Source organism: Amycolatopsis halotolerans (assembly GCF_042647905.1).
Lineage (GTDB): Bacteria > Actinomycetota > Actinomycetes > Mycobacteriales > Pseudonocardiaceae > Amycolatopsis > Amycolatopsis halotolerans.
This window is the reverse complement of the sequence record NZ_JBHRWI010000056.1, coordinates 1-56,164: the sequence shown is the minus strand read 5'-3', so window position 1 is coordinate 56,164 and position 56,164 is coordinate 1. Positions and strand designations below refer to the sequence as shown.

Annotated in this window: 51 protein-coding genes and 1 pseudogene (1 of these 52 cut by a window edge); 32 read left to right on the top strand and 20 right to left on the bottom strand. The window is 69.2% G+C overall.

The window, feature by feature from the left end; all coding sequences use genetic code 11:
- Nucleotides 1–949 carry the 5' portion of an ABC transporter permease gene (locus ACFORO_RS37290; protein ID WP_182889975.1) on the bottom strand. 32 nt of this gene lie to the left of the window's left edge, so 949 of the gene's 981 nt are visible here — the first part of the coding sequence; the start codon lies at nt 947–949; its stop codon lies off the left edge, out of view.
- A gap of 188 nt (nt 950–1,137) precedes the next feature.
- Complete coding sequence (locus tag ACFORO_RS37285; RefSeq protein ID WP_377873184.1) at nt 1,138–2,880, bottom strand: ABC transporter family substrate-binding protein; 1,743 nt, start codon at nt 2,878–2,880, stop codon at nt 1,138–1,140.
- 656 nt (nt 2,881–3,536) lie between these two features.
- Between ACFORO_RS37285 and mshB the strand changes: the two genes are divergently transcribed.
- From mshB to ACFORO_RS37270, 3 genes are read left to right on the top strand one after another with little or no spacing between them, the layout of a single operon-like run.
- Entirely contained in the window at nt 3,537–4,364 is an 828-nt protein-coding gene (gene mshB / locus ACFORO_RS37280; RefSeq protein ID WP_377873183.1) for an N-acetyl-1-D-myo-inositol-2-amino-2-deoxy-alpha-D-glucopyranoside deacetylase, read from the top strand.
- A 44-nt stretch (nt 4,365–4,408) separates the two neighbouring features.
- A complete protein-coding gene (locus ACFORO_RS37275) occupies nt 4,409–4,771 on the top strand; it encodes a hypothetical protein (protein WP_377873283.1) in 363 nt (120 codons plus the stop codon).
- Nucleotides 4,764–5,555: a hypothetical protein gene (locus ACFORO_RS37270; protein WP_354751024.1), complete on the top strand. Its 792-nt coding sequence runs from the start codon at nt 4,764–4,766 to the stop codon at nt 5,553–5,555. Before ACFORO_RS37275 ends, ACFORO_RS37270 begins: the two co-directional genes overlap by 8 nt.
- Nucleotides 5,556–5,559: 4 nt before the next feature.
- Here the strand turns inward: ACFORO_RS37270 and ACFORO_RS37265 are convergent, their stop codons facing one another.
- On the bottom strand, nt 5,560–6,318 hold the full coding sequence (locus ACFORO_RS37265) for a site-2 protease family protein (RefSeq protein ID WP_377873282.1): 759 nt from the start codon (nt 6,316–6,318) through the stop codon (nt 5,560–5,562).
- A 223-nt stretch (nt 6,319–6,541) separates the two neighbouring features.
- On the opposite strand from ACFORO_RS37265, the gene ACFORO_RS37260 reads away from it, so the two are divergent.
- Together ACFORO_RS37260 and ACFORO_RS37255 are read left to right on the top strand one after the other, a co-directional pair.
- Nucleotides 6,542–6,865 (top strand): WhiB family transcriptional regulator, encoded by a 324-nt coding sequence (locus tag ACFORO_RS37260; protein WP_037355639.1) that lies wholly within the window; start codon nt 6,542–6,544, stop codon nt 6,863–6,865.
- 458 nt (nt 6,866–7,323) lie between these two features.
- Complete coding sequence (locus tag ACFORO_RS37255) at nt 7,324–10,626, top strand: glycosyltransferase (RefSeq protein ID WP_377873281.1); 3,303 nt, start codon at nt 7,324–7,326, stop codon at nt 10,624–10,626.
- A gap of 453 nt (nt 10,627–11,079) precedes the next feature.
- On the opposite strand, the gene ACFORO_RS37250 is transcribed toward ACFORO_RS37255, so the two are convergent.
- Nucleotides 11,080–11,508, bottom strand: a complete 429-nt coding sequence (locus ACFORO_RS37250) for a metallopeptidase family protein (protein WP_182890259.1) — start codon at nt 11,506–11,508, stop codon at nt 11,080–11,082.
- Between the two features lie 115 nt (nt 11,509–11,623).
- Between ACFORO_RS37250 and ACFORO_RS37245 the strand changes: the two genes are divergently transcribed.
- The 5 genes from ACFORO_RS37245 to manA all read left to right on the top strand — a co-directional run bounded on the left by ACFORO_RS37245 (nt 11,624) and on the right by manA (nt 16,096).
- Entirely contained in the window at nt 11,624–11,977 is a 354-nt protein-coding gene (locus tag ACFORO_RS37245; RefSeq protein ID WP_116206536.1) for a DUF3499 domain-containing protein, read from the top strand.
- A 75-nt stretch (nt 11,978–12,052) separates the two neighbouring features.
- Nucleotides 12,053–13,408, top strand: a complete 1,356-nt coding sequence (locus ACFORO_RS37240) for a phosphomannomutase/phosphoglucomutase (RefSeq protein WP_354751140.1) — start codon at nt 12,053–12,055, stop codon at nt 13,406–13,408.
- Between the two features lie 68 nt (nt 13,409–13,476).
- Entirely contained in the window at nt 13,477–13,692 is a 216-nt protein-coding gene (locus tag ACFORO_RS37235) for a Trm112 family protein (protein WP_344286243.1), read from the top strand.
- A 2-nt stretch (nt 13,693–13,694) separates the two neighbouring features.
- Nucleotides 13,695–14,780, top strand: a complete 1,086-nt coding sequence (locus ACFORO_RS37230; RefSeq protein ID WP_377873182.1) for a hypothetical protein — start codon at nt 13,695–13,697, stop codon at nt 14,778–14,780.
- 83 nt (nt 14,781–14,863) lie between these two features.
- Nucleotides 14,864–16,096, top strand: coding sequence for a mannose-6-phosphate isomerase, class I (manA, locus tag ACFORO_RS37225; RefSeq protein ID WP_377873280.1), 1,233 nt, complete (start codon nt 14,864–14,866; stop codon nt 16,094–16,096).
- A gap of 167 nt (nt 16,097–16,263) precedes the next feature.
- Here the strand turns inward: manA and ACFORO_RS37220 are convergent, their stop codons facing one another.
- Complete coding sequence (locus tag ACFORO_RS37220; RefSeq protein WP_377873181.1) at nt 16,264–16,737, bottom strand: hypothetical protein; 474 nt, start codon at nt 16,735–16,737, stop codon at nt 16,264–16,266.
- A complete protein-coding gene (locus ACFORO_RS37215; protein ID WP_377873180.1) occupies nt 16,734–17,252 on the bottom strand; it encodes a helix-turn-helix domain-containing protein in 519 nt (172 codons plus the stop codon). The genes ACFORO_RS37220 and ACFORO_RS37215 overlap by 4 nt, the downstream gene beginning before the upstream one ends.
- Before the next feature lie 167 nt (nt 17,253–17,419).
- Between ACFORO_RS37215 and ACFORO_RS37210 the strand changes: the two genes are divergently transcribed.
- The 3 genes from ACFORO_RS37210 (at nt 17,420) to ACFORO_RS37200 (ending at nt 20,945) form a co-directional block, all read left to right on the top strand.
- Nucleotides 17,420–18,334 (top strand): cation diffusion facilitator family transporter, encoded by a 915-nt coding sequence (locus ACFORO_RS37210; protein ID WP_377873179.1) that lies wholly within the window; start codon nt 17,420–17,422, stop codon nt 18,332–18,334.
- Nucleotides 18,335–18,412: 78 nt separating this feature from the next.
- Nucleotides 18,413–19,957 carry an amino acid permease gene (locus ACFORO_RS37205; protein ID WP_377873178.1) on the top strand — a complete coding sequence of 515 codons (1,545 nt, stop codon included), beginning with the start codon at nt 18,413–18,415 and terminating at the stop codon, nt 19,955–19,957.
- A 277-nt stretch (nt 19,958–20,234) separates the two neighbouring features.
- Nucleotides 20,235–20,945, top strand: coding sequence for an LPXTG cell wall anchor domain-containing protein (locus ACFORO_RS37200; protein WP_377873177.1), 711 nt, complete (start codon nt 20,235–20,237; stop codon nt 20,943–20,945).
- A 461-nt stretch (nt 20,946–21,406) separates the two neighbouring features.
- On the opposite strand, the gene ACFORO_RS37195 is transcribed toward ACFORO_RS37200, so the two are convergent.
- Entirely contained in the window at nt 21,407–23,644 is a 2,238-nt protein-coding gene (locus ACFORO_RS37195; protein ID WP_377872609.1) for a hypothetical protein, read from the bottom strand.
- 128 nt (nt 23,645–23,772) lie between these two features.
- Between ACFORO_RS37195 and ahcY the strand changes: the two genes are divergently transcribed.
- From ahcY to ACFORO_RS37180, 3 genes are all read left to right on the top strand, one after another.
- A complete protein-coding gene (ahcY, locus tag ACFORO_RS37190; RefSeq protein WP_377872608.1) occupies nt 23,773–25,245 on the top strand; it encodes an adenosylhomocysteinase in 1,473 nt (490 codons plus the stop codon).
- 101 nt (nt 25,246–25,346) lie between these two features.
- Entirely contained in the window at nt 25,347–25,634 is a 288-nt protein-coding gene (locus ACFORO_RS37185; protein ID WP_377872606.1) for a FitA-like ribbon-helix-helix domain-containing protein, read from the top strand.
- Nucleotides 25,628–26,074, top strand: coding sequence for a type II toxin-antitoxin system VapC family toxin (locus tag ACFORO_RS37180; protein WP_377872603.1), 447 nt, complete (start codon nt 25,628–25,630; stop codon nt 26,072–26,074). The genes ACFORO_RS37185 and ACFORO_RS37180 overlap by 7 nt, the downstream gene beginning before the upstream one ends.
- Here ACFORO_RS37180 and ACFORO_RS37175 read toward each other — a convergent pair.
- The gene (locus tag ACFORO_RS37175; RefSeq protein WP_377872601.1) at nt 26,071–26,613 is read right to left on the bottom strand and encodes a helix-turn-helix domain-containing protein; all 543 of its coding nucleotides are present in this window, start codon (nt 26,611–26,613) and stop codon (nt 26,071–26,073) included. The genes ACFORO_RS37180 and ACFORO_RS37175 overlap by 4 nt on opposite strands.
- Nucleotides 26,614–26,660: 47 nt before the next feature.
- Between ACFORO_RS37175 and ACFORO_RS37170 the strand changes: the two genes are divergently transcribed.
- Complete coding sequence (locus ACFORO_RS37170; RefSeq protein WP_377872600.1) at nt 26,661–27,125, top strand: YbaK/EbsC family protein; 465 nt, start codon at nt 26,661–26,663, stop codon at nt 27,123–27,125.
- A gap of 29 nt (nt 27,126–27,154) precedes the next feature.
- On the opposite strand, the gene ACFORO_RS37165 is transcribed toward ACFORO_RS37170, so the two are convergent.
- Both ACFORO_RS37165 and ACFORO_RS37160 read right to left on the bottom strand, forming a co-directional pair.
- The gene (locus ACFORO_RS37165) at nt 27,155–27,613 is read right to left on the bottom strand and encodes a nitroreductase/quinone reductase family protein (protein WP_377872598.1); all 459 of its coding nucleotides are present in this window, start codon (nt 27,611–27,613) and stop codon (nt 27,155–27,157) included.
- Nucleotides 27,610–28,380, bottom strand: coding sequence for an SDR family oxidoreductase (locus tag ACFORO_RS37160; RefSeq protein WP_377872596.1), 771 nt, complete (start codon nt 28,378–28,380; stop codon nt 27,610–27,612). The genes ACFORO_RS37165 and ACFORO_RS37160 overlap by 4 nt, the downstream gene beginning before the upstream one ends.
- A gap of 128 nt (nt 28,381–28,508) precedes the next feature.
- On the opposite strand from ACFORO_RS37160, the gene ACFORO_RS37155 reads away from it, so the two are divergent.
- Nucleotides 28,509–29,132 (top strand): TetR/AcrR family transcriptional regulator, encoded by a 624-nt coding sequence (locus ACFORO_RS37155; protein ID WP_377872595.1) that lies wholly within the window; start codon nt 28,509–28,511, stop codon nt 29,130–29,132.
- 22 nt (nt 29,133–29,154) lie between these two features.
- Here ACFORO_RS37155 and ACFORO_RS37150 read toward each other — a convergent pair whose 3' ends face one another.
- Entirely contained in the window at nt 29,155–30,117 is a 963-nt protein-coding gene (locus ACFORO_RS37150; RefSeq protein ID WP_370934301.1) for a hypothetical protein, read from the bottom strand.
- Nucleotides 30,118–30,471: 354 nt separating this feature from the next.
- On the opposite strand from ACFORO_RS37150, the gene ACFORO_RS37145 reads away from it, so the two are divergent.
- Both ACFORO_RS37145 and ACFORO_RS37140 read left to right on the top strand, forming a co-directional pair.
- Nucleotides 30,472–30,729 (top strand): hypothetical protein, encoded by a 258-nt coding sequence (locus ACFORO_RS37145; protein WP_377872593.1) that lies wholly within the window; start codon nt 30,472–30,474, stop codon nt 30,727–30,729.
- 26 nt (nt 30,730–30,755) lie between these two features.
- A complete protein-coding gene (locus tag ACFORO_RS37140) occupies nt 30,756–31,397 on the top strand; it encodes a dTMP kinase (protein WP_377872592.1) in 642 nt (213 codons plus the stop codon).
- Here ACFORO_RS37140 and ACFORO_RS37135 read toward each other — a convergent pair.
- A complete protein-coding gene (locus tag ACFORO_RS37135; RefSeq protein ID WP_377872590.1) occupies nt 31,394–31,966 on the bottom strand; it encodes a TetR family transcriptional regulator in 573 nt (190 codons plus the stop codon). The genes ACFORO_RS37140 and ACFORO_RS37135 overlap by 4 nt on opposite strands.
- An 85-nt stretch (nt 31,967–32,051) precedes the next feature.
- On the opposite strand from ACFORO_RS37135, the gene ACFORO_RS37130 reads away from it, so the two are divergent.
- Complete coding sequence (locus tag ACFORO_RS37130) at nt 32,052–32,954, top strand: SDR family oxidoreductase (RefSeq protein WP_377896731.1); 903 nt, start codon at nt 32,052–32,054, stop codon at nt 32,952–32,954.
- On the opposite strand, the gene solA is transcribed toward ACFORO_RS37130, so the two are convergent.
- The 3 genes from solA to ACFORO_RS37115 form a co-directional block, all read right to left on the bottom strand.
- The gene (gene solA / locus ACFORO_RS37125) at nt 32,944–34,068 is read right to left on the bottom strand and encodes an N-methyl-L-tryptophan oxidase (protein WP_377872587.1); all 1,125 of its coding nucleotides are present in this window, start codon (nt 34,066–34,068) and stop codon (nt 32,944–32,946) included. The two genes, ACFORO_RS37130 and solA, sit on opposite strands and share 11 nt — an antisense overlap.
- Nucleotides 34,065–36,299 (bottom strand): FAD-dependent oxidoreductase, encoded by a 2,235-nt coding sequence (locus ACFORO_RS37120; RefSeq protein ID WP_377872585.1) that lies wholly within the window; start codon nt 36,297–36,299, stop codon nt 34,065–34,067. Before ACFORO_RS37120 ends, solA begins: the two co-directional genes overlap by 4 nt.
- Before the next feature lie 183 nt (nt 36,300–36,482).
- Nucleotides 36,483–37,268 carry an IclR family transcriptional regulator gene (locus ACFORO_RS37115; protein WP_354750734.1) on the bottom strand — a complete coding sequence of 262 codons (786 nt, stop codon included), beginning with the start codon at nt 37,266–37,268 and terminating at the stop codon, nt 36,483–36,485.
- A 173-nt stretch (nt 37,269–37,441) separates the two neighbouring features.
- On the opposite strand from ACFORO_RS37115, the gene mtrA reads away from it, so the two are divergent.
- The 6 genes and pseudogenes from mtrA to secA form a co-directional block, all read left to right on the top strand.
- Entirely contained in the window at nt 37,442–38,119 is a 678-nt protein-coding gene (gene mtrA, locus ACFORO_RS37110; RefSeq protein WP_005150760.1) for an MtrAB system response regulator MtrA, read from the top strand.
- Between the two features lie 7 nt (nt 38,120–38,126).
- Nucleotides 38,127–39,857, top strand: coding sequence for an MtrAB system histidine kinase MtrB (gene mtrB / locus ACFORO_RS37105; RefSeq protein ID WP_377872582.1), 1,731 nt, complete (start codon nt 38,127–38,129; stop codon nt 39,855–39,857).
- Nucleotides 39,854–41,620 carry an LpqB family beta-propeller domain-containing protein gene (locus ACFORO_RS37100; protein ID WP_377872580.1) on the top strand — a complete coding sequence of 589 codons (1,767 nt, stop codon included), beginning with the start codon at nt 39,854–39,856 and terminating at the stop codon, nt 41,618–41,620. The genes mtrB and ACFORO_RS37100 overlap by 4 nt, the downstream gene beginning before the upstream one ends.
- Nucleotides 41,621–41,704: 84 nt before the next feature.
- Nucleotides 41,705–42,349: a ComF family protein gene (locus ACFORO_RS37095; RefSeq protein WP_377872579.1), complete on the top strand. Its 645-nt coding sequence runs from the start codon at nt 41,705–41,707 to the stop codon at nt 42,347–42,349.
- 768 nt (nt 42,350–43,117) lie between these two features.
- Nucleotides 43,118–43,801, top strand: coding sequence for a ribosome hibernation-promoting factor, HPF/YfiA family (hpf, locus tag ACFORO_RS37090; RefSeq protein WP_354750738.1), 684 nt, complete (start codon nt 43,118–43,120; stop codon nt 43,799–43,801).
- Nucleotides 43,802–44,062: 261 nt separating this feature from the next.
- Nucleotides 44,063–46,622 (top strand): annotated as a pseudogene (secA, locus tag ACFORO_RS37085) (preprotein translocase subunit SecA); the annotation flags it as partial.
- Between the two features lie 571 nt (nt 46,623–47,193).
- On the opposite strand, the gene ACFORO_RS37080 reads toward secA, so the two are convergent.
- Nucleotides 47,194–47,673, bottom strand: a complete 480-nt coding sequence (locus ACFORO_RS37080; protein WP_377872575.1) for an Rv3235 family protein — start codon at nt 47,671–47,673, stop codon at nt 47,194–47,196.
- 170 nt (nt 47,674–47,843) lie between these two features.
- Between ACFORO_RS37080 and ACFORO_RS37075 the strand changes: the two genes are divergently transcribed.
- Complete coding sequence (locus ACFORO_RS37075) at nt 47,844–48,227, top strand: HAD-IA family hydrolase (RefSeq protein WP_377872573.1); 384 nt, start codon at nt 47,844–47,846, stop codon at nt 48,225–48,227.
- On the opposite strand, the gene ACFORO_RS37070 is transcribed toward ACFORO_RS37075, so the two are convergent.
- Nucleotides 48,220–48,984: a TrmH family RNA methyltransferase gene (locus ACFORO_RS37070; RefSeq protein WP_344270784.1), complete on the bottom strand. Its 765-nt coding sequence runs from the start codon at nt 48,982–48,984 to the stop codon at nt 48,220–48,222. The two genes, ACFORO_RS37075 and ACFORO_RS37070, sit on opposite strands and share 8 nt — an antisense overlap.
- Nucleotides 48,985–49,018: 34 nt before the next feature.
- Between ACFORO_RS37070 and ACFORO_RS37065 the strand changes: the two genes are divergently transcribed.
- Both ACFORO_RS37065 and ACFORO_RS37060 read left to right on the top strand, forming a co-directional pair.
- On the top strand, nt 49,019–50,416 hold the full coding sequence (locus ACFORO_RS37065) for a WS/DGAT/MGAT family O-acyltransferase (RefSeq protein WP_354750343.1): 1,398 nt from the start codon (nt 49,019–49,021) through the stop codon (nt 50,414–50,416).
- Nucleotides 50,413–50,904, top strand: a complete 492-nt coding sequence (locus tag ACFORO_RS37060; RefSeq protein WP_354750345.1) for a DUF6912 family protein — start codon at nt 50,413–50,415, stop codon at nt 50,902–50,904. Before ACFORO_RS37065 ends, ACFORO_RS37060 begins: the two co-directional genes overlap by 4 nt.
- 74 nt (nt 50,905–50,978) lie before the next feature.
- Here the strand turns inward: ACFORO_RS37060 and ACFORO_RS37055 are convergent, their stop codons facing one another.
- The 3 genes from ACFORO_RS37055 to rsgA form a co-directional block, all read right to left on the bottom strand.
- Entirely contained in the window at nt 50,979–51,776 is a 798-nt protein-coding gene (locus ACFORO_RS37055) for a hypothetical protein (RefSeq protein WP_377872570.1), read from the bottom strand.
- Nucleotides 51,777–51,929: 153 nt separating this feature from the next.
- Complete coding sequence (locus ACFORO_RS37050) at nt 51,930–52,838, bottom strand: hypothetical protein (RefSeq protein WP_377872567.1); 909 nt, start codon at nt 52,836–52,838, stop codon at nt 51,930–51,932.
- 239 nt (nt 52,839–53,077) lie between these two features.
- On the bottom strand, nt 53,078–54,148 hold the full coding sequence (gene rsgA, locus ACFORO_RS37045; RefSeq protein WP_377872566.1) for a ribosome small subunit-dependent GTPase A: 1,071 nt from the start codon (nt 54,146–54,148) through the stop codon (nt 53,078–53,080).
- Between the two features lie 64 nt (nt 54,149–54,212).
- Here rsgA and ACFORO_RS37040 point away from each other — a divergent pair, with 64 nt between their 5' ends.
- Nucleotides 54,213–54,968, top strand: coding sequence for an SOS response-associated peptidase (locus ACFORO_RS37040; protein WP_354750351.1), 756 nt, complete (start codon nt 54,213–54,215; stop codon nt 54,966–54,968).
- Nucleotides 54,965–55,573, top strand: a complete 609-nt coding sequence (locus ACFORO_RS37035; protein WP_354750353.1) for an alpha/beta hydrolase family protein — start codon at nt 54,965–54,967, stop codon at nt 55,571–55,573. Before ACFORO_RS37040 ends, ACFORO_RS37035 begins: the two co-directional genes overlap by 4 nt.
- Nucleotides 55,574–56,164: the final 591 nt, after the last annotated feature.

The window sequence follows — 56,164 nt, the reverse complement described above, 5'->3', positions numbered from 1 at the left end:
CGTAGAGCAGATCGGCGACCAAGTTGAGCAGGATGATGAACGTGGCCGCGATGAGAAGCCAGGCCTCCACCGCGTACACGTCGCTTCGCTTGATCGCGTCCAGCAGGAAAGCGCCCGCGCCCTGCCATTGGAACACGGTCTCGGTCACGACGGCGCCGCCGAGGATCGAGCCGATGTCGAGTGCGGTCACCGTGGTCAGCGGGATCAGCGCGTTGCGCAGCGCGTGCTTGCGCGTCACCGTCCAGCGCGGCAGGCCCTTGGCCCTCGCGAGGCGGACGTAATCGCTGTTGAGCACCTCGAGCATCGAGGCGCGCTGGTACCGGCTCCAGGCCGCGTAACTGGTCAGCGCCAGCGAGATCGTCGGCAGGATGAGGTGGCCGAGCACGTCGCCGAACTGGGCCCAGAACCCGCCCGCGGCGACCACCGACGAGGACCCGATGGTGTAGAAGACCTGGTCGCCGACCGTCGTGTTGATCGAGATGCCGATCTGCTTCAGCACCAGCGCGAACCAGAACGACGGCATCGACAGGAAGAGGAAGCCGAAGAAGGTCGCGGTGTAGTCGAACTTGGAGTACTGCCGCGACGCGCTGATCACGCCGATCAGCACGGCGAGGATCAGCGCCACCACCATGGCGAGCACGATCAGCCGCAGCGTCACGCCGAAGCGGCCGAACACCTCGCTGCCGATGTTCATGGTGGACTGGACCGAGGGGCCGAAATCACCGTGGAGCACGCCGGTGATCCAGTGCCAGTATCGCTCGAGAATCGGCTGGTCGAGATGCAGCCGGATGCGTTCGAGCTCGATGGTGCGAGGGGGCGGCGGCGGGTTTCTCGCGATCAGCGGGGTCAACGGGTTGGCCGAAAGCGACACCATCACGAAGACGACGAACGTCGACACGATGAGGATCGGCACCGAGACGAAAAGCCGGCGCAGTGCGAAGGCAAGCATGGAGGTCTTCCTGCTCTGGACGGTGTTCTGCCGGCGCCCGCCGCTCGTGGTGGCAGGGCCTTGGCGACGTAACGGGGCAATCGTGGTGTTCGGGAACTAAAAGGGCATTCGTTCGCGGATACGGTGAAGGGCCGGCAGCTTCGGCCGGCCCTTCACCGGGTGTCCCGCGGGAATCTACCGGTCGTTGATCACTTCCGGATGCCCCACTCCGACATGTTGTACACCGGAGCGTCGAGCGTCGAGTTGTTGCGGATGTTCGCGATCTTGTCCGACGAGGCGATGAAGGTCGGCTTCTGGTACAGCGGAAGCACGTACGCGTCGTTGGTCATGAGCTGGTCGGCCTGGTTGAGCAGGTCCGCCGCCTTGGTCTGGTCGGGCTCGGCGCTGGCCTGGTCCATCAGGTCGTCGACCTGCTTGCTGGTGTACTTGCCGTAGTTGCTGCCCTGTCCGGTGCCCCACAGCTGCTTCGCGCCGCCGATCGCGAACGGCGAGGAGACCCACGCGAACACGATGACGTCGTAGTCGCCGCTGGTGGTGGTCTGGCCGAGGTCGTCGGTGGACTGGACCTTCACCTTGACGCCCAGCTGAGCCGCGGTCTGCGCGAACAGCTCGCACTCGTTCTGCCGGATCTGGTTGCCGACGGTGTAGCGGATGCGCAGCTCGGGGACGGCCTTGCCGCTCGGGTCCGACAGCTGGTTGTTGTTCAGCTTGTAGCCGGCGTCGGTCAGCATCTTCTTGGCCTTCTCGACGTCACCGGAACCCTGACCGGTCGAGCTCACCACGTCCTTGTAGCCCTCCTGCTGGGGCATGAAGTTGTGGTTGTTGAGCGGCTCGACCTTGTTGGTGAACTGGCCGACGGTCTTGGCGATCATGTCCTTGCGGTTGATCGCGGTGTAGAGGGCCTGGCGCAGCGTCTTGTCGCCGAGCGCCGGGCTCTTCAGGTTGAAGTCGAAGTGCTCCCAGGTCAGGCCGAGGCCGATGTACGAGGAGATGTTCGGCATGTTCTTGACCTGGTTGATCAGGTCGACCTGCGGCTGCGGGTAGATGACCTGCACTTCGTTGTTCTGCAGTGCGGTCGGTTCCTGCGTCGCGTCGGTGATGATGCGGAAGATGACGCTGTTCAGCTTCGGCTTCTCGCCCCAGTACTTCTCGTTCGGGACCTCGGTGATCGACTGGTTGTTGACGAACTTCGAGATCTTCCACGGGCCGCCCGACCAGGTCGGGAGGGTCGTGCCGAACCACTTGTAGGACGACGCGAGGCCGGCCGGGGTGTTGGTGTCGCCGTGCTGCTTGGCCAGGTGCGCCGGGTACATCGCGCCCGCCGAGCCCCAGAGCTTCTTCCAGTCGGTGAACGGCTTCGCGAGGGTGGCGGTCACCGTCTTGCCGCCGTCCGAGCCGACGACCGAGGTGACCTGGTCGTAGCCGGAGGTGTCGGCGGGGGAGCAGTCCGCGCAGTCCTTGCCGTTCTGCACTTTCCAGTTGTAGATGAAGTCGTCGGCCGACAGCGGCGTGCCGTCCGACCAGGACGCCTTCGGGTTGATCTTGTAGACGATCGTCTTCGGGTCCTTGAGATCGGCGGACTCGACGAAGTCCTTGTTCAGGACCGGCTTGAGGTCGGGCGTCGCGTAGAAGGTGTAGGGCAGGATGCCCTTGGTGACCATGCCCGTTTCGAAGACGTTGCCCTCGGCCGAGGTCACGTTCCAGTTCGGCACGTTCTTCTCGATCGCGAAGGTGACGTCGCCGCCGGTCTGCAGCTGATCGGCCTGCGCCGCGTTGCAGGTATTCGGGTTCTTGTCGCAGTCGGCGAATGCCTGCCCGGTCTGAACCGCGCTGTTGCCGCCTCCGCCACCACCGCATGCGGAGAGCAGAAGGGCCGCGCCCGCGACGAACGCGCCGAGTTTGGCGGCGCGCGACCTAGTCGTCACTAACATTCATTCTCCTTGCTCGACGCCGTCGCGGGTTTGCGAGGCGGCTCTTCCTGACGCGCAAGCACCGATCGGTATCGCGTTGCTCACCGTAGCCGTGAAACTTAGGCATTGGACAGACGGCAAACCTATCGATCCGGACACTCTCAGTGAGATCGTTGCGGAACAGATATCTCGTGCCCCCTGGTTGCACCGTGGTTTCCGCACTTGATCGACTACGGTTAGTAGTTGATCACGGAAATTCGGGACCGGTTCGGGTGGTGCTTCAGTCCAGTGGGCCGACCGGCCCGGCGGACAATAACCGCCCCGTTCCGTGTGCGGTACCCCAGCTAATGGAGTAGTCACACGGCCGCGACGAACCCGAAGTGACAAGAAATTGGTCCGATCTCGTGAAGCGAAAGAATGCGCCCGCCGCCGGGCACGGGCAGGACTGCCCGGACGGCGACCGGTACTCGGTGGGTGTTCCGAGCATCTTGCGTCCTTGCCCGCGCATTCCGAACCGCGGAACGTTCCGCGGAAGGGAACGCCCACGGTTCGGGACGCTGGTCCGACTTAGTGGGATGCCAATGCATTTTCCCGTGCACGCCGCGGATTCCATTCCGGAACGCCGCGCCGGGGGTCGGCGTCCCGGGCGCGGACGCGACGGTCACTAACCTGAGGGCGTGAAGCGGAAGCTGCTGCTGGTCCACGCGCACCCGGACGACGAAAGCATCGCCACCGGCGGGGTCATCGCGCGTTACGCGGCCGAGGGCGTCGAGGTGTGCGTCGTGACCTGCACGCTCGGCGAAGAGGGCGAAATCGTCCCGCCGCGGCTCGCGCGGCTCGTCGCGGCGGAGGCCGACCAGCTCGGCGGATACCGGTCCGGGGAAATGGCCGCCGCGGCCGCCGCGCTCGGCCTCGCCCGGCACGAGTACCTCGGCGGCATCGGCCGGTGGCGCGATTCGGGCATGGCGGGCACGCCCGCCGCCGGGCATCCGCGGGCGTTCACCGGCGGTTCGGCGGCGGAGCAGACCGCTCAGCTGCGCGAACTCATCGACGACTTCGCCCCGCAGGTGGTCGTCACCTATGACTCCTTCGGCGGCTACGGCCATCCCGACCACATCCGCGCGCACGAGATCACCATGGCGGCGGCTCCGGACGCCCCGTCGGTCGAGCGGGTCTTCCACGTGGTCCAGTCCGAGGCCGCGCTCACCGTCGGCCTCGCCGAACTGCGCGCCGACGGGACATCACCGTTCCGGGTGGCCGCCGACGGCGAGCTTCCGTCCACTCCGGACGGCAAGATCACCACCGTGGTCGACATCTCCGCGCACCGGCAGGCGAAGCTGGCGGCACTGCGCGCGCACGAAACCCAGCTGACCGTGGTCGACGGCGGGGTCGCGCACTTCGCGCTCACCAACAGCATCGCGCAGCCGATCCCGTCCGCCGAGTACTTCGTGCTCGCCCGCGGCGACGCGCACGGCGCCGAGACCGATCTGTTCGGCGGGTGGTGACCGTGTCCGCCCCGCCCGCCCCGCTCACTCGGGACCAGTGGCTGATGCTGGTGCTGCTGGCGTTCGACGCGGTCGTGCTGGCGCTGCTCGAACTGTTCTTCCTCCCGCTGCGGCTCGGCCCGCTCGGCGAGGTGCCGATGCCGGTCACCGCGCTCGTCGGAGCGGTCACCACGCCGTGGCTCGTGCTGACCGCGGGGAAACTCGTCCGGCCCGGGCTGTCGTTCGTGCCGCTGCTGGTGTGGGTACTCGTCGTGTTCGGGGTCGGCCTGTTCGGTCCGGGCGGCGACGTCGTGCTCGTCCAGGACTGGCGCGCGCTGCTTTTGCTCGGCGCGAGCGCACTGCCCGCCGCGCTGGTCCTCGGCGGCGGGCTGGGACGGGCCGCGGCGAAGGGAGACACCCGTGTCTGAGGCCATTTCGGACCGTCAGGTCGTCGCGATTCTGCGCCCGTTCGTCCGCGCCTGCGCTCCGATGATCGACGCCCTGCGCGAGGCCGACCCGTTCGGTTTGCAGGCGCGGGCCCGGCGCGGCGAGGGCGAATTCTCCGACGCCGGGTTCAAGAAGAAAATGCTCCACGCGCTGACGACGGTGAAGGTGCCGGGCACCGCGGGCTGGGCGGCGATGGACATCGACCAGCGGGCGAGCTGGTGGGTCAACCGGGTCGGCAGGCTCACCTCGCTGCTGACCTCCATCCCCGGACTCGGCGGCGCGCTCGCCGACCGGCTGCCGGTGCAGGACACCCTCGGCGCCGCGTCGCAGGGGCTGGTGCTGTGCGCGATCGCGGGGGAGTACGGCGTGACCGACGTCGGCAGCCGCGTCCGGCTGATCGCCGCGGTGCTTTTCGAGCGGGACATCGACGCCGACCTCGCGGCGGGAGCCAGCCGCGACAAGTCCGCGCAGTCCGCAGAGGACAGTGAGACCGCGCGGCTCACCGAGGAACTCGACGAATCCCATCGCAAACACGGCAAGGTGACCGCGAAAGCCGTCGCCACCACCCTCTGGCACCTCGGCAAGTCGCTGTGGGGGATCACCGGCGAACTCGAGAAGCGCCCGCGCGGCCGGTGGTTCCATCGGGCACTCGGGATGCTGCCGGTGGTCGGCGCGGCGGGCGACTACCTCGGCGAGCGCTCCGGACTGAAAAAAGTATGGAAGCGCGCGCACGCCTGGCTCATGGCCCACCGGCAGTGGGCCTGAGCCCTCAGTGCCAGAACAGGAACGCGCTCTGCCCGATGAAGGCCGCGGACGCGTTGCCGCCGAGCGGTGCGTAGATGTGCCCGGCGATCGTCCAGAGCAGATCCGACACCGGCCGGAAAAGGAAGAACAGCGCGAACAGCACCAGCGGAGCCCACGGCCGCACCCGCGCGCCGAACGCCCGCGCCTGCGGGGAGAGGTACGGCTCGAGCGCGCCCCAGCCGTCCAGGCCCGGCACCGGGAGAATGTTGATCAGGAACGTCATCATCTGCAGCAGCGCGAGGTAGGACATCGCGTAGAAGAGGCCGGCCGCCATCGGGATCAGCATCGTCGCCAGGCACAGCGCGGCTCCGACGGCGAGGTTGCTGAGCGGGCCGGCCAGCGAGGTCCACGACGCGGTCGCGCGGTTGCGCAGCGCGCCGCGGTTGATCCACACCGCGCCGCCGGGCAGCGGGATGCCGCCGATCAGCAAGAAGATCAGCGGAAGCACGAAGGACAGGACGGGGTCGGCATAACGCCGGACGTCCAGCGAGAGGTACCCCTTGTGAGCGATCTCGTGATCACCGCCGCGGAAGGCGACGAAGGCGTGCCCGAACTCGTGGAGCGTCAGCGACGTCATCCAGCCGCCCGCGACGAGGAGCACGACGCCCGCGATGAACATCGGGTCGCGGGAACCGAGAAGAGTCGTGGAATCACCGTATGCGGCCAGGAAACCACCGGCGACGGCGACGGCGAGGATGCCGAGGAAGATCGGGCTCGGACGCACTGCTGATCTCTGCACCCCACCAGTCTTCCGTATGCCCGGTGTGAAGTCTTCGGCGTGTCCCCTTGCGCACCCGGGCACAGAGATCCCCCGAACTCGCTACTCGGCTTGACCTGGCCGACCTACACAGGTGTAATCACAGTGATGTCATTCGCTGTCGGAGGGGGCAGCGGGTGTCGTTTCACCACCGCCAGCCTGGGGAGTGCGTAGGAGCGAGGAGGCGGACGTGCGGTTGGAAGCGGACAACAGGGAATGGGGGCACGTCGTGGGTTGGGGAGAGAACCCGGAGCAGCAGCTCGGGGATCTGACCGACCTTTTCGACGTCCCCGAGGAGCAGGACTGGCAGGAGCGCGCCCTGTGCGCGCAGACCGACCCGGAGGCGTTCTTCCCCGAGAAGGGCGGCTCGACCCGCGAGGCCAAGCGGATTTGCCTTGGCTGCGAGGTCAAGGACGACTGTCTCGAGTATGCGCTGGCGCACGACGAGCGCTTCGGCATCTGGGGCGGACTGTCCGAACGGGAACGTCGCAAGCTGAAGAAACGGGCTGTCTAAACGGGTTTCGGTTCCCCCGGTCCGCGTGGACCGGGGGCGCGCCCCGCCGCCGTCGTGGCGGCGAGCCAGTGGTGCGGCCGGTGCGACGCGGCGGGGAGGGGAGCCCCCGCCGGAGTGTCGCCGGGCACATTCGACGGATTCGCGCGGCCTGATCCGACGGCGGGCGCGAGGGCAGAATTGCCGTCGCGGCGGCCGGAAATTTCGGTGCTGTGCCGTGGTTCTCTTTGTGATCTTCGTCTTCCGCTCACGAGATCCCCGGTGTGCCGCGGATCTCTCGCCTGGAACGAGTGCCGCCGGTTCTCGTTTGAGCGCGTCGTTCCGCGCTCGCGGAATTTCTCTTGGACTCCGTTGGTCCACGCGGTGGGATCCGCCGGGCGTGCGGCGTGGGCCGGTGCCCGCGGATCGGCGCAGGCCGTAGGGTGACCGCACCCATCGTCCCGTCCGAGCAGGAGCCGTTCTTGCCTCGCACCGTCGTTCCGCCCGCTGTGCGGACGTTGCCCGTTCTGGCCATTGTGGTCTGTCACGACGGCGAAGAATGGCTGCCGCTGGCGCTTTCCGCGTTGCGGCGCAGCACAGTCCGTCCGCGGCACGTGCTCGCCGTGGACACCGGATCTACCGACCGTACCCCGAAACTGCTCGCCGACGCAGCACAGCCGGGCGCGGCCGCCGAGGAGCCCGTGCTGTCCGGAGTTGTCACTCTGACGAGTGAAACCGGGTTCGCGGAGGCGGTCGCGGCGGCCGTCGCGCACGCGGTGGAACGGTGGGGCGACCCGGGAACGTGGCTGTGGGTGCTGCACGACGACTGCGCCCCCGAACCCGATTGCCTCGACCAGCTTGTCCGAGCGGCGGAGGAAAACCCGTCGGCGAAGGTGCTCGGGCCGCTCGGCACCGACTGGACCGACCCGCGGCTGATCGTCGAGGCCGGGCTGTCCACCGACGCCTCCGGACACCGCCAGCAGATGGCCGCGCCGGACGGCGAACCCACCGAGGTCCTCGCCGTCCCGAGCGCCGGATCGTTGGTGCAGCGGGAACTCTGGGACGCCCTCGACGGCTACGACGAGGACTTCCCGTTGCTGCGCGAGGATCTCGACTTCGGCTGGCGCGCCAACGCGGCCGGCTCGCTCGTGCTCTCGGTGCCGGCGGCGCGCGTCCGGCACGCCCGCGCCCTGTCCAACGGGCAACGCACTCCGGACGCCGCCGGGCGTCCGCTCGCCGCGCTCAACCGTGCGCACGGCCTGCGCGTCTTTCTGGTCAACTGCTCGACCCCGTCGTTCTGGTTCGGGCTCGTCCGGCTGCCGATCATGCTGGTGCTGCGCGCGTTCGTGTTCTTCGTGCTGCGCCGCACCACCGAGGCCGGTGCGGAACTGGCCGCGCTCGGATACCTGTGCGGGGGCAAGGGAAATCTCCGCGCGGCCCGTGCGCAGCGGCGGGACCAGCCGCGGCCGGGGACTGTCCGCGGGCTCTTCACGAGCCGGATCACGCGGCTGCGCAACGCAATCAGCGCCGGGGTGGTTGGACTCGTCCGGCGCGGGGTACAGAGTGATGTCGCCCTCGGGACGCTTCCGGAGAGCGTCGAGCAGGAGTCCGCGTGGATTCCGCCGGAGGCGCTCGCCGCGTCCGGTGCGCGTCCGGTCGGGCCGGACGCGTTGCCCGCTGGCGCGCTGCGCGGACTGAGCACTCGTGGCCGGGGGCTGCGTCGGCCCGGCACGGTTGTCGCGGTCACGCTGCCGGAAGCGCCGGTGTCCGAAGAGGACATTGAAGCGGTCGAGGAGACCGCGGCCCATCCGTCGCCGTCGCCCCGTCCGGAACCGGCCGCGCCGGAACCGGATCTGGTGTTCGTGGAGGTCAACCGGCGACGCGTGCTGGCCGCGACCGTCTTCGCTCCGCCGGTGGTGCTGGTCGTTCTGCTCACCGCGCTGGCTCTGGTGCTGAATCGCGGGCGGCTCGGGCTCGACCTGTGGGGCGGGCAGCTGCTGCCGGTCGGCGGGCTCGGCGAGATCTGGTCGACGTACCTGTCGCCGTGGCACTCGATCGCCGGCGGCACTGGTGCGCCCGCTCCCGCGACGCTGCCGGTGCTCGGGACGATCGGCGCGATCTTCGCTCCGATCGGCGGTCCGGCCGCGCTCGTTGCGATCCTGCTCATCGGCGACATCCCGCTCGCCGCGCTCAGCGCTTATGTCGCCACTCGCAAGCTTGCGGTGCGTCGTTGGGTGCGGGCCGCGGTTGCTGCGACGTACGCGTTGCTGCCTGCCGCTACCGCGTCGGTCGCGCAGGGGCGGCTTGATGTGGTTGTGGTGCATCTCGTGCTGCCGCTTGTGGTCGCGGGGATCGTTCGGCTGCTGACTCGGCCGGGTACGCGGTGGCTGCACGTGTCGGCGTTGTCGGCGTTCGGTGTCGCGTTGCTGGGGGCGTTTTCGCCGCTCGCGCACGGGCTTGCGCTGGTGGGGCTGCTGGTCGGGTTTGTGGTGCTGCCCGCGCCGTCCGGGCTGGCTCGGCGGGTGGCGTCGGTCGGGATTGTGGTGTTGTTGCCGCTGGTTCTGCTGCTGCCGTGGCCGACGGTGTTGCTGCGGCATCCGGAACTGTTGCTGCAAGGGCTTGGCGGTCCGGCCGCTCCGGCGTCGGCCACGGATCTTGCCGGGCTTACTCCAGGCGGTCCGGGGGCGTGGCCGATCGGGGTTGTCGTGTTGGCGGCGACGCTGGTCGCGCTCGTGGTTCGGCCGCGGAAGCAGGTCGTCGGCGGGCTGGCGCTTGCGGTGCTCGGGCTGATCGGCGTGGTTTTGGTTCGGCAGGTGCAGTTGACGCCGATGCAGGGCGGGGCGCCTGCGTCGGGGTACGCCGGGGTGCCGTTGCTCGTTGTCGGGGCTGGGTTGTTGTGGGCGGTGCTGGCCACTTGGCAGCGCGGTGGGTCGGCGATGCCTGCTGCTTGGTTGCCGAAGGTGCTGGCGGTGGCTGGGGTTGTGGTGGTCGCCGCGCTGGGGGTGGGGGCGGTCGCGACTGGGGCTGAGGGGCCGTTGACGGCGGCGGCTCGTCCGCAGTTGGCGCCTGAGGTGGCTGCGGACGTTGCGGCTACTGGGCGGGGCGTGCTGGACGTTAGCTCTGGGCAGGTTCGGCAGACCGGTGGCCGGTTGGCGCTTTTTGGGGATGATGAGCTTGCGCCGGTCAAGGGGTCGCCGGAGCGGTTGGCTGAGTGGCGGCGGGGGCTGGGGCAGGGGGATGTCGCGGCGCTGAAGCGGGTGTTCGCGGCTGCTGCGGCTTCTGGGGTGCAGTACGTGGTGTTGCCGTCGGGGACGGATGCGCGGGCGTTTGCCGCGGCGGTCAGTGATTTTGCCGCGGTGGCTGCGCCTATGGGGGATGGGCGGCCTACGTTGCGGTTGTTGCCCAAGGCTGGCGAGGTGGCCCTGATTTCGCCGGAGTTGGCTAAGCAGGCTGTCACTGGTGGGGGTGCGCCTGGGACCAATCCGGGGATCTCGCCGGTGGCGGCTCGGTTGCCGGATGTTCGGGTGCGGGCTTCCGAGGGGCCTACTGGGCGGTTGCTCGTGCTGGCGGCTGAGCAGGAGGCTGGGTGGCAGGCGAGTGTCAACGGGAAGGCCGTGCCGATTGTGCCTGCTTGGGGGCATCAGGTTGCGGTGTCTGTGCCTCCTCAGTCTTCGGAGGTTTCGGTGACTTTTCCGGGGACTGAGCGGGGGTTGTTGCTGTTGGTGCAGTTGGCCGCGGTGTTGTTTACGGCGTTGACTGCGATTCCGTCTCGGCGGCGGGAGTGACAGCTCGTCGCCTGGCGGCGACATCGCTGGTGGTTGCGTGGGGCACCCCGAAGGTTGATTGTGCTGACGGTTCGGGGGTGCTTGTCAAGGCGGGAAAGATGCCTTGACAAGCACCCCCGAACCGCAGAGAAGGCTTCGTATCGGGGTGCGGGGGAGGGGCTGGGTGCCTCGCTGGTTGGGCGCGTCGGCTGCGGTTCGCGGTGGCTGGGGCTAGCGCCCCAATGTGGCATTGGGTGCATGTGACGCACCGAACGCCACATTGGGTGCATCTGACGCACCCAATGCCGCATTGGGGCACATCCCGGCGAGCGGCAGGGCGGGGCGGTCCGTGAAGGGCCCCTTGAGGGAATCTAAGTCCGTGAAGGAGTCCCTCACAGCGGGCGGAAGGTCGTGAGGGGAACCCTGAGGGAATCTGAGTACGTGAGGGTGGCCCTCACGTACGGGGGGCCAGGGTCAGTCGCCTTCGATGACGTCTGGTTCTACGCCTAGGTAGCCTGCGACCTGCTCTACCAGGACGTCGTGAACGAGATCCGCCAGTTCTGACGGGTCCTTGGCGCGGGCTTCCAGGGGGCGTCGGTACAGGACGATCCTGGCCCGAGTGGGGAGGCCGGTCCGGTCGACACCGGCTGGGACCAGGCGCGATAGGGGGACTGCGCCGTCGTGCAGTACGCCGTCCGCGGGGGCCCGGCCGTCCATGCGGACTTCTGGGACGTCGTCTACCGCGACGTCCAGTTTTGTCAGTTCGTGCCGCCAGCGAGCCTCGATGGGCTCCAGGGCGTCCAGTACCAGTGCGTCGAAGCGCTCCGCGCGGCTCGCCGCTGCGGGCAGGGACGCTGGATAAAGCGTCCCGCGCAGGCCCCGGCCGTGCCGGTCCCTTCGCATTCGCTGCCGTTGTCGGTAGTCACGAGCCGTCGCCACCGTCCAAGTCTATGCGGTCGCCAGGGGAACGCGCGTGTCGCCGGTACTCGCTTGCGGCGACGCGCTATCGTTTCGGATCGTGCGGAGCGTACGGAAATGTTCGCGAACGGGTTGCCTCGAACCCGCTGTCGCCACGCTCACGTATGCCTACCAGGACTCGACCGCGGTCGTCGGACCGCTGGCCACCGCTTCCGAACCGCATTCTTACGACCTGTGCGAGGCCCACGCGCTGCGGCTGACCGTCCCGAAGGGCTGGGAAGTCGTCCGCCACGAGGGGGCCTTCGCCGCACCGGAGCAGTCCGCCGACGAGCTGACCGCGCTGGCCGAGGCGGTTCGCGAGGCCGGTCGCTCCGACGTCCCCGCGGCGCAGCCCGAGCCGGAAGGCCCCTCCGGCAGGCGCGGCCATCTGCGCGTCCTCCCGGGGCGCGCCTGAGCCGTCCTCCCGCCCGGTAGGCTTTCGCCCGCGGCGCGACTGGCGTCGCCACGGAACTAGCGGCGGGGAGAAGGCGTGCCAGACCTTTCGGGCATCGTGAAGGCCTACGACATTCGCGGCGTGGTCGGCGAGCAGCTGGACGCCGCCCTCGTCCGGGACTTCGGGGCCGCGTTCGCGCTGCTCATCAAGCCTGAGGCGCCGGCCGTGGTGATCGGCCACGACATGCGCGACTCTTCGCCGGACCTGGCCGCGGCGTTCGCCGACGGGGTCACCTCCCAGGGCCTCGACGTGGTGTCGATCGGCCTGGCCAGCACCGACCAGCTCTACTTCGCCTCCGGCTCGCTCAACCTGCCCGGCGCGATGTTCACCGCCAGCCACAACCCCGCGAAGTACAACGGCATCAAGATGTGCCGCGCCGGAGCTTCCCCGGTCGGGCAGGACACCGGCCTCGCCGAGATCCGCGACACCGTTGAGCAGGGCGTCCCCGCCTTCGACGGCCAGCGCGGCACCGTCTCCGAGCGCGATGTCCTCAGCGACTACGCCGCCTACCTGCGCAACCTCGTCGACCTGTCGGGGTCGCGGCCGCTCAAGGTCGTCGTCGACGCGGGCAACGGCATGGGCGGGCACACCGTCCCGACGGTCTTCGACGGGCTGCCGATCGACGTCGTGCCGATGTACTTCGAGCTCGACGGCACCTTCCCGAACCACGAGGCCAACCCGCTCGACCCGGCCAACATCGTCGACCTGCAGGCCAAGGTGCGCGAGGTCGGCGCGGACGCCGGGCTGGCGTTCGACGGCGACGCGGACCGCTGCTTCGTCGTCGACGAGCGCGGCGAGCCGGTTTCGCCGAGCGCGATCACCGCGCTGGTCGCGGTGCGCGAGCTGGCGAAGGAGCCGGGCGGGACGGTCATCCACAACCTGATCACGTCGAAGGGCGTGCCGGAGATCGTCTCCGAGCACGGTGGCAAGCCGGTGCGCACGCGCGTCGGGCACTCCTTCATCAAGGCCGAGATGGCCCGCACCGGGGCGATTTTCGGCGGCGAGCACTCCGCGCACTACTACTTCCGCGACTTCTGGCGCGCCGACACCGGCATGCTGGCCGCGCTGCACGTCCTCGCCGCGCTGGGCGAGCAGAACGGCCCGCTGTCCGCGCTCACCCAGGACTTCTCGCGCTACGCGGCGTCCGGCGAGATCAACTCGACGGTCGGCGACCAGGTCGCGCGGATGCTCGCGGTGAAGGACGCGTACGCGGGCAAGTCCGGCGTCGAGATCGACGAGCTGGACGGGCTCACCGTGCAGCTGCCCGGCGGCGCGTGGTTCAACCTGCGCCCCTCCAACACCGAACCGCTGCTGCGGCTCAACGTGGAGGCCGCCGACCGCGCCGCGGTCGAGGCGCTCACCGCCGAGGTGCTCGCCCTTGTCCGGGCCTGACCCGCTGGCGCCGGATTGTGTCCGGAAGGCGCCCTCAACACCCCAACGACGCGTGGTATGGAGGAACTATGGCCATCACGCTTGACGCCCAGCTGCTGGAGATCCTCGCGTGCCCGTCGCCGGATCACGCTCCGCTGCGTCCCGGAACGCCGGACGACGCCGAGGCGGACGCGCTGACCTGCACGGAATGCGGCCGGGTGTACCCGGTGCGCGACGGGATCCCGGTGCTGCTCCTTGACGAGGCGACGCTGCCCGGCTCGGCCGACCACGGCGACAGTGCTTGACCATGCTTGACGATTCCCTGCTCGACGACTCCGCGCGGCTGGCCGACGCCGACCGCACGGGGTTGCTGCGTGCCGCCGCGATGGCGGGCGCGCAGGTGCGGGCCACCGCCGAGGCGGCGGCCGAACTGGAGCTGAGCGACCGGCTGGACGTCGGGCGTCCGCGTTCGCTCGTGCTCATCGACCGGCCGGGGGTGAGCCGCACGCTCACCCGGCTGCTGGCCGCGCTGCTCGCGCCGTCGTGCCCGGTGCCGGTCGTGGTGGCCGAATCGGTACCGGCCTGGATCGGCGCGCTGGACGTGGTGTTCGCGCACACCGACGACGCGGGCGACCGCGAGCTGGCCGCTTCGCTGGAGCGCGCCGCCCGGTTCGGCGCGTCGGTGGTGCTGTCCTCGCCTGCGGACGGGCCGGTCGCGGCGTCGGTGGCGGGCAAGGGCGTGCTGCTCGCGCCGCGCGTGCCGGTGCCGCCGGAGCTGGCGTTCCCGCGCGGGCTGGCCGCCGGGCTGCTCACCGCGAACGCGCTCGGCCTGCTGGTCGCGGACGTGCAGGCGCTCGCCGACCAGTTGGACCTCGAAGCGGAGAAGGATTACCTGGCACGCGAGTCGTTCGCCAACCCGGCGAAGGCGCTCGCGCTGCGGGTCGCGGACCGGGTGCCGCTGCTGTGGGGGCTCGACCCGGTCGCGGTGGCGGTCGGCGAGCACGCGGCGCACGCGTTCGCCGCGCACGCCGCCCTGGTGTGCGACGTCGAGGACTACCGGCAGGCGCTCGCCCGCCCGGCTTTGCGCCGGGTCGCGCAATCAGGCGGCGTGGAGCGAGACATTTTCGCCGACCCGGACGACTCTCCTGGTGGAGTCGCGACGCGGGTGCTGCTGCTGTCGGTGCGGACCGGTCCGGCCACCGAGGCGGCCCGGTACCAAGCCGAGGAGTTCCTGCCGGGTGCGGACCTGATCGTGCCCGCCGAGGAGATCGAGGCAGACGAGATCGTCCGCGCCGCGGTGCTGGCGCTGCGGTTCGAGCTGGCCGCGGTGTACCTGGGGCTGGCGGCGGGCAGCATCGGCGGGGCCGGGAGATACGAACCGGCCTCCGCCTGAGGGAGCAGGGGGGGAACGCGGGCAGGCGGTTCCGCCGCCGCGTGCGTCGGCCCAGTGCCGACGGGAAGGATTGGGAGTTGACAGTGGAGCTGTTGCGCAACGCCGTACGGCCCTACGCCTGGGGATCGCGAACGGCCATCCCGCAGCTGCAGGGCCGTCCGGTGCCGGCGCCGCACCCCGAAGCCGAGCTGTGGATGGGAGCGCACCCGGGGGACCCGTCGCACGTGCTCGGCCCGGACGGCGCCGAACTGAGCCTGCTCGAACTCGTCGACGCCGATCCGGTCGGCCAGCTGGGCGAGGACTGCGCGCGGCGCTGGGGCAACCGGCTGCCGTTCCTGCTGAAGATCCTCGCCGCGGAAGAACCGCTGTCGATGCAGGCGCACCCGTCCGCGGCGCAGGCCGCCGAAGGCCACGCGCGCGAGGAGAAGCTGGGCATCCCGCGCGACGCCTCGAACCGGAACTACCCGGACCCGACGGCGAAGCCGGAGCTGGTCTGCGCGCTGACGGAGTTCCACGCGCTGGCCGGATTCCGCGACCCGAACCGCACGGTCAAGCTGCTGAAGGCGATCGAGACGCCCGGCTTGGGCAAGTACACCGGCCTGCTGGAAGCCCAACCGGACCCGGCGGGCCTGCGGGCTCTGTTCACCACCTGGATCACCCTGCCGCAGTCCGCGCTGGACGAACTGCTGCCGGAGGTGCTCGACGCGTGCGTCCGGCACGTCCAGGACCACGGCGAGTTCGCGACCGAATGCCGCACGATCCTGGAACTCGGCGAGACCCACCCGCGCGACGCCGGCGTGCTCGCCGCGCTGCTGCTCAACCGCCTGACCCTGCGCGCCGGCGAGGCGATCTACCTGCCTGCCGGGAACCTGCACCTGTACCTGCACGGCACCGCGGTGGAGATCCTGGCGAACTCGGACAACATCCTGCGTTGCGGGCTCACGCCGAAGCACGTGGACGTGCCGGAGCTGCTGCGCGTGGTCGACTTCGCGTGCGGGGAAATGCCCGTGCAGCACGGAGAATGCGCCGGACAGCGCATGGCGGTCTACCACACGGACGCCCCGGAATTCGAGCTGTCGCGGGTCGAATGGGCGGCTGAGGACAGTGCTGAGTTGGAGGTCGACTCGGCTGGGCCGCAGATCTTGCTGTGCACCGAAGGGGATCTTCTGGTGGTCGCCTCGGACGGGGAGCAGGTAGAGCTGCAGCGGGGGCAGTCGGTGTGGCTGCCTGCTGCCGATCCGGCGGTGCGGGTGCGGCCGTTGGCCGGGGTGCGGACGCAGCTGTTCCGGGCTACTGCGGGGACTTGCGAGTTGTGATCTGGCGTTAGGCGTTCAGCTCGGCGGACCAGGTTGCGAAGAAACGACGCAGTGCGGGGACCTCGGCGAGCGTGGTCGGCAAGTCCCGGTCTCCGAACGGGACAGCGAGGCGAGCATCTCTCTGAACACCGCGGTGTCGAAGCCCGGGTCCTGCTCGGCTGCACGAGTTAGCAGCAAGTCCTTCGGGTAGCTGGCGGATAGTGCGTACACGTCGGTGAAGTCGCGCGCTTCGGCGCGGTCGAAGAGTGCGACCACCTTTCGCCCCGCGAGTCCTCCCGGTCGAAGGTCGGACCCAGAAAGGTCAGCGTCGGCGGGAGATTGGGTGCCGCGTCGAGCGCAAGATCAACAACCAGGTTCTCCGGTCCGCGCACGACCATGCGGCAGAAGGTGGCGCTGTCGCGGATCCTGGCGACCTGCCAGCCACGAGCTTTCGCGGCGGATTCCAAAGCGTTCCGGGCAGCCGGTATATCTCCACGTCCGGGGCTGGCGAAGAAGTCGAGATCCTGTGTTGGCCGGGTAGTCAACTGTTGTGCGAGCAGGACCGCGCCCCCAGCGAGCAGGAAACCGTCGCTCTGCGCGAGCTCGAAGAAGAGTCGTGCGACGGCCACCTGGAATGCGGTCAGTCCTTCCGGCGCGGTCACGTTGCTGCCACTGGCCGGACGCTGTCGATGAGCGGAGCCCAGGCGGCTCGGACGTTCCGGGGGAGGACCAACTCCTCCCACAGGTCGATCAGCAGCGTGCCGTCGACGTACTCCGCGATGTGGTCGCCGGTGCCTTCCCGCAGCACGATCTCGTAGACCCGGGCTCGGTCCGCGCGCGAGCGGAGGTCGAAGCGACGTTCCGGTTCCGACCAATTGAGTTCGATCGGCAGGACGACCGTCGCGAAAGCTTTCTCAAGGGGCAGCCGGGGGAGGCTCGTGGGCACCGAAATCGATCGGCCGTTGGCAGTGAGTTCATGGAAGAGGAGCTGAGGTTCGAGGGTGAGTGTGAAGCCAGCCCCGGCGAGCAGGCGGGTGACGGTGTCCAGTGTGGGCGACTTCCGGCCCCTCTCGTACGCGGACAGGGTCGGACGCGATGTGCCTGCTCGCTCAGCCAGCTCTTGCTGGCTCAGGTCCGCAGCTTTGCGCGCCGTCGTGAGGAGTTCAGCTGTGTGCATCGTCGTCCTCGAATCTGGTATGTATCCGAAAGGATACCAGAACAAAGGTATCTGATCGGATACCTTAGCGAGGACGAGCGAGCCGGGCGGCAGCCCAGCGCTTCCCGCCGCCAAGGCTGCTCTAGGCTCCCACCGGGCAATTCGGGCGCGGAGCAGGGGAGCGGGAAGTGTCAGCTGGCGGGGGAACCAAGGCGATCATCGCGGCGCTCGCCGCCAATGCCGGGATCGCGGTGGCCAAGTTCGTCGGCTTCCTGGTCACCGGGTCGTCGTCGATGCTGGCGGAAGCGGTGCACTCGCTGGCCGACACGTCGAACCAGGGGTTGCTGCTGCTCGGGCAGAAGACCTCCAGGCGGCGCGCTACGCGGGAGCATCCGTTCGGGTTCGGCCGGGAGCGGTACTTCTACTCGTTCATCGTCGCGCTCATGCTCTTCACGCTCGGCGCGGCGTTCGCGCTGTACGAGGGCATTCACAAGATCATCGAGCCGCAGCCGCTGGATACGCCGGTGGTCGCGGTGGTCATTCTCCTCGTCGCGATCTGTCTCGAGGGCTACAGCTTCCTCACCGCGATGGGCGAATCGCGCAAGATCAAGGGCAACGTGAGCTGGTGGCGGTTCATCCGCCAGGCCAAGGAACCCGAGTTGCCGGTCGTGCTGCTGGAGGACTCCGGCGCGCTGCTCGGCCTCGTGTTCGCCTTGCTCGGCGTCGGATTGTCGGTGCTGACCGGCAACCCCGTTTTCGACGGCATCGGCACGGTCTTCATCGGCGCGCTGCTCGGCGTCATCGCGGTCATCCTGATCATCGAGATGAAGAGCCTGCTGATCGGCGAGGGCGCGACCGACACCGATCTCGCGACCATCGTGGACGAACTGGCCGCGGGCAAGGTCGAGCGGGTCATCCACATCCGCACCCAGTACCTCGGCCCGGACGAACTCCTCGTCGCCGCGAAGCTCGCGCTCGTGCCCGGTCTCGACACCGCCGCGATCGCCACCGCGATCGACGACGCCGAGGCCCGGGTACGCGCGAAAGTCCCCGTCGCGACCCTGATTTACCTGGAGCCCGACCTCGACCGCGAGACGCGCTGACTGTCCGGACAGCTGGCGCCCAACTGACACGCTAGGGTGGCGCCCGGTCCCCACGAAGGTCACCGCAGGAGGTCAACGTTGCCCGGCACTGGGTTGTGGCGCACCAAGTCAATCGAGCAGTCCATTTCGGACACCGATGAACCGGAGACGAAACTTCGCAGGAACCTGAGCGCCTGGGACCTCACGGTCTTCGGCGTCGCGGTGGTCATCGGCGCCGGCATCTTCACGCTCACCGCGCGCACGGCGGGCGACTTCGCCGGGCCGTCGGTGTCCGTCGCGTTCGTCATCGCCGCGATCGCCTGCGCGCTCGCCGCGCTGTGCTACGCCGAATTCGCTTCCACCGTCCCGGTCGCGGGCAGCGCGTACACGTTCTCCTACGCCACCTTCGGCGAGTTCATGGCGTGGATCATCGGCTGGGACCTGATCCTGGAACTGGCCGTCGGTGCCGCCGCGGTGGCCAAGGGCTGGTCGTCTTACCTGCAGACGGTGCTGGAGTACATCTTCGGCAAGGGCACCAAAACGTCGATCGATCTCGGCGGCGGTTTCGGCATCGACTGGGGCGCGTTCATCGTCGTCGCCGCGTTGGTGACGCTGCTGGTGCTCGGCACGAAGCTGTCGTCGCGGTTCTCGATGGTGATCACCGGCATCAAGGTCGCCGTCGTGCTGTTCGTGGTCATCCTCGGCATCTTCTACATCAAGTCGAGCAACTACACGCCGTTCGTCCCCGAGGGCAAGCCCGCCGGGTCCGGGTCGAGCGGTGTCGACCAGTCGCTGTTCTCGCTCATCGCGGGTGGCGGCAGCAGCACGTTCGGCATCTTCGGGCTGCTGGCCGGCGCGTCGATCGTGTTCTTCGCGTTCATCGGGTTCGACATCGTCGCGACCACCGCGGAGGAGACCCGCAACCCGCAGCGAGCCGTGCCGCGCGGCATTTTCGGCTCGCTGGCGATCGTGACCGTCCTGTACGTCGCGGTGTCGCTCGTGGTGGTCGGCATGACGCCCTACACCAACCTTTCGACGTCGGCGGGCGACGGCAGCCACAAGACGCTCGCCACCGCGTTCTCCGCGAACGGCGTCGACTGGGCCGCGAACATCATCTCCGTCGGCGCGCTGGCCGGTCTGACCACCGTCGTCATGGTCCTGATGCTCGGCCAGGTGCGGATCATCTTCGCGATGTCCCGCGACGGCCTCATGCCGCGTTCGCTGGCCAAGACGAGCGACCGCGGAACGCCGAAGCGCGCGACGATCGTGGTCGGCGCACTGGTCGCGGCGGGCGCGACGTTCTTCCCGGCCGACAAGCTCGAGGAAATGGTCAACGTCGGCACGCTGTTCGCGTTCATCCTCGTGTCCGCGGGCGTGCTGGTGCTGCGCAAGACCCGTCCGGACCTGACGCGCGCCTTCCGCGTGCCCGCCGTGTGGGTCATCGCGCCGCTGGCGATCCTGGCGTGCCTGTGGCTGATGCTGAACCTGACCGTGCTGACCTGGCTGCGGTTCGTCGTCTGGATGGTGATCGGCGTGGTCATCTACTTCGCCTACAGCCGGCGGAATTCGCTGCTCGGGAAGCGGCAGTCGGGGGTGGAGCAGGGCGGAGTGGTCTCCGAATCCGCGCCGCCGGTCGCAGACTGACCTTTTTTCGCTGCTCAGCGGCCCGTCGCCCAGTGTGGGCGGCGGGCCGTTTCGCGTGCGTGGTCACGGGCGCGCAACTCGCGGATTTCGGTTCGGACGGCGACTCGAACCCAGGGTGATCGGGCAACTGCGGGTGCGATACTCTCCGCGTCGTCTCCCTCTGACGGGTTAATCACTAGCGGGTAATTCGCGCGAACAGTGGTCGGGGTTCCTACGGAGGGTCGTGTTTTTCGCATGTGCTGTCCCCCGTTCGGATTTTCCTTCGAGGAGTAACTCCATGCCCATCCCCACCAAACTTCGCGCCGGGTTCGCCGTTGCCGCGGTCGCCGGGCTCGCCCTGCTCGGCTCGGCGACGGCGGCGTCCGCCTGCACCACCGGCGACGATCGCGGACACCCGGTTCCGGGTACGAAGATCACTGATTGCAGCAAGGTCGAGGGGGTCAGCGGCAGCAAACTCGACCAGGGCGACGTGAAGTTCACCGGCGGTGTCGGCGAGAAGACGCTGACGATCACGGAGACCGCTGAGGGCGTCACGGTCGAGGCGATCGTCGTCGTGGGTGGCGATGACGGGCATTCCGTTTACGTGCCGGGGAAGAAGAAGCTGCCCAAGGTGGCTCCTTGGAAGGATCTTGTCGCGCCGTATAACTACGACCGGTCGCAGCCGAAGATCGACCAGTGGTTTGTGTGCGGGACGAAGACTGCGCCGACTAAGCCGCCGGTTTCCGAGACGCCTACCACCTCGCCGGCCAAGCCGACTTCTTCCGCTCCCACTGCCGCGCCGACTTCGGCGCCGTCCAGTGTTTCTGCCGCTCCGACCACGACTAGCGCTCCGGCCGCGGTTCCTGCTGGGAATCAGAACGGGACCGGTGGCGGGCTGGCCAACACTGGGTTCGACAACGCTTGGCTGTTCTGGATTGCCGGGGTGTTGATTGTTGGCGGTGGCGCGTTGCTGGTGCTGTTGAAGTTGCGTCGTCGCGGGACGAATTGATTTTTGCGGGGTCTCTCGGCTCGTCGCCTGGCGGCGACATTGCCTCGGTTTGTTGAGAGGGCACCCCGAAGCTGATTGTGATGACGGACGGCGGGTGCTTGTCAAGGCGGGAAAGATGCCTTGACAAGCACCCGCCGTCCGCATTTCTGGCTTCGTATCGGGGTGCGGGGGTGGGGTGGGTGCTTGGTGGGTCGGGTGCATTGGCTGCGGTTTGGGCGGTGGGGGTAGCGCCCCAATGTGGCGTTGGGTGCATGCGACGCAACCAATGTGGCATTCGGTGCATCTGGCGCACCCAACGCCACATTGGGGCGCATCGCGGCGGCGATCAGGGGGCGGTCTGTGAAGGGGCCCTTGAGGGAATCAGATTCCCTCAAGGGGCCCCTCATGGACTGTCGAGGGAGTGAGGGGAACCCTGAGGGACTCAGAGTCTGTGAGGGTTCCCCTCACGGACATCGCGTGGGCTAGCGGGGGCGGGGAAGGTCGCCGAAGAGAGAACCTTGTTCGCCCAGGGTGCGGGCTCGGCCGTTGGGGCGGCCAAGGCCCGCGGCCATCGCGACTGCGTTGTCCCACTCCGGGTCGGCCAGGTACTCGGTGTGTTTGAGGACTCCGGGGGCCCAGCGGCTGCGGCCGTCGGGGGCGCGCAGGGGGTCGGGGACCCAGTGGTCGCCGCCCAGGATGAGGACTCCCGCGTCGTCCGGGGTCGCTTCCAGGGCTCCCCATTTGCCTTCCGGGAGGTAGCCCTCGCCCAGCAGATGGCCGCCGCTTGTTTGGTGCCGCCAGGTGGTTACGCCGCCGCCGAAGATGTCCGTTCCTCGGCACAGGGCGCGCCAGCGGCCGTCGAATGACGCGAACAGTTCGGCCAGCGAATCCTGCGGCAGGACTGCGGGGAAGGCGCGTTGGTAACCCCACTGCAGGGGCGAGCCGGCGGTGAGCAGGCCGACTCGGTCGCGTTCGTCCGGGGGGAGTTCGGCGGACAGTTGGGCGGCGGTCAGCACGGTCAGGATGCTGCCCAGGTTCAGGCCGGACAACACGACTCGGGTGCCGGGTTCGGCCAGGTGTTCCTTGACCCGGTCTGCCAGTTCGGGGACGACTTTGAGTGCGTAGCAAGGCGGTACGCCGGGGTGCGCGGCGCGCGGCCAGAAGGAGACGAGGTCCGCTAGGGCGCCCAGGTGGCGGCTGCGCTGGGGGGAGCGGGCCGCGGAGTAGACCACTCGCAGCAGACCGGCGGCCAGTGCGCCGAGCGCGAATACGCCGATCGCCGAGACTGTGGTGAACCAGTTGGGCTGCAGGTTGAAGCCGAACCGTACGACCAGCAGGGTGATCGCGCCGACGCACAGGCCCAGCGCGACGATCAACGCCAGGTGGTGCAGGTGACGGCGTTCCCAGGCGGAGCGGGCCCAGGCCCGGGCGGCGTCTTGTTCTTGCTGCTCGTCGTGTTCCATCAGTTCGACGATGGGCGGGACGCCGCGTCGGCGGCGGCGCAGCGGGACGCCGATGGCGTACCCGGCGATGGCGAGCAGGGCCATCAGGCCTAGCCCGCCGCCCCACAGGACGGTGACCAGGTCGTACGTCGTGGGCAGGGAAAGCTTTTCGGTGTGGAGCAGTTTTCGGACGGCGATCGCCAGTCCGGCGCCGAAACCGCCGCCGAGGAGTCCGGCCAAGGCGAGAACCGGGGCCGCAGCCCAGCCGCCGAGCCATGGGCGAAGACGGCGTGGGCGGTCGCGCCAAGCGGAGCGGGCCAGCAGCGCGGACGGGATCAGCGCTAGGGCGAACAGCAACGTGACCACCAGCAGGGAGCCGCCGAGGCCTTCGACGGTGTTGTCGACGCCGGGGAGCCGGTTGTCGACCGGCTTGGCCAGCACAGCGGCGAAGATGACCAGCAGCGTCGCGAAGGTGATCAGGCTTCGGCGCGCGATGGTGCCGGTGTCGCTGCCGATCGCGCCGCCGATCAGGACCGCGAGGACCAGCGCGAGGGTGCAGATCCACCCGACCAGTTCCGGGATTTTCGTGGGCACCTGAAACGGCCCGCCCAGCAAGAGCAAGGCGATGCAGGCGAGTGCGGCGACGGCGTGCGTCGCGGACATTCCGGGCGCTTCCGGATCCGCGCGCAACCGCAGCGGGACGCCTTTGCGGCCGGGACGGTCGGGCGGGCGGACCCGCCAGTTCGTGGACGAGATCCGGTGCAGCGCGTAGACCAGGGACAGGAGCACTGCCACGCCGACACCGATGCGCAGCGGTCCCTTGCGCAGTTCCGGGGCCACCCAGGTCAGGCAAGCCCGTCCAGGTGCGAGGCATTGCGTCGCGACGAGGTCCAGCACGGCCGCCGCGACCTGGCTGACCAGCAGCATGGTGAGCAGCACCGAGGCGATCCGCAGCAGGCCGCGGCACAGGCCGCCGAGCCAGCGGCCGCGGTGCACCGGCGGCAGCATCCAGAACGCGACGTTCGCCAGCGAGAACGGGAACAGCAGCGCCCAGGCCGCCTTCGCGACGCCGCCGGACGTCATGCCGCTCCACAGGTAGCCTTCGACGGTGCGCGGGATCGACCGGCCGAGCGCGGGCACCACCGGACCGGGTGCCGGACGCCGCAGCCGGTCGGCCGGGCGCACCACGCGGCCGAGTTCGTCGCCGGCGACGTCGACGGTCTGGACCGTGTCGAGGAGCGTCTCGCCGCTCGTGCCCACGAGTCCGGACACCCTCATTTCGACGATGCGGGTGTCAGGGCCGGGGAGCGGGGCGGGCACGGTGATTCTCTCCTCATCCGTTCAAGTCAGGGTCGAGCCGACAACGGTACTGTTCAGGTGCCATCAAACCTTGGAGGAACCGCACTATGACCCCCGAAAGCGTTGTCAAGCGGCACGACACCCGGGGCGGCATCGAATTCGCCGTCGCCGATCTCGAGGCCGCCGAGTTCGGCCGGAAGGAGATCCGGCTCGCCGAGCACGAGATGCCCGGCCTGATGGCGCTGCGTCGCGAATACTCCGAGGTATACCCGCTGCGCGGCGCGCGAATCGCCGGTTCGCTGCACATGACCGTGCAGACCGCGGTGCTGATCGAGACGCTGGTGGCGCTCGGCGCGGAGGTGCGCTGGGCTTCGTGCAACATTTTCTCCACCCAGGACCACGCCGCGGCCGCGGTCGTCGTCGGGCCGCACGGCACCGCCGAGGAGCCCAAGGGCGTCCCGGTGTTCGCGTGGAAGGGCGAAACGCTCGAGGAATACTGGTGGTGCACTGAGCGGATGCTCACGTGGGAGGGCGAAGGCCCGAACATGATCCTCGACGACGGCGGCGACGCCACCATGCTGGTGCACAAGGGCACCGAGTTCGAGAAGGCCGGCGTGGTCCCGTCCGCCGACGACGAGGACCCCGAGGAGTGGAAGGTCTTCCTGGAGCTGCTGCGCGCGTCTGTCGCGGCGGACAAGGGCAAGTGGACCGCCATCGGGCAGAGCGTCAAGGGCGTCACCGAGGAAACCACCACTGGCGTGCTGCGGCTGTACCAGCTGGCGGCCGCGGGCGAGCTGCTGTTCCCGGCGATCAACGTCAACGACTCGGTGACGAAGTCGAAGTTCGACAACCGCTACGGCATCCGGCACTCGCTGATCGACGGCATCAACCGCGGCACCGACGTCCTGATCGGCGGCAAGGTCGCGGTGGTCTGCGGCTACGGCGACGTCGGCAAGGGCGCGGCGGAATCGCTGCGCGGGCAGGGCGCCCGGGTGATCATCACCGAGATCGACCCGATCTGCGCGCTGCAGGCGATGATGGACGGCTACGAGGTCAAGCGCCTGGAGACGGTGCTGGACGAGGGCGACATCTACGTGACCACCACCGGCAACAAGAACGTGGTGATGGTCGAGCACATGGCGCGCATGAAGCACCAGGCGATTGTCGGCAACATCGGCCACTTCGACAACGAGCTCGACATGGCAGGCCTCGCCCGCTACCCCGGCGTGCGGCGCGTGAACATCAAGCCGCAGGTCGACGAGTGGGTGTTCCCGGACGGCAAGAGCATCCTGGTGCTGTCCGAGGGACGGCTGCTGAACCTGGGCAACGCGACCGGGCACCCGAGCTTCGTGATGTCGAACAGCTTCGCGAACCAGGTCATCGCGCAGGTCGAACTCTTCGCGAAGACCGAGGAGTACGACAAGGAGGTCTACCGCCTCCCGAAGAAGCTGGACGAAAAGGTCGCCCGGATCCACCTCGAGGCGCTGGGCGGCGAGCTGACGAAGCTGTCGAAGGAACAGGCGGAATACATCGACGTGGACGTGGAGGGCCCGTTCAAGTCGGAGCACTACCGTTACTGATCGCTGACGCCGAAGCCGCCCCGGAATGCGTTTCGGGGCGGCTTTCGTCTGCACATGAAAACACGTGATAGCTCTAATGGGTGACGTGTTATCATGATGCGGTGAAGCAATTGATCACTCGCGTCGACGACGAGCTGCACGCTCGGCTGAAGGCCAGGGCCGAGGCTGAAGGACGCAGCATGAACGACCTGGTCACCGAAGTCCTCAGCGACGCGCTCAACAGGGAAGAGGCGCCGGAGGCATGGAAAGCCCGGCTGCTCGCGGAGGGCAAGCTGATCACCTTCGAGCCTGAGCGGGAGCCAGTCGGTCTCGACGAACTGGAGCGACGTTCGGCCGGTTGGGGAACGTCGGTCAGCGAGGCGCTCGACTGGTCGCGAGGTGAATGGTGACTGTCTATTATGCCGATACGAGTGCGGTCGTGCGGGTGTTTTTCGCGGACGAGCCTGAGCATGCTGAACTGCGCGACTTGCTTGCGAGCGGCCGGAACCGGGTTCTCACCAGCGAGCTGACCCGGATCGAGTTCGCCAGCGCGATGGCGGCGGCCAAGCGCTCCGGGCGCATCCCGGATGCGCGGGAGTTTCTGGATCAGTTCGATGCGATGAGCCGTTCTTCGACGTTAGGGGTGATCCCGTTTCGGCCTTCGCGCGTTTTTCCGGCCGCTCAGCGATTGGTCGTCGAGAACTATTCCCTGCGCACGCTCGACGCGCTTCATCTCGCGGTCGTGATGCGGGAAACCGCTGACCTTACTGGTGGCGAACCTGTCACTGTGGTGACCTGTGATGCGCGTCAGGCCGACGCGGCAAAAGCGAATGGGCTCCTCGTCCGCTAACGCGGATACCGCATCGTCAACACCGCCGTAGCCGGTCCGCCAATTCCGCGGTAAACATGGTCCGTTTCTGCGATAAACGTATGCGTCCCGGCAGCGGAAACCGTCACCGGAGCGGAAACCGGCCCCACCTCCGCCACCCCAGTCAACACAGTCAAAACCTCCCTCACCCCAGCGCTGTGCGGATGCGACACCTGGACCCGCTCATGGATCGTCAGCCGGTACACCTCGGTCACGCCGTCCGTGTCCTCCCAACGGCCGAGCAGAGTCGCGGCCACGCTGTCGCCGTGTGCCTCAGCCACTCCGTCGTCGCCGAAGAGCAAGTCGCTCAACGGGATGGACAGTGCGGTGGCGATGGCGAACAGCGTGTCCAGCGTCGGGTTCCGGCGGCCGTTTTCCAGTTCCGACAGCGTTCCCTTGCCGAGGCCGCTGTCGGCGGCGAGCGTGGTCAGGCCGACGCCCGCGCGGGTGCGCAGCGTTCGGATGCGGGTACCGACCGCCGCGGCGAGGGCGCGGCCGTCCGGGGCGGGTGACGTCGACACCCGGCCTAGTCTAGTGTTCTGTTTACAGAACAGCTGGAGGTGTGCCGATGTCGGCAATGCAGAACGTGCAGGACGCGCTCGACGAGGCAGGCGTCGCTGGTCAGGCGCGGACTCTCCCGCAGTCCACGCGGACGGCGGCCGAGGCGGCGGAAGCGCTGGGCTGCACGGTCGGCGCGATCGCGAACAGCCTGGTCTTCATGGCCGACGACGCCCCGCTGCTGGTCTTGACCAGTGGTGCGCACCGGGTGGACGTCGAGGCGCTCGCCGCGCGGCTCGGGCGCGGCCGGATCCGTCGGGCGAAGCCGGAAGAGGTGCGTGCGGCGACTGGGCAGGTGATCGGCGGGGTCTCGCCGGTCGGGCACCCGGCGCCGCTGGAGACGGTGGTTGACGAGGCGTTGCGGCAGTACTCCGAGGTGTGGGCAGCGGCCGGTACGCCGAACGCCGTCTTTCCGACGACGTTCGACGAACTGGTCCGGATCACCAAGGGCACGCCGCAGCGGGTGCACGAATAAAACGCCGCTTCGCGGTTGAGGATCCGCGATCACGGCCGAGGGCGGAAGCTGATGCGCATCAGCCTGCTGTCGGCCCAGTCTTCGAGCCGAGTCGGCCGGATGGCGCCGGGGTCGTGGGGCTGATTGAGATCCGCGACGATCTCCGCCAGCACGGCCTGACGTTCCGTTGGATCGGTGACCGGCGTGGCCCGTGCGGGCAGATCCGCGCGGATCCCGTTTTTGAGGTGGAAGATGAAGCCGGGATTGGCGAGAAGGTTCGCATGCCAGTCGGTCGCGGCCCCGCCCGCGCCGCTGCACAGGTAGGTGCTGCCCGCGGCTCGGTAGAAGAAGATCTCGATGCGGCGTGGCCGGCCGGTGCGGCGGCCCCGTGTCGTGATGTCGATGATCCTTTCTCTGGTGCCCGCGGCGGGAGTGATCTCGACGGCTCGTCGGATGTGGTCGGGCCAAGACGCGTCCGGCGCGGAGCCGTTCGGGTCCGGAGTGCTCATGCCTGAAGGGCGGGGCCGAGGAGGAGCCCGCCGTCGATGACGTACTCCGACCCCGTGATGAACGACGCGTCTGCTGACGTGAGGAACAGGAGAAGCCGGGTGACGTCGGCTGGCTCCCCGAGCCGGGGCACGGCGAACGGCTCCGGTGAGTAGAAGTCGGCGATCGCCGCGGTGGCGCCGGCCGCTGGTTCGTGGATGAAGGGGGTCGAGATCACGCCGGGGTGGATGGTGTTCACTCGGATGTGGTCGCGGCCGAGTTCGAGCGCTGCCGTTTGGGTGAGGCCTCGCACGGCCCACTTGCTGGCGACGTACGGCGCGTAGTGCGCCGTGCCGCCCAGGCCCATGATCGAGGCGATGTTGACGATGGCTCCCCCTGCCGCGCGGCGCAGAGCGGGGGCCGTGGCCTTGATGCCGAGGAAGGTCCCGGTGAGGTTGATGCCGAGGACGCGCGACCAGGTGGCCTGATCCGTGTCCTCGATGGTCGCAGGCGGATTCTGCACGCCCGCGTTGTTGACGAGCACATTCAGCGCGCCGAAGGCGGTCTCGGCGGCTGACACAGCGGCGGACCACGAACTCTCGTCGGTGACGTCGAGGCGGACGAAACGAGCACGGGGCCCGAGTTCGTCGGCGAGAGCGGCACCGCGTCGCGCGTCGATGCCGCCGATCACCACGTTCGCTCCCTCCGCGTGAAATGCGCGCACGTGGCTCGAGCCTTGGCCGCCGGTCCCGCCGGTCACGAGCACGGTCTGATTGTCGAAGCGGGGCATCGAATGTTCCTTCGGTGCGGGGGTGACTGGCCGAGATCGCCAGTGGTGAGCCGAGTGACTCACCATCCACCTCGACACTAAGCGGGCGGCAGTGGCGAGTCAAGCCACTCACCTCGTATGCTCGGCCCATGAGCAAGGTCGTGCCGACGTATCACCAGCGCGTCGCCCAGGAGAAGCGCGCGCTGATCGTGGCGGCCGCGACCGCACTGTTTCTCGAGCTGGGCTACGACCGGACGTCGCTGGCGCGGATCGCGGAGTCCTCGGGCGTTTCGCGGGCCACCTTGTTCAAGCAGTTCCCGAGCAAGGCTGCCCTGTTCGACGCCATCGTCACCGAGTCATGGTCGACCGCCGACGAGGAGGATCCACCGCCCGCGGGCAACGTCGTCGGCGGGCTCGGCGTCCTCGGTCGCCGTTACGCCCAGCTGCTGGGCCGGGCCCAGATGACCGACCTGTTCCGGATCGTCATCGCGGAGTTGCCGCGGTTCCCTGAACTGGCTCATGCGCAGTTCTCGCGCGGGAAGATGCCCTACTTCGAATCCGTGCGCAGCTACCTTCTGGCTGAGCACGAAGCGGGAACGGTGCGGGTCGAGGACGTGGACCTCGCGGCCACCCAGTTCCTCGGCATGATCTCCAATTACGTCTTCTGGCCGACACTCCTGGTGCCGGGCTGGGAGGTGAGCGCTGAACGCGTCGCTCAGGTAGTCGACGAGGCCGTCCGCACCGTCGCCGCCCGGTACGCCGTGACTGGATGAGGGGCGGCGGTCAGCGATTGGCTCAGTTCCATTCCACCGCGATGCCGGCCAGCCCCGGGCCGGTGTCGCGGAAATACCCGCTCGTCACGCCGCCGGTGTCGCACGGCAATTCCTCCGCCTCGACCGGCAGGGCGTCGTCGCGGGCGCGGACCTCGCGGGTGATCCGGGCGGGCATCGCGGTGGGCGCGAACTGCAATTGCAGCAGATAGCTCGCGCATTGGTCGCGAAGCATCCGGTAGTACCCGGGGAACGTCACGGCGGAATTGTCATGGATTTCGAAGCAGAAAACGTGGATTTCGCCCTCGGCGAGCTTCCGGTCGAAAAGCAGTTCCGTCGCCATCGTCTCGCGCGCCGGGTGCCTGCGGATCCGGCCGACGCGGCAGCCCTCCGCGGTGATCAGCTCGACGTCGTCGATCCGGCAGCCGGGGTCGCCGTTGTAGACGGCCACGTACCGGTCCGGGCCGTGCCGCCGCGCGCGGGTGACCAGCCGGGTCCGGAATTTGACCTGGTGCTGCTGCTCGTCGATGGTGATCTGGTCGTGCACCGACAGCATTTCCAGGTCGGAGTTCGACTGCCGGGACGTCGGCGGCGCGCCGAGGTCGCTCATCAGCTGCTCGACGATCGCGCCCATCTCGCCCGAGCGCAGGTCGTGGAACGACGCCGCCGCCTGGTGCCCGCGCGGACGCGCCGTGCGCGGGCCGATCAGCACCACCAGCGAGTCCGCGGGCAGTTGCAGCACCGACTCCAGCGCGCGGACCGCCGGCAGCGCCTTCGGCACCTCCGGCTGGCGGAGCCCGCGCTGCCAGTAGCTCAGCGTCGACTGTCCGATGTGGACGCCGCGGAGCGCGAGATGCGCCCGCAGCCGGGCGAGCGACAGGCCGCGATGCGCGATCGCGAGCCGCAGCGCCTGGTGGAATTCACCGGACCGCAGTGCTTCGCCGAGCTCGGGCGGCAGTTCACCCGCGCCGCGCCGGCCAGGTTCCATGATCAGTGGGCCATCCCCGTCTCGTGCCACCGCTGTCCCTTCAACGCCGCCCGTGCGCTGGGCGTGAATGCCGCGGAACGTTCACGTTAGCAGCGCGCGGTCACGGGTCCGGCCCCCGTTTGGTGTGCTTGGCCACGGAAGGGTAACCGTTCCGTGTTCCATCGCCGACCCGGAACACCCCCGTTGCCGGACGGGCATCTTGCTCGGAGTGATCGACCAGTTCACCGTTGTGACCACCACTGGCCACGTCTAGGCGGGAGGTGCGTCATGGGCTTGGGGAAACCGAATCACGTGGGAAGCACTGCCGGGCGGGTCCGGCGGTCCTCGACCAGTTGCCGAAGGCACGTCGGACGCTTGCTGCTCCTCGTAGCGTTCACGGGCCTGGCGTTGCCGGTGTCGGCTCCGGGCGCGGGCGCGGCGCAGCCCGCCGACACCGGCAACGCCCACCTTACGGCCGCGCCGCGCGGCGAGGTGGTGCCAAGAGACGGCCAGAGCACGCCTGCGCAGCCGCACGGCGACGACTGGATTCCGCTGCTTTGCCTCGCCGGGCTGCTGGTCGCGGTGCCGGTGGGTTACTTCGGCTACGTCCGCGCGCGCCGCGAGGCAGCCTGAGGAAGCCACCAAGTATCTTCGACGGCGTGGGGCGACTGGTCGTAATCGAAGGTCTGGACGGCGCGGGCAAGCGCACGCTGTCCGAGGGGCTGACTACTGCGCTGAAGGACGTTGGCGCGAGCGTCGGCAGCCTCGCCTTCCCGCGCTACGGCCGAAGCGTGCACGCCGATCTGGTGCGCGAAGCGCTGCATCGCGGGCACGGCGACCTCGCCGATTCGGTGTACGGAATGGCGCTGCTCTATGCCCTCGACCGCAGCGGTGCGGCTGACGAGATCCGCGAACTGCTCGCGGCCAACGACGTGGTCCTGCTGGATCGCTACGTCGCCTCGAATGCCGCGTACGCCGCCGCGCGGCTGCGCGAGCACGCGGATGGCGCTGTGGTGCAGTGGGTTTGGGACCTCGAGGTGACGCGGTTCGGGTTGCCGCGACCGGATGCGCATCTGCTGCTGCGGGTGAGCCCGGAGGTCGCTGCCGAGCGGGCAGTGCGCCGGGCGGAGTCGGACGCAGCGCGGGCGCGAGACGCGTTCGAGTCGGACGATTCGCTGCAGCAACGTTGTGCCGCGGTGTACGACGAGCTGGCTGCGGAGTCGTGGCTGGCGCCGTGGCAGGTGCTGGACGGCGTGGCGGGCGTTGATCTGCCGACGCTGGCGAAGTCTCTGCTCGCTTAACCCAAGGTCGCGGTAGCGGTGCGCAATTCGTCGAGCGCCTCGACCGCCAGCGCGCCGAACTCCCGCCGGTTGCCTTCCTCGATCCATCGGTGGAAGGCCGTGCCGAACGCGAGGCAGCCCAATTCGGCCGCCACGGTGACTGTCGGCTCGCCGACTCCGCGTGCGGCGAGCGCGTCGTGCATGCCCGCGACCAGCTTGGCGCGCTTGAGCAATTCGCGTTCGAGCAAGTCGGTGTTCGCCGCCACGACCGGCTGCCGTTGCCGGGCCAGAGCGAGCCGCTCGCCGGTGAAAACCGCCGCGACGGCAGCCAATGCCCCGCTGACCGCTTCGAACGGCGTCGCGCCCGTTGGCGACCCGGCAATGCCCTCGGAGAACAGCCGGGTCAGTTCCTCCTGGCCGCCGAACAGCACTTCCCGTTTGTCGGCGAAATAGCGGAAGAAGGTCCGCTTCGTGAGACCGGCGCGTTCGGCGATCTCGGCGACCGTCGTCCGGTCGTAGCCGCGTTCGGTGAACAAGTCGAGCGCGGCCCGCTCCAAGCGTTCGCGTGCGTTCGGTTCCCAGCGGCCCATGCCGTCCAGTCTAGGTGATGACACCGGATGACATCCGGCGTACTGTTGATGGCACCAGGTGTCATCAACAGTGAAAGGAAGGCCCATGCGGGTTTTCGTCACCGGGGCCAGCGGCCACGTCGGCTCGGCTCTCGTCCCCGAACTCCTCGCCGCCGGACACGAGGTGGTCGGCCTCGCCCGGTCGGACGCCTCCGCCGCGACTCTCGCCGAACGCGGCGCACAGGTGCGGCGCGGCGACCTCGACGATCTCGACGGCCTGCGCGCGGCGGCCGCCGAGGCGGACGGCGTCGTGCACTTGGCGTTCAAGCACGACCTGATGGCCAGCGGCGAGTTCGCCGGGGCGGTCGACGCGGATCTCGTCGCGCTGAAGGCGCTCGGCGAAGCTCTCGCCGGCACCGGGAAACCACTGGTCTCGACCTCCGGAACCCTGATGTTCGCCGGGCTCGGCCGCACCGGCGTCGAGGACGACCGGCTCCCCGGCGGTCCGCGCGTGGACGCGGAGAACTACGTGCTCGGGCTCGCCGACCGCGGCGTCCGGACGTCAGTTGTGCGGCTGCCGCCGTCGGTGCACAGCTCGCTCGACAAGCACGGTTTCGTCCCGACCATGATCCGTTTCGCCCGCGCGGCCGGTGTTTCGCCGTACGTCGGCGAAGGGGCCAACCGCTGGTCCGCCGGGCACACGCTCGACGCGGCCCGGCTCTACCGGCTGGCGTTGGAGGGTGCCCCGGCTGGGGTCGTGCTGCACGCGGTCGGCGACGAAGCCATTTCGCTCCGGCAGATCGCTGAGACGATCGGTGCGCGGCTCGGTGTCCCGACGAAGTCCATCACTCCCGAGGAAGCTCCGGCGCACTTCGCGTTCCTGGCTCCGATGGTGCAGTCGGACGCGCCGACGTCCGCCGCGCGCACGCGTGAACTGCTCGACTGGAAGCCGGAACACCCTGGCCTGCTTGAAGATCTGGCGGAGGAGCACTACTTCGCTACGGCGTGAACCTCGCCGGGTCGAACAGCGAGATCGGATGCCGCGTCGTGCCGTCGACGATCAAGTCGGCGAGGATTTCCCCGACCACCGGCACGAATTTGAAGCCGTGGCCGGAAAACCCGCACGCCACGACCGCGCGCGGATGCTTCGGGTGCGGGGCGATCACGAAGTGCTCGTCCGGGGTGTTGGTGTAGAGGCAGGTCGCCGCGCGGCGGAAAGTCGCCGGGAGCGTCGGCATCCGGGAGCCGACGACCGCTGCGACCGCGCGGACCTCGTCGTCGTGGATCCGCCGGTCGATCGTGTCGGCGGTGCACGGCTCGCCGCCAAGGTGGATCGCAACCTTGACGCCTTGCGCGGTGTGCGCGGGGAATCCGTAGAACTGGCCGCCTTCCGCGGTTTCCCAGATGTAGACGGGATGGTCGACGAACGGCTGCACGTCCTCCGGTTCGAACCAGTACTGGACCTGGCGGCGCACCTCGAAATCGACGCCTAGGTCGCCGAGCAGAATGGGAGCCCACGCGCCGGGGCACAGCACGAGCCGCTCGGCGGTGTAGTAGCTCGAAGCGGTGCCGACGCGCACCCCGGTTTCCGTGCTGGTCCAGGTGAAAACCTGCTCTTCGTGGTGCAGTTCGGCACCGTGGCGCGCGGCGAGTTGCAGGTGTGCGGCGACGCTTCCTTCCGGCGACACGAAACCGGCGCCCGGTTCCCACAGCGCCACCTCGTCCTCGGCCGGGCTGATGGTGGGGAACCGGTGCCGGATCTCGTCCGCGTCCAGGATTTCGTGCGGAATGTCGAATTTCTCGGCGGAAAGCGTGCTGCCCGTGATCGTGCGCGACTCCGGCGGTCCGCCCATCACCGCGCCGCAGCGGGTGAACAGCGACCGTCCGGAGTCGCGTTCGAGCTGGTCCCACATCTCGTGCGCGCGCAGCAGCAGCGGTACGTAATCCGGACCTTCGAGGTACGCCTGCCGCGTGATCCGCGAACCGCCGTGGCTCGAACCGAGGTTGTGCACCGGCGCGAACTGGTCGATCCCGAGCACCTTCTGGCCTCGTTCCGCCAGCCGGTAGGCAGCCGCGCTGCCCATCCCGCCGAGACCGATCACGATCACGTCGTAGTGCGTCATTCACTGCTCCTCAACGGTTCCGCGGCCACCCTCGCCGCGAACCGTTCCCCGAAGTGCTCGATTTCCACTGGCGTCCGCGGCCGGGCGTCCTCGACGGGAAGCCAGGCATAGGCCAGGTTTTTGTCGACGGTGTAGCCGTACGCGCCGCTCGTGACGTATCCCGCCGGGCGGCCGTCGACGTACACCGGCTCCCGACCCTGCATGACGGAAGGCGCGTTGTCGACGGTCAAGCACACCAGTTTCCGCCGCACCGTCGAAGGAGAACGGTGCAGAAGCGTGTCCCGGCCGAGGAAGTAGCCCTTGTCCATCCGCACCGCGAACCCGAGCCCGGCTTCGTACGGGTCATGCTCGGTGGTCACGTCGATGCCGCAGCTTCGGTGCCCTTCCTCCATCCGGAGGCTGCGCAGCGCGTCCTCGCCGGCCGCGACGATCCCGTGCGGCTGCCCGGCTGACCAGAGCGTGTCCCACAGCGACCGGCCGAGGTCCGCGCCGGTGTGCAGCTCCCAGCCGGATTCGCCCACCTCCGACCCGCGCAGCACGGTGACCGGCACGTCGCCGACGTACGTCCGCCAAACCCGGGAGTCCGATGTGGACAGTTCGGGCAGCACCCGTTCGGCGAGCGGTCCCCACAGGCCGAGACAGCAGGTGCCGCCGGTCGTTTCGCGCAGCTGGACCGAGCCGTCGCCGGGAAGATGACGGCGCAGCCAGGCGACGTCACGGTGGTGGCGCGCGGCGACGTGAAACTGCTCCACGCCGAGCCGAGCGACGGTGAGATCGCTGCGGACCCCGCCGTCCTCGCCGAGCAGCAGCGTGTCGGTGACCGAGCCGGGCGGACGGTCGAGCTGGTTCGTGGTCATCGTCTGCAGGAACGGCAGCGCGCCGCGGCCGGTGATCTCCAGCCGTCGCCGCGGGGTCAGGTCGAATAACGCCACCCGGCTCCGAGTCGCGACGGCCTCCGCGCGGCTGTCGGAATACCGCTGCGGCCGCGCCCAGCCGTCTTCCTCGCGAAACTCCGCGCCCAGCGCGACTTCGCGTTCGTAGCAGGGCGTGGTCCGCAGCAGTTCCGTCGCTGGCCGTTGATGCCCAGCCGTCGCCAAACTCCGCTCCCGGACCCGGCCGGGGGCGAGTTGCAGCCGATCGAACCGGGCGAGGTCAACGGAGTGCAGGTCGAGGTGCGCTTGCCCCTCGATGAGCCAGCGCGTCAACTCTCGCGCGACCCCGGCGGACCACGCACAGTCCACCGCCTCGGCGAGCCAGAACCCGTCGAGATCCGGATGCTCGCCGAGCAACGGCAACCCGTCCGGCGTACCCGGAACCAGCTGTCGGACCCCCTCCTCGACCTTCGCCTCAGCCAACGCGGGCACCAACCCGAGCGCAGCCGTCCACGACTCCTCGAAGCCGGCCGGAGCGAACTCGGCATCGGTCTCGATGGGGCCGAGCGCGCTGATGCCCAGCCGGTCGACGTGCTCGCGCAGCGACAGCCCGGCGCCGCGCAGGATCGGTTTGTCCGCCTCGGTGAAGTGGTCGTTGTCCCCGGCGAGCTGCGCCAGCGGCGTGGTCCGCGCGTGATCGACGGCGATCGGCACCACCGGCACCGCGAGATCGACCAGCCGCCCGAATTGCGGCCCGCGCACTCCGGCACACGAGATGACCACGTCGGCGCGGAACCGGTCGGTCGCGGTCGCCACCGCGGTCACCCGGCCCGCCGCGCGCACGATCTCGACAATCTCTTGCCCGGTAAGGAATTTCGCGCCCCGTTCCTTGGCACGGCGGGCTTGGGCGAGCGCCGCGCGGATCGGCTTGACGAGCCCGTCGCCGGGAAGATGCAGGCCGCCGATCACCTTCGAGGGGTCGAGCAGCGGGTGCAGCTGGGCGCATTCGCCCGGTTCGCGCAGATAGCCGCGCACGCCGGACGACGTCGCCCAGCCAAGCCGTTGCCGCAGCCGGGAAAGCTGCTCCGGCGTGGTCGCGAGTTCCAGGCTCCCGACCGGCTGGAAGCACCAGCCGCCGTCGACGGTCAGCCCGCTGTACTTCTCCGCGGTGTACTTCGCGAACTCGGACGCCGTGCGGTCGGCGTGCGTGCGGAACAGGAGTCCTGGCCCGGCCGAGGCGATCGCCGGTTCCGGTTCGAGGACGGTGACGTCCGTCCAGCCTCGTTCGGTCAGCTCGTCGGCGACCGCGCAGCCGAGGAGCCCGGCGCCGAGCACAACCACCCGCGGTCGCACCGCCATCGCGAGGTACCTCCTGCCTGCCGGCCGTCGCGGACGGCCCGGCTCGGGACGAGACAGGCATGCCGGAACGCCCCCGCCGGGGAACGGACGCGTTGCGGATGGAGATCGATGTTCCGTCTGCTGCAACTCACAAATTGCGGGATCGCGGGCGCGCTGTCAAGAGAGCCGCCGCGGCCGGGGAGATCACGCGGAAAAGTAGCCAAGCTGAGCGGAAAGCTCCCGCGCCGCGTCGGCCATCGGCGTGACGATCTGCCGGATCCGCTGCTTGGACAGCCGGTAGGACGGACCGGACGCGCTCATCGCCGCCACGACGTCGCCGCCGGGACCGCGCACCGGCACCGCGACCGCGTGCATGCCCAGTTCCAGCTCCTCGAAGGACGCCGCGTAGCCGTCCTCGGCGACGCGCTCCAGCTCGGCCGCCAGCTCGTCGCGGTCGACCGTGGTGCGCGGCGTGAACTGCTCCAGCTCGTGCGCGAGCATCCGCTTGCGTTCGGCGTCGTCCATCGCGGCGAGCAGCACCTTGCCGCTGGAGGTGGCGTGCAGCGGCGTGCGCTGCCCGGTCCAGTTCTGCGTGGTGATCGCCGCCGACCCGCGGGCCTGGCTGATGTTGATCGCGACGCCGTCGTCGGCGATCGCGATGTTGACCGTCTCGCCCAGTTCCTCGGCGAGCGTCTGGCACGTCTGCCTGCCGAGCTTCGCCAGGTCCATCCGGCCGGTCGCGGCACCCGCCAGCCGGACCACGCCGAACCCGATCGCGTACTTGCCGCGTTCGCCCAGCTGCTCGACCAGTCCGTGCGCCTCCAGCACGCTCAGCAGCCGGGACGCGGTGGACTTGTGCACCCCCAGCTCGCCGGCGATCTCGGTGATGCCGGTTTCGCCGTTGCGAGCCAGCAGCTCCAGGACTGTGATGGCCCGGTCGACGGACTGCACCGCGCTTCCCGTTGCGTTTCCCGAGTCCTGGTTCCGCATAGCGCAACAGTAACCGTTCGGCTGCGATCTGTTCGGCTGAGCGGGCGAATCCGGTCGCGGCCGGACGCCGGAAGGGGCCGGATGGCCCAACCGGGCCGGTGATCTTGATCTTTCCGGTGGTCAAACGCGCGGGTCGTGCGCGCGAGCGTGGGCGGTAGTGCGAACATGTGGTCATGAAGGCACGTGTCTTGGTGGTCGACGACGACCCGGCGCTGGCGGAGATGCTCACCATCGTCCTGCGCGGCGAGGGGTTCGACACCGCGGTGGTCGCGGACGGTTCGCGGGCGCTGCCCGCGCTGCGGGAGCTGAAACCGGACCTCGTCCTGCTCGATCTCATGCTGCCCGGCATGAACGGCATCGACGTGTGCAAGGCGATCCGCGCCGAGTCCGGCGTGCCCATCGTCATGCTCACCGCCAAGAGCGACACCGTGGACATCGTGCTCGGCCTGGAGTCCGGCGCCGACGACTACGTGGTGAAGCCGTTCAAGCCGAAGGAACTCGTCGCCCGCGTGCGCGCCCGGATGCGCCGCACCGAGGCCGAGCCCGCCGAATCGCTCACCATCGGCGACCTCGCGATCGACGTTCCCGGGCACGAGGTCACCCGGGAGGGCAAGGCGATCCCGCTGACCCCGCTCGAGTTCGACCTGCTCGTGGCGCTGGCCCGCAAGCCGCGCCAGGTGTTCACCCGCGAGGTGCTGCTGGAGCAGGTGTGGGGCTACCGGCACGCGGCCGACACCCGGCTGGTGAACGTGCACGTCCAGCGCTTGCGGTCGAAGGTGGAGAAGGACCCGGAGCACCCTGAGGTGGTGCTGACGGTGCGGGGGGTCGGGTACAAGGCCGGCCCGCCGTGATCCGCCCATGACCGGTTTCGCGGGGCGGCTTCGCGCCGCCGCCCGCGCCACGGCCCGGCTCGCCGGCCGGGTCGTGGTTTTCGCTCGCCGCCGCGCGGTGGCGTTCAACGAACTGTGGAAGCACTCGCTGCAGTTCCGCGTCACGATCTCGACGCTGGCGCTGTCCTCTGCCGTGGTGTTCGTGCTGGGCATGGTCCTGCAGAACCAGATCACCGAACGGCTGCTGGACACCAAGCGCCGCGCCGCCATCGAGCAGACCCAGGCGCTCGCCGACACCGCCGCGCGCGAGCTGGTCGGGATCGGCGGCGAGTCCCCGGACGCGCTGCACACGCGCCTGCAGAACGCGCTCAAGAAGATCGCGACCACGTCCTCGTCGCGCGCGGGTTCCACCGCGGGCACCTTCGAACCGGTGCTGGCCAGCGTCGGGCGCGGGCAGTCGGACACCGACCCGGTGTACGTCGGGCCGTTCAATTCGGTGCCGGAGCGGCTGCGCCAGTTCGTTGAGGCCGACCACCTCGCGCGGCTCGAGCACACCGTCGACGAGAACGGCGTGCGGACCACCTACCTGATCGTCGGCACCTCGCTGATGTCCGGGGCCAGTCCGCTGCAGCTGTACCTGCTGTTCCCGCTCACCAGCGAGCAGACCACCGTGTCGACCGTCCAGAACACCCTGTTCGTGGCCGGGATCGTGCTGCTGCTGTTGCTCGCCGGCATCACGAACCTGGTGGTCCGGCAGGTGGTGCGGCCGGTCCGGCAAGCCGTCGCGGCGGCCGAGCAGTTCGCGGGCGGCGATCTCGACCAGCGCCTCGCCGTAGTGGGCGAGGACGACCTCGCCAAACTCGCGGTGTCCTACAACAGCATGGCGGCCAGCATCCAGAACCAGATCCGCCAGCTCGAGGAATTCGGCGGCCTGCAGCGCCGCTTCACCTCCGACGTGTCGCACGAGCTGCGCACCCCGCTGACCACCGTGCGGATGGCCGCCGACGTGCTGCACGCGTCCCGCGAACAGTTCCCGCCCGGACTTGCCCGCTCGACCGAGCTGCTGGTCGACGAACTGGACCGGTTCGAGGCGCTGCTCGGCGACCTGCTGGAGATCAGCAGGCTCGACGCGGGCGTCGAGGAGCTGTCCGCGGAGTACATCGACGTGCGGCCGATCGCGACCCGCGCGGTCGAGCAGGTGCGGGTGCTCGCCGGAACCGCGGGCAGTGTCGTCGAACTGGTGCTGCCGGACGAGGACACCTCGGCCGAGGTGGACGCGCGCCGGATCGAGCGGATCCTGCGCAACCTGCTGGCCAACGCCGTCGACCACAGCGAGGGCAAACCGGTGGTGCTGACGGTCGCGGTGAACGAGACCGCGGTCGCGATCACCGTCCGGGACTACGGCGTCGGCCTGCGGGCCGGGGAAGCGGAGCTGGTGTTCAACCGGTTCTGGCGCGCCGACCCGTCGCGCAACCGGCGCACCGGCGGCACCGGGCTCGGCCTCGCGATCAGCCAGGAGGACGCGCGGTTGCACGGCGGCGTCCTCGACGCGTGGGGCGAGCCGGGACACGGCGCGTGCTTCCGGCTCGAGGTGCCGCGCCGCCAAGGCGTGCCGATCGCGGAAAGCCCGCTGGTGCTGCCGCCGCCCGACGCGGTTTCGGAGATCACGCTGTCGCCGTCGTCGGTCGCGGAACTGCATCCCGCGCCGGAAGCGATCCTCGCCGATCCGGCCCCGGACCGGGAGGAGGTCGGTCAGTGAGGCGAGTGCTTCTCCTTCTCGCCTGCGCGCTGGTGCTCGCGAGCTGCGCGAACGTTCCGCAGGAATCGCTGCCGGTCGTGGTGTCCGCGGAAAAGGCGCCGCAGCAGGCCAACAACGCGCCGGAACCGCCTGCCAACGCCGAACCGCTCGACATCGTGCGGCTGTTCATCAAGGCCAACGCCGATCCGCGGTCCGGCAACGCGGCCTCGCGGGCGTTCCTCGACGACAAACAGCGCGGCGCGTGGCGGCCGAACCGCTCGTTCACGATCATCGACAAGACCTTCAGCACGGTCTACGACACCGTCGCTTCCGGCCCGACCACCACGGCCACTCCGTCGTCAACGACGCCGGATCCGAACGTCCGCACGGTCACGGTGCGCGGTTCGGTGCTCGGCACGCTGAGCGCGGACTCCGCGTTCATCCCCGGCAGCGGTCCGGCCGAGCAGACCTTCCAGGTGCACAAGCAGGCCGACGGCCAGTGGCGGATCTCCAGCCCGCCCCCGCCGGTGCTGCTGGTGACCGACGACGAGTTCGACGGCAACTACAACCCGGTCTCGGTGAGCTTCTACTCGCCCGATTCCGGGGCCTTCGTGCCGGACCTGCGCTACGTCCCGGCGAAGCCGCAGTCGGGCATGCCGGGCCGGGTGATGGACCTGATCCTGCAGGGCCCGTCGGCCGGGCTCACCGGCGCGGTGAAGAACCTGTTCGGCGACGGGGTGTCGCTCGAGAACAACGTGAAGAACAACGACGACGGCTCGCTCACCGTCCCGTTGACCGGGCTCACCGGGACCAGCCCGGAAACCCGGTCGCTGATCGCCGCGCAGATCGTGCTGTCGATGCAGACCGTCACTTCGACCCGGATCCGGCTGCTCGCCGACGGCGCGCCGCTGGTGCGCGACCACGAGTACTGGCGCGGCAGCGACGTGCCCTCGTACACCGCTTCCTCGTCGCCGAGCCCGGACCTGCGGGGCCTGATGACGATCGGCGGCCGCGTCCGCTCGCTCAGCGACGGCGCGCCGATCGCGGGCCCGGCGGGCAACGGCGAGTACCAGGTGGTGAACGCGGCCCAGTCGATCGACGGCAAACGGCTCGCGGTGGTCGAACAGGACGGCGACCGGGTCCGGCTGCGCATCGGCGACCTCGGCCGCGAACTGCCGACGGTCGAGCTCGGCGGCGGTTCGCTGAGCCGCCCGACCTGGCGGCCCGCCCCGAGCGGGGCCGGTCCGTCGAACGAGGTGTGGACGGTCGTCGACCATTCGATCATCGCGCGGATGGTGCTCGACCCGAACGGCCGCTGGCTGCGCCAAAGCGTCAACGCGAACGACCTGCTGGCACTCGGGCCGATCGGCGTTCTCCGGCTTTCCCGGGACGGCGCGCGCGTGGCCGCGACGGTGAACGGCCAGCTGGTCGTGGCGTCGGTGGTGCGCAGCGGCGACACGGTCACCTTGCGCGAGCCGCGCGTCCTGCAGCCTGGTGTCCTGATCGACGTCTTGGACGTGGATTGGGGTTCTACGCCGGACACGCTCGTGGCCGCGACGTCCTCGCCCTCGCAGCCGGTACAGCGGCTGTCGGTCGACGGACGGCGGATGGACGCCTACAACAGTTCGAACCTCACCGCTCCGGTGCGCGCGGTCGCGGCGGTCCCGGGCCAGCCGATCGTGGTCGCGGACGCCGGGGGACTGTGGACGGCGACCGAACTGGGCGAGGTGTGGCGGCCGCAGTCGCACTCGATGCAGAACGCGGAGCCGTTCTATCCGGGGTGATCCGGAAACTTTCTCGGCACGGATTTCGGGCTCCGGCGCTCACGGGGCCCGAAACTGTCGGTGGTCGCGTGCACACTCTTGGTCATGGTGCTGAGACTTCTGCTGAACCTGCTCCTGCCGACCTTCTGCGCAGGCTGTGAAAACCGCGGCGCGGCCGTGTGCGCCGGATGCTCCACGGCGTGGGGGTCCCCCACTGAGGTGTTTCGCGCGCCGCTGGCGGCGTTGGCTCCGGCCTACGCTTTGGCTCGCTACGCGGGTGTCGCCAAGCGAACCTTGATCGCGTACAAGGAACGCCGCCGTCGGGACGTGGCCCCGTTTTTGGGGCGGATGCTGGCCGCTGGCCTGATGACGTTGCTGCCGGGCGGTCCTCGCGCCAGTCCGTGGTGCCTGGTTCCCGCCCCGAGCCGACGCGCCGCCTCGCGGGTTCGCGGAGGCCCGCACGTCCTGCGCATCGCGTCGGAAGCCGCTCGGCTGACGGGTGGTTATGTCGCGCCCGCCCTGGCGCTGACCGGTGGACGGGACGCGGTCGGCTTGAGCCGGGCGGAACGAACGGCCAACCTGGAGGGGCGGCTTCGCTTCGCCGCGGCCGGTCGTCCGCCGCCGGGCGCGCGGGTCGTGGTGGTGGACGACGTGATCACCACAGGCGCCACGTCCGCCGCATGTGTCACGGCGTTGAAAAACGCGGGCGTGCCAGTGGTGGCGGTGCTCGCCCTGCTGGCGACAGTCTGAAAGGCAGCCTGTTCCCACGTCCGAAACCCGAACGCGCCCTGGCCCAGTCCGCCGAGAATCCGCCGGGCGCCGAGACCGGCGCCATCCGAAACCGAAATCCGGTTGCGCGGAAACCGATCACCCCGCGCCGGTCGCGGCCACAACGGAACGATTCCAAAAACCACCCACCCGAAAAACTTTCTCCGCTTTCCCGTCCGGGAGGTAACTCGCGCTCGAACGCCCACTACCGCCAGGTGTCACCTACACGAGTGATGTCAAGAGGGAACCTCCCGCGGCCGTCGCCCGTTGTCCGGACATGAGGATCAAGGCCGGAATCACTCCCGCAACGGGGCAGTTCGCCGAGGTGGCGGCTGTGCTGGGCGGGTCGGTCACCCTCGGCGTCCGAGGTGCCGCCGGATTGCGCCGTCCGCGTGAAACTTGGGCACGCGGGCTCGGCCTTCCGGGCGGCGGTTTCGGGCTGCGCACGCATGATTCACTGCGCCCCGTGACGGGTTCCCGGATCGTGACATCCCCCGGCTCGGGGGCTGTTGCGGACGGCGTGATGAAGCTAACGTGCACCGCTATCAGCAATACCCGCAGGCAGGGAGGTGTGCAGCCCATGTCCCTGGCGCCGGCGGCCCGCTGAGTCCGCGTTCGCGCTACCGCCACGAGACGTCGTGATCCGGTCGCGAATTCTTGATCAGCCCGCCGAACCCGTGCAGTAGCCGTTCAGTACCGGTGCCGTGAGAACACAACAGCTCGCAGTTTCCTCAGCGAGGGAGGTCGTGTATGGACATCGTCGTTAAGGGCCGCAACGTGGAGGTGCCCGAGCATTACCGGGCGCTTGTCAGCGAAAAGCTGGCCCGCCTTGAGCGCTACGACAAGAAGGTCATCCGCTACGAAGTGGAACTCTTCCACGAACCCAACCGCAGGCAGGCCAAGAGCTGTCAGCGCGTCGAGATCACCGGGAAGGGCCGCGGTCCGGCTGTTCGCTCCGAAGCGAGCGCGGCCGACTTCTACGCAGCGCTCGACTCCGCCGTCACCAAGCTGGAAAACCGGCTCAGGCGGACACACGACCGCAGGCGCGTGCATTACGGACGCAGCCGTCCTGAGTCGGTCGCCGAGGCGACGTCCGTGGTCGGCGGATCCGATGCCGTCGCCGGGCCCGCCATGGGCACGGCCGTCCTGGACGCACCCGACGCGACCGAACCCATGGTGAACGGTTTCGCGGCGACGAGTGCGGGCGACATTCCCCGGCAGGGGCGCTGGGAAGACGAGGACCTGGGCCATCAGCCCGGCCGCGTCGTCCGCGAGAAGCAACACGACGCGGACCCCATGACGGTGGACCAGGCTCTCTACGAGATGGAGCTGGTCGGCCACGACTTCTACTTGTTCAACGACTCCGAGGCCGGCCGGCCGAGTGTCGTCTACCGGCGAAAGGGCTTCGACTACGGCGTGATCCGGCTGGGCTGAGCCCACCCGGAACAACCTCTCCGGCGGCCCGCACGCGAACGCGTGCGGGCCGTCCGCGTGCCCGGAGCACGGCTCGCGGCACGACCTTCGTCGGGACCTGTGCAAACCTCTCGTGACCTTCTGCGATGACGTGCGTGCGCGGACCAGTCCGCGTTCCCTACGATGGGGGAGACGGCGGCGGCGCACACGGGCGCCAGCCGTGGCGAGTACTGCCCGGGAACGGCCTGGGCTCGATCATGATCAGCTAGTGAGGTCGACCGGATGGTGCTGAACCGCCTGCTCCGCGCGGGCGAGGGCAAGATGGTGAAGCGGCTGCGCAACATCGCCGATCACATCAACACCCTCGAAGACGACGTGAAGGACCTGTCGGACGCCGAACTGCGGGCCAAGACCGACGAGTTCCGCGAGCGGTACGGCAAGGGCGAATCCCTGGACGAGCTGCTGCCGGAGGCGTTCGCCGTCGCCAGGGAAGCCGCGCACCGGGTGCTCGGCCAGCGGCCGTACGACGTCCAGCTCATGGGCGGGGCCGCGCTGCACCTCGGCCAGGTCGCCGAGATGAAGACCGGCGAGGGCAAGACGCTGACCTGCGTCCTCGCGGCGTACCTGAACGCCATTCCCGGGGACGGCGTGCACGTCGTCACCACCAACGACTACCTCGCCAAGCGCGACGCCGAGTGGATGGGCCGCATCCACCGCTTCCTCGGTCTCGAGGTCGGCGTCATCATCGCCGAGCAGGACCCGCAGGAACGGCGCAAGCACTACAACGCCGACGTCACCTACGGCACGAACAACGAGTTCGGCTTCGACTACCTGCGCGACAACATGACGTGGTCGCTCGACGAGTGCGTGCAGCGCGGGCACAACTTCGCGATCGTCGACGAGGTCGACTCGATCCTCATCGACGAGGCGCGCACCCCGTTGATCATCTCCGGCCCGGCGGACCAGTCATCGCGGTGGTACGTCGAGTTCGCCCGGCTCGCGCCGTTGATGCAGGGCATCGACACCACCACCATGGGCACGCGCGAGCGGGTCGAGAAGGCCAACCTGATCAACTCGAAGTACCACTACGAGACCGACGTCCGGAAGCGCACCGTCGCGGTGACCGAGAAGGGCGTCCGGTTCGTCGAGGACCAGCTCGGCATCGAGAACCTCTACGAGGCGGCGAACACCCCGCTGGTCGGCTACTTGAACAACGCGCTCAAGGTCAAGGAGCTCTACCACAAGGACAAGGACTACATCGTCCGCGACGGCGAGGTCATGATCGTCGACGAGTTCACCGGGCGCATCCTCGTCGGCCGCCGGTACAACGAGGGCATGCACCAGGCGATCGAGGCCAAGGAAGGCGTCGAGATCAAGGCGGAGAACCAGACGCTCGCCACGATCACGCTGCAGAACTACTTCCGGCTCTACAAGAAGCTGTCCGGCATGACCGGTACCGCCGAGACCGAGGCCGCCGAGTTCCACCAGACCTACAAGCTGGGCGTGGTGCCGATCCCGACGAACCGGCCGATGGTCCGCGCGGACCGCGCCGACCTGATCTACAAGAACGAGCAGGCCAAGTTCGAGGCCGTCGCCGAGGACATCGCCGAGCGGCACGAAAAGGGCCAGCCGGTGCTGGTCGGCACCACGAGCGTCGAGAAGTCCGAGCACCTGTCGAAGCTGCTGCTCAAGCTGGGCGTGCCGCACGAGGTGCTGAACGCGAAGTACCACAACAAGGAAGCGCTGATCGTCGCGCGCGCGGGCAAGAAGGGCCAGGTCACCGTCGCCACGAACATGGCGGGCCGCGGTACCGACATCGTGCTCGGCGGCAACCCGGACATCATGGCCGACGAGGTGCTGCGCGAGCGCGGCCTCGACCCGGTCGAGCACTCCGAGGAGTACGAGGCCGCGTGGCCGAAGGTGCTCGAGGAGATCAAGGAAGAGGCGCGGGTCGAGGCCGACGCCGTCCGCGAGGCGGGCGGGCTCTACGTGCTCGGCACCGAGCGGCACGAGTCGCGGCGCATCGACAACCAGCTGCGCGGTCGTTCCGGACGGCAGGGCGACCCCGGCGAATCGCGGTTCTACCTGTCGCTGGGCGACGACCTGATGCGCCGGTTCAACGCGGTGCTGGTCGAACGCATCATGACCACGATGCGGCTGCCGGACGACGTGCCGATCGAGCACAAGATGGTCTCCAAGGCGATCAAGAGCGCGCAGACCCAGGTCGAGCAGCTCAACATGGAGACGCGCAAGAACGTCCTCAAGTACGACGAGGTCATGAACGAGCAGCGCAAGGTGATCTACGCCGAGCGGCTGCGCGTGCTCGGCGGCGAGGACCTGCGCGAGCAGATCGAGCACATGATCATCGACGTGGTGAAGGCGTACGCCGCGGGCGCGACGTCCCAGGGCTACGCCGAGGACTGGGACCACGAGCAGCTGTGGACCGCGCTGAAGACGCTGTACCCGGTGAGCCTCGACTGGGACGACCTGGTCGAGGACGGCGACCTCGACGCGGAAGGCCTCACCCAGGCGCTGGTCGACGACGCGCTCGACGCGTACGCCAAGCGCGAGGCCGAGATCGACGAACTGGTCGGCGAGGAAGGCTCGATGCGCCGCCTCGAGCGCCAGGTCATGCTCACCGTGCTGGACCGCAAGTGGCGCGAGCACCTCTACGAGATGGACTATCTCAAGGAGGGCATCGGGATGCGGGCGCTCGCGCAGCGCGACCCGCTGATCGAGTACCAGCGCGAGGGCTTCGACATGTTCCGCGCGATGCTCGACTCGCTGAAGGAGGAGGCCGTCGGCTTCCTGTTCAACCTTCAGGTCGAGCGCGCCGAGCCGGAAACCGCGCAGCAGCCGGAACCGTCGGCGCTCCCGGGCGGTGTCACGTCCGCGACCGCCGCGGCGGCCGGTTCCTTCGGCAACCAGGACGAGGACGGGGGCAAGCACGCGCGCCCGGCCCCGCCCCAGCCGCCGGCCACCGATTCCGACTCGGTCCCGTCCGCCTTGCGCGGCAAGGGACTCGGCGGCGGTGCCCAATCAGGACTGACGATGTCCGGCCCCTCCGAGGGCGGCGGCGTCGAGTCCCATTCGGACAGTGCGAACGACGCGGAAGCGGGCGGCGGCGGCACCCGACGGGAACGCCGGGCCGCCGAGCGGGCGCAGTCCAAGAAGGGCAAGAAGGGACCGCGTCGCTGACGCACTCCTGATCCGTCCACTGTGGACGGTATGACTGAGAACGGCAGCACGAGATCGCTCGTGCTGCCGTTCTGTCGTTTGGGTCCACAGTGGACTTGGATCGACCGGCAAGCGGGTTGGGCCGCAGTGATCCGCCCGGATGCCCGCGAAACAAGACCCTCTTGGTTTCTGCGAATGCGAGACCCTTGTCCCGTTTGTCAGGACACGTGTCCCACTCAGGCGACTGACGGCCGTCCGGCCTGCGCGCCCTCGGTCCGCGGCGCGAGCACGTGAAACCGCGTGCACACCCATCCCGTCCGCGTGCGCTCGAACCGGGCCGCCAATGCCAGCACGCGAGGCCCGGAATGAATGATCGTGCTGGTCTCCAGTGCGGTCTCGGTCGGACGGCAAACGCGCAAATCCCCGGCGACGTGGTGGCGGATGCCCGGCATCAGCCCCTGACTGCTGAGCCGGGAAAACAACGCCTCGTCCACCAGCGGACGGATCTGCCCGGCCGCCCGTCGCCCGGCGAGGACCTCGAGAATGGCGTTCAGCCGCTGACCGAGCCGCCGCCCGGTAGGCGGATCGGTCAGCCGCACCAACCGATGCCCGGCAGGCGGCAGATCGTACGGCGAAGGCCACGCAGTACGGCGATGCGTTCGTCGGCCCTGGGTCTCCGGAACAGCGGACAGCGGCCGGAGACTGTGGTTCGTCATTGAAGTTCCCTCCCGAAACATGGACGTCCACCCGCGTAGTGGTGCGCGCGGCCGCCGCGCGATGGGACGCGGAGTGCCTGATCCGGCGAAAAGGGCAGAACGGTGCAGACGGGATCTGCCTGATGCGCTATAGGACCTCGCGCGGCCGAAAGGGCAGATAGGCTGGCGAAGTGCTGAAAGGCTTGCTAATCGACTACGCCGGAGTGCTAACCGACCCGGACGCCGCGCTTCTTTACGAATACCTCCGCGACGCCCGCGCGAACGGCACCCGCACCGCGCTCGTCTCGAACGCGCCGGGAGCCGCGCCGGGGGTGAAAACCGAGCTGGCGCAATACTTTGACGCGCTCGTCTTCTCCGGCGAGGTCGGGGTGGCCAAGCCGGATCGCGAGATTTACCTCGTCGCGGCCGAGCGGATCGGGCTGGCGGCGCCCAGGTGTGTTTTCGTGGACGACGCCGAGCGGAACGTGCGCGGGGCCGTCGCCGCGGGCATGGTCGGCGTGCACCATCGCACCATCACCGACACCCTCGACGAACTCGCGGCGTTGTTCAGCTGACTCCGCGCCGCACGAGTTCGAACGACAGCACGGCCGCAGCCGCGGAGACGTTCAGCGATTCGACGTCGCCGGGCATCGGGATCGACACCCACTCCGTCACCAGCTCAGCCACCGCCTCGCCGACGCCTTCGGTTTCGCCGCCCAGCACGAACGCCGACCGTTGCGGCAGCTCCACGTCGAACACCGACGTTCCCGCCGAGGCGCCCAGCGCGAACAGGCTGTAACCGGCCTCCACCAGCATTTCCGCCGCTTCGCGGGCCGATCCGCAGCGCAGCACCGGTGCCCGGAAGGCAACGCCCGCCGAGGACTTCACCACCATCGGGTCCAGCGCGGCGACGCCCCGGCGCGGCACGATCACGCCGGACAATCCGGCGGCCGTCGCGGTGCGCAGGATCATTCCGACGTTGGCCGGCGTGGTGATGCCGTCGAGGAGCAGCAGCCGCGCGGGCGGGCGGCGGTCGTCGAGGGCCGCGGCGAGGGCGCGCATGCGCGGCGCGACGACGTCGGCCAGTACGCCCTGGTCCTGTTTTCCGTTGCCGGCCAGCACTTTCACCCGGTGCGCGCTCGCGCGCTGCACCTGCACCCCGGCGGCTTTCGCGGCGCGCTGGATCTCCGCGGCGGCGGGGCCGCGCGCGGTGTCGGCGAGGATCACCTTGTCCACGCGCAGGTCCGGATCGCCCAGCGCCTCCAGCACGGGCTTGCGCCCGTAAACGGTCAGGAAGCGGTCTTTCGGCGAACCTGCCAGCTCATCACCCACACCGGCCAGTCTCGCATTGTGTAAGGATCGGCTCATGCCCGACCGCCTGTCCGCGCTGGACGCCTCGTTCCTGTACGTCGAGGACCAGACGACGCCGATGCACGTCGGGGGCGTGGCGATCTTCGAGCGGCCGTCGTCCGGCTTCACCTACGAGCAGGTGCTCGACCTCGTCGGCGCGCGACTGGCGTTCCTGCCCCGCTACCGCCAGCGCGTGCTCGCCGTGCCGGGGCACCTCGCGCGCCCGGTGTGGGTGGACGACGTCGACTTCGACCTGAACTACCACGTCCGCCGCTCCGCGCTGCCCCAGCCGGGCAGCGACGACCAGCTGTTCGACCTGGTCGCGCGCCTGATGTCGCGGCGGCTCGCGCCGGAACGCCCGTTGTGGGAGGCGTATTTCGTCGAGGGACTGTCCGGCGACCGGGTCGCGATGGTGACGAAAACGCACCAGTCCGTTGTGGACGGTGTCGGCACGATCGACCTCGGCCAGCTGATCCTCGACGAGACCCCCGAACCGCCCGAGCCGTTCGAGGACATGTGGACGCCGCGGCGCGAACCGAGCCGTACGCAACTGGTCCTCGACGCGATGAGCGAGACCGTCCAACGGCCCGGCGAGCTGATCGAAAACGTGCGCTCGATCGCGGGCGACGCGGTGACCACGGTGAGCAAAGCCGTGGAGACGCTCGGTGGCGTCGCGGCGACGATCACGCGGCCCGCTCCGTCCGGACCGTTGAACGTCCGGGTGTCGGGCGGTCGCGTGTTCTCGGTCGTGCGCACGCGGCTGGAGGATTTCCGCAAGATCCGCGCGGACCACGGCGGCACGGTCAACGACGTCATCCTGGCCGCGATCACCGGTGCGCTGCGGGAATGGCTGCTGTCGCGCGGGGAGAACCTCACGCCGACCGAGACCGTGCGCGCACTCGTGCCGATGGCGGTCACCGACGCCGAAACCGCCGAGTTCGCCACGCCCGCGCTGGTCGGCAACCAGGTCGCGGCGTACCTGATCGACCTGCCGGTCGGCGAGCCGAGCGCGGTGCTGCGGCTGCAGCACCTCGGCCACGCGATGGCCGAGCACCTGAATTCGGGAAGATCGGTGGCCGCGCGCGGGTTGCTGAAGGTGAGCGGGTTCGCGCCGGCGACGCTGCACTCGCTCGGCGCCCGGGCGGGCGGATCGCTGTCCGGGCGGATTTTCAACCTGATGATCACGAATTCGCCGGGGCCGCAGGTGCCGATGTACGCCGGGGAGGCGAGACTGGTGGAGATGTACCCGGTGATGCCGCTGATGCGCACGCAGGCGCTGGCGATCGGGGTCACCTCCTACCACGGCGGTGTCTACTTCGGACTCAACGGCGACCGCAAGGCCGCGTTCGACGTCGGGCTGCTCGGCGGGATGATCGAAGAAGCGCTTGAAGAGCTGAAGGGTGCGCACTGGTGAGGGTTTATCTGCCTGCGACGATCGCGATGCTGCGAGACCTGGAGGCCAATGGCGAATTCCGCGCTCGCAGCGGCACCGGTTTCGCGCTGACGCCCGCCCTGCGCGAGGCGTACGCGAGCGGTTCCGACGAGGAACTGGAATACGCGGCTTTGCTGGACGCGGCCCGGGCCTCGCTGCGCCTGATCGCCGCCGAGGAAAAGGGCGAACCGCGGCGGGCGGTGGTCTCGGTGGACGTCGACGACGCGACGCTGCGCCCGGACCTGGACGCCGCTGTCGTGCGGCTCGCCGGTCCGGTGCCGAAGTCCCAGATCGCGGCGATCCACGTGGACTCGGCCGAGGCGGAGGACGCGGTGACCGCCGCCGCGGCGGTGATCGACGCGGCGGACCTCGGCGACGAGGACGCCGAATTCACCCTCGGCGACGCCGAAGACCACGAGCTGGCCTGGTACGCGCTGCAGGAACTGCCCTTCCTGCTCGAACTGCTCTAGCGGTCCGTGAAGGACTCCTTGAGGGAATCAGATTCCCTCAAGGAGTCCTTCACGGCACGTCAGCTGACGCCGACCTAGCCGCCGGTCAGGATGCCGATGTCGGCTGCGGCCGGGGCGGCGATCGTGACCGGCGAGTTCCAGTCCGTGTAGCGCGCTTTGACCGTGGCGACGCCGGTCTGGCCGGTGGCCTGCATGACCGGCGTCAAGTCCAGGACCAGCTGCATCGGCCGGTGCCGCGCGTCGAGCCAGAGGTCGAACGGGACCGTCTTGCCGCGGTCGCCGAGGCGGGTCAGCGCTTCGGCGGGCAGGCCGCCGGGCAGCTCGGAGCCGAGTTTCGCCAGGTCGACGGTCAGGTGATAGTGCTCGGCCGCGGCGCCGTCGAGGGTGGTTTCCTCGCTGGAGGCCACCGTTCCCGCCGTGCGGACCTGTGCCAGGGTGCGTGCCGGGTCGTTCTGCTCGGCCAGCTGCGCCAGGCTGCCGCCGAGCACCTGCGAAAGCGGATCGGTGCCGTCCGGCGACACCTTCACCCACGCTTTGTGGTCGCTGACCTGGTCCCGCGCACTTTCCGGGACCTTCGCGTACAGCGTCTTGTCGACCAGGCGCAGTTCGAGCGGCTCGCCGACGTAGTCCGTTGTCATCGACAGAGCTGTTCCGGCGCGGTCGAACTTCGCCTGGCCCTTCCCGTGGGACACGAGGGTGCCGGTGGTGACGTCAGCGGTGAACTTCGCGGTGTGGCCGGCCAAGGTCGCGGCGGAGGCGGCGTCCGCGAGCGTGCGGGCGTCGGTGAAGCGCTGCGGTTCCGGGGTGCTGGAACATCCCGCCGAGGCGATCGCCAGCAGCGCGGCGACACCCGCGACGGCCGTCCTGCGCATCCGAAAACCCTCTCTGACCGGCCGTTGAGTGCCTCAAGCCAAGCACAACGCGCGGGGCCGACCCGTTCGGGGGAACACGTGCTACCGGCAGTAGCGCACAAAAAAACGGGCCCCGAGCCGGGATGGCTCGGGGCCCGCGAAAAGCTCCGGGGATCAGCGCCCCATCTTCTTCATGACCTCGCCGAAGTCGGTGACCTGGTCGGCGGCCGGCGCGGCCACGTCGACCGGCTTGCCCCAGTCGGTGTACTTGACGGTGATCTTGCCGCCGACGGCCGCCGCGGCGCTCGAGCCGGTCGAGGAGCCGATCGACTTCATCATCTCGGACTGGTCCATCGTGACCTGCAGCGGAAGCTGGTCCTTGTCGATCCAGATCTCGGCCGGGATCTTGATGTTCTTGCCCGCGAGCATCTTCTTCATCTGCTCCTGGACCTCGGCGGGCTGGCCCTTGGAGTAGGTCTCGATGGACTTGCTGACGTCCAGCTCCACCTTGTAGTGGTTGACCTTCTCGCCGTTCAGCTCGACCTGGTCGGCGCTGATGATCTGGCCGGCCTTCGACACCTGGTCGAGGATCTGCCTCGGGTCGCTCTGCTGGGTCGACTGCGACATGGCCTTGCTGAACGACTGCGACATCGGGTCCTTGGCGTCCGGCGAGATCTTCAGCCACGGCTTGTCGCTGCCGAACTGCTTGGCCTGCTCGGCCGGGACCTTCATGTAGAGGGTCTTGTCGACGTAGCGCATCTCGGTGGCGCCCTGCGGCGTGTTCATCGTCATCGTCATGGCGGAGTTCTCGCCGTCGAAGCGCATCGAACCCTCGGCCTTCATGGACTGGCCGCCCATGGACATGTCCATCGACATCTTCGCCGACTTGGCCTTCTCAGTGCCCTGCTTGGCCGCGTCGGCCAGCTTCAGCGCGTCGCTGAACGGCGACGCCAGGCCGGACCCGCCGTCCTTGGCCTGCCCGGCCGGGGCCGCGGTGCCGTTCTCGGCGCTCGAGCCGCAGCCCGTCAGCACCAGCGCCAGCGCCGCACCGGCGGCGACGGCGAACGTCGTGGTCTTGCGCATGGTTCTCCCCCTAGGAAGGAATCGGTCTTTCACCTGCGTTGTCGCCGGTCGGCCTTGAGGGCCGCGTCCTTGCGGTCCGGCGCGCGGGCCACTGGCGGGGTGACTCCGCGAGGTTGCTTCTGTGACGCCGCCCGGCGGGAAAAGGTTCCCTCCAGGCGGAGGAATTTTCCCCCGGTTTGTCCCCTGCCGGGCATACACCCGCCTATCGGTGACAGCCGCGCGAGGTTACCGTCTCCAGGTCACGATTCAGTGCGGAGGTCCCCGCCGCCGCCCGCGCGCGACACCAGCAGCCTGCGCAGCGACGCCAGCCGGTCCGCACCCGCGTTGCCGTCGGCGACCACGGCGTCCAGGGCGCAATCCGGGTCCTCGGGCGGGCCGAGGTGGCCGCAGTTCGGCGGGCATTCCTCGGCGGCCTCGGCGAACTCCTCGAAGGCGTTGACGATGTCGTCCGCGGTCACGTGCGCGAGCCCGAACGAGCGGACGCCAGGGGTGTCGACCACCCAGCCCCCGTCCGCCAGCGGCAACGCGACCGCGGCCACCGAGGTGTGCCGCCCCTTGCCGACCGAGCTGACGTCGCCGGTCGCCAGTTCGGCGGCGGGCACGAGCCGGTTGACCAATGTCGACTTGCCGACTCCGGAGTGTCCGACGAGGGCGGTGATCCGGCCGCCGAGGCGTTCGCGCAGGCCCTCGGGCTCCTCGTCGTGCCGGCTGACGATGGCCGGGACGTCCAGGCCCGCGTAGCCGGCGAGCAGCGAATCCGGGCTGGCGAGGTCGGCTTTCGTCAGGCACAGCACGGGTTCCAGGCCGCCCGCGTAGCAGGCGACGAGGCAGCGGTCGATGAATCCGGGCCGGGGGAGGGGATCGGCCAGCGAGGTGACGATCAGCAGTTGCGCGGCGTTCGCGACGACCACGCGCTCGTACGGGTCGGTGTCGTCGGCGGTGCGGCGCAAGACGCTGGAGCGCTCGTCGACGCGGACGATCCGGGCGAGGGTGTCCGGCCGTCCGGAGACGTCGCCGACCAGCGCCACCGTGTCCCCGACGACCACCGAGACGCGGCCCATTTCGCGGGCTCGCATGGCCATCACGACGCGGTCCGGGTCGGCGTCGACCGCGCACGTCCAGCGGCCGCGGTCCTTGCCGATCACCATCGCGGTGACCGCGTCGGCGTGCTCGGGCCTGCGCTTGCTGCGTGGCCTGGTGCCCTTGCCGGGACGCACCCGCACGTCGGATTCGTCCAGCCGCCTCCAGTCGCCTCGCCCCAAGCCGCCCACGTCCTCCCGGTCGCCCCTTGCCTGGTCGAATGATCCCATGCCGGTCGCGCCGGGCCCGGTTTGCGTGCGACGATGGCGCTCGAGGCACCCCGAGGAGGTTGGCATGTGCGGCCGTTACGCCGCGACGAAAGACCCGGCGAAGCTGGTCGAGGAGTTCGCCGCGGTCGACCTGACCGAGGGCCGGGCGCGAGTGGACCACAACGTCGCGCCGACCAAGAACGTCGTGACCGTGGTGCAACGGCATCCCCGCGACGCCGACGGGCTCGTCCTGGAAGACGAACCGGCGGAGCGCTCGCTGCGGATCATGCGGTGGGGCCTGGTTCCGTTCTGGGCCAAGGATCCTTCGGCGGGTTCGCGGATGATCAACACCCGCGCGGAAACCGCGAAGGAAAAGCCCGCGTTCAAGCGCGCACTGGCGTCGCGGCGGTGCCTGGTTCCCGCCGACGGCTGGTTCGAGTGGCGGCGCACGGGCAAGGAGAAGGAGCCGTTCTACATGACGGATCCCTCCGGGAGTTCGCTCGCCTTCGGCGGAATCTGGGAAAGCTGGCGCCCCAAGGACGACAAGGACGCCGAGCCCCTGATCACCTTCTCGATCATCACGACGGACGCCGAGGGCCAGCTCACCGACGTGCATCACCGGATGCCGCTGATCGTGCCGCGCGAGCACTGGACGGGCTGGCTGGACCCGGACCGGTCCGAAGTGGACGAACTGATGGTGCCGACCTCGCCCGCGGTCGTGGAATCACTGGAACTGCGGCCGGTGTCGAGCCTGGTGAACAACGTCCGCAACAACGGCCCGGAACTGTTGCGGCGCACGGAAAACGAACAGCCCGTCGACTCGCTGTTCGACCTGTCATGACCACCCTCGAGATCGACACCGAACACGGACCCGCACGCGTCGAACTGCACTGCGCACCCGACGGCGACGCAGTCCTGCTCCTCGGCCACGGTGCCGGCGGCGGCATCGGCGCGAAGGACCTGGTGGCGGTGGCCCAGGCGGCCAAGGCGGCCGGGATGCATGTGGCGCTGGTGGAACAGCCTTACCGGGTGGCTGGCCGTCGGGCTCCCGCTCCGGCTAAGCAACTGGATACAGCTTGGCTGACCGTGGCGGACGAGGTTTCCGCCCGGTTCGATGATCTGCCGCTGGTGTTCGGCGGTCGTTCCTCCGGGGCGCGGGTAGCTTGCCGGACGGCTTCGGCCGGGCAGGCGGTCGCGGTGTTGTGCTTGGCTTTTCCGGAGCATCCGCCGGGGAAACCGGAGAAATCGCGACAGGCTGAGCTGGATGCGGTCGAGGTGCCCGCGCTGGTGATCCAGGGGGAGCGCGATCCGTTCGGGAGGCCTTCGGCCGCGCCGCATCATGAGATTGTGGTGGTGGCTGGGGACCATACGTTGGCGAGCGATCTGGACGCTGTGGCGCGGGCGGCGGCGGAGTGGTTGGGGCGGGTTGTTCGGCCGCATCTTTGATGGGGTTGGCTGTGGATAGTTCCAAGTGGTGTTCTTGCAGGTCAGTGCCTGCTTCATTGAGTTATCCACAGCTTGGCGAGCCTGTGGGCAACTGAGGGAGAACCCGGTTTTCAGTCGGGGGTGGCGGATAGACTGGGCAAGGGCAGCCCCCCAGTGGAGGGCGGGGGTGCGCCTGTCCGGTCGGGGCTTCGGGTCTTCGGCAAAGGCGGCTTTCCGGTGGGGTCTCGTGGGCGTGCGCGTTCGGCGGTGAGCAGCTGTTTCTTGCGTTGGCTGCGGCGAGCAACTGTTCGTGGGCACGGCCTGGTGGTTGACGACCACAGCCGCGACGTGGGGCAGGTGCGCATCCCCTCTCCCCGGTGAGCTTGCGTATCTGGTGCACTCCGCGGTGACGAGCGCCGGTTCCGTGCGTGCGGCGGCGATGTCGAGATGTTCAGCGGTGTGGATGCCAGATCGTCTTCCTGGTGGCGGTAAAACGAGCCCGGGCAAGGCCGAGCGGCGGCGCGAGGAGCATCGCCCGTGCCAGGGTGGATTTCAGACCCTGTCATGATTTCCGTGTAAGCCACGGATGGTTTCTTCTTTTATTCTAGTGGA

What these genes read in the sequence shown, in the direction of transcription:
- ACFORO_RS37285 (WP_377873184.1), bottom strand. Translation starts at nt 2,880, where the DNA reads ATGTTAGTGACGACTAGGTCGCGCGCCGCCAAACTCGGCGCGTTCGTC.
- ACFORO_RS37275 (WP_377873283.1), top strand. Translation starts at nt 4,409, where the DNA reads ATGCTGGTGCTGCTGGCGTTCGACGCGGTCGTGCTGGCGCTGCTCGAA.
- ACFORO_RS37250 (WP_182890259.1), bottom strand. Translation starts at nt 11,508, where the DNA reads ATGCGAAGGGACCGGCACGGCCGGGGCCTGCGCGGGACGCTTTATCCA.
- ACFORO_RS37235 (WP_344286243.1), top strand. Translation starts at nt 13,477, where the DNA reads ATGGCCATCACGCTTGACGCCCAGCTGCTGGAGATCCTCGCGTGCCCG.
- ACFORO_RS37230 (WP_377873182.1), top strand. Translation starts at nt 13,695, where the DNA reads ATGCTTGACGATTCCCTGCTCGACGACTCCGCGCGGCTGGCCGACGCC.
- ACFORO_RS37215 (WP_377873180.1), bottom strand. Translation starts at nt 17,252, where the DNA reads ATGCACACAGCTGAACTCCTCACGACGGCGCGCAAAGCTGCGGACCTG.
- ACFORO_RS37200 (WP_377873177.1), top strand. Translation starts at nt 20,235, where the DNA reads ATGCCCATCCCCACCAAACTTCGCGCCGGGTTCGCCGTTGCCGCGGTC.
- ACFORO_RS37195 (WP_377872609.1), bottom strand. Translation starts at nt 23,644, where the DNA reads ATGAGGGTGTCCGGACTCGTGGGCACGAGCGGCGAGACGCTCCTCGAC.
- ahcY (WP_377872608.1), top strand. Translation starts at nt 23,773, where the DNA reads ATGACCCCCGAAAGCGTTGTCAAGCGGCACGACACCCGGGGCGGCATC.
- ACFORO_RS37180 (WP_377872603.1), top strand. Translation starts at nt 25,628, where the DNA reads ATGGTGACTGTCTATTATGCCGATACGAGTGCGGTCGTGCGGGTGTTT.
- ACFORO_RS37170 (WP_377872600.1), top strand. Translation starts at nt 26,661, where the DNA reads ATGTCGGCAATGCAGAACGTGCAGGACGCGCTCGACGAGGCAGGCGTC.
- ACFORO_RS37165 (WP_377872598.1), bottom strand. Translation starts at nt 27,613, where the DNA reads ATGAGCACTCCGGACCCGAACGGCTCCGCGCCGGACGCGTCTTGGCCC.
- ACFORO_RS37160 (WP_377872596.1), bottom strand. Translation starts at nt 28,380, where the DNA reads ATGCCCCGCTTCGACAATCAGACCGTGCTCGTGACCGGCGGGACCGGC.
- ACFORO_RS37155 (WP_377872595.1), top strand. Translation starts at nt 28,509, where the DNA reads ATGAGCAAGGTCGTGCCGACGTATCACCAGCGCGTCGCCCAGGAGAAG.
- ACFORO_RS37150 (WP_370934301.1), bottom strand. Translation starts at nt 30,117, where the DNA reads ATGGAACCTGGCCGGCGCGGCGCGGGTGAACTGCCGCCCGAGCTCGGC.
- ACFORO_RS37135 (WP_377872590.1), bottom strand. Translation starts at nt 31,966, where the DNA reads ATGGGCCGCTGGGAACCGAACGCACGCGAACGCTTGGAGCGGGCCGCG.
- ACFORO_RS37130 (WP_377896731.1), top strand. Translation starts at nt 32,052, where the DNA reads ATGCGGGTTTTCGTCACCGGGGCCAGCGGCCACGTCGGCTCGGCTCTC.
- solA (WP_377872587.1), bottom strand. Translation starts at nt 34,068, where the DNA reads ATGACGCACTACGACGTGATCGTGATCGGTCTCGGCGGGATGGGCAGC.
- ACFORO_RS37120 (WP_377872585.1), bottom strand. Translation starts at nt 36,299, where the DNA reads ATGGCGGTGCGACCGCGGGTGGTTGTGCTCGGCGCCGGGCTCCTCGGC.
- ACFORO_RS37115 (WP_354750734.1), bottom strand. Translation starts at nt 37,268, where the DNA reads ATGCGGAACCAGGACTCGGGAAACGCAACGGGAAGCGCGGTGCAGTCC.
- mtrA (WP_005150760.1), top strand. Translation starts at nt 37,442, where the DNA reads ATGAAGGCACGTGTCTTGGTGGTCGACGACGACCCGGCGCTGGCGGAG.
- mtrB (WP_377872582.1), top strand. Translation starts at nt 38,127, where the DNA reads ATGACCGGTTTCGCGGGGCGGCTTCGCGCCGCCGCCCGCGCCACGGCC.
- ACFORO_RS37095 (WP_377872579.1), top strand. Translation starts at nt 41,705, where the DNA reads ATGGTGCTGAGACTTCTGCTGAACCTGCTCCTGCCGACCTTCTGCGCA.
- hpf (WP_354750738.1), top strand. Translation starts at nt 43,118, where the DNA reads ATGGACATCGTCGTTAAGGGCCGCAACGTGGAGGTGCCCGAGCATTAC.
- ACFORO_RS37080 (WP_377872575.1), bottom strand. Translation starts at nt 47,673, where the DNA reads ATGACGAACCACAGTCTCCGGCCGCTGTCCGCTGTTCCGGAGACCCAG.
- ACFORO_RS37065 (WP_354750343.1), top strand. Translation starts at nt 49,019, where the DNA reads ATGCCCGACCGCCTGTCCGCGCTGGACGCCTCGTTCCTGTACGTCGAG.
- ACFORO_RS37055 (WP_377872570.1), bottom strand. Translation starts at nt 51,776, where the DNA reads ATGCGCAGGACGGCCGTCGCGGGTGTCGCCGCGCTGCTGGCGATCGCC.
- ACFORO_RS37050 (WP_377872567.1), bottom strand. Translation starts at nt 52,838, where the DNA reads ATGCGCAAGACCACGACGTTCGCCGTCGCCGCCGGTGCGGCGCTGGCG.
- rsgA (WP_377872566.1), bottom strand. Translation starts at nt 54,148, where the DNA reads ATGGGATCATTCGACCAGGCAAGGGGCGACCGGGAGGACGTGGGCGGC.
- ACFORO_RS37040 (WP_354750351.1), top strand. Translation starts at nt 54,213, where the DNA reads ATGTGCGGCCGTTACGCCGCGACGAAAGACCCGGCGAAGCTGGTCGAG.
- ACFORO_RS37035 (WP_354750353.1), top strand. Translation starts at nt 54,965, where the DNA reads ATGACCACCCTCGAGATCGACACCGAACACGGACCCGCACGCGTCGAA.